Below are 52,786 nucleotides of genomic sequence, written 5' to 3'. Positions count from 1 at the left end.
GCAGGCCTCATCGCTTGAGCCGGTTATGCAGCCGAGTTGCCCTCGATGCACCCCGCGTCAGTTAATGTGACATCACCGTTCGAAAGACGGGCCATCTCGATGGGATCCTTGAGGTAGCGATCCGCATGACGCTCGAGGCGGGAGCCGGCCTCATCGATCGTGCAGCCTTGCCGGATACAGCTCACCACGTCCTGCAGACGCCGACGATCCGGATGATGGTACAGAACGTCACCCACGGCGACCGTCGGCACCTTCGCGGCCTGGGCCGCCTGCTCGATATAATAAAGTCTCAGGTGTTCATTCGGCGCAAACCGTCGGATCAGCGCCATATAGCCTCTGCTCCCAAACGTTTCTTTCAGCCGAGACAGATTGCCCTTCAGTTCATCACTGGGTTCGTCGCCAAGCAGGATTTCCAGTAGGCCTTCGTTCCAGGTGACTAAGTCATCCCAAGTCAGGAAGCACTTGCCTTTGCCGCCCCGGCTTTTGCCGATGCTGAGCAGCCGGCATAGCCGGGAATAGGCAGCCCGGTCGGTTGGGTACACCAGCAACGAGGTGCCATCGGTGAGGTCAAGACGGCAGCCAACAACGAGGCGCACGCCCGTCTCCCTCGAAGCCTCATAGGCTCGAACGACCCCTGCCAACGAATTGCGATCGGTGATCCCGAGAGCTTGAATGCCGAGCAGTTTGGCTTGCTCAAAAAGCTCAGCCGGGCTTGAGGCTCCCCGTAGGAACGAAAAATGGGTGGTCACCTGCAACTCGGCATACATAAAACGACTCGTTCCTCAAAACTCGCCGCCTATCTAGAACATAACGGGAACATTAGCCGCAAACCGATCCCTTGGCCCTCTGTGACTTGTCCGCGTTTTCCACAGAGCAGGCGGCAGCTGGGCGGCCTCTTTGCTAGCGCAAGAAGACCAGTTTCCAGTAGTTCAGCAGCGGAAATGAGCCAGGAAAATCGATCTCTTTAGATCAGCGCACCTCAAGGGATGATCCAGCGGGCGTCACTGGCCAGCCACACAAAGCCAGAAATCGTCAATTCCGCTGAAAATTGAGACATCTAGGCAATTCCAAGAGATGCTCGGGCAATTCCCTAGCGGAATATTATGCTATCAGGGCGATCTGACACTTCGCGGGCCAGGTGGAGCCAAGAAGGGGCTCCGCTTGTAAGCGACTGAATCTAAAAGGAGAAGTCCTCTGGGGCTTTTTCCCAATCTTTTGCATGGGGCGCCAATGACCACCGACTCTACTGTTCCGTCGTACTCGACCAACGCCACCGCTCCCGCGGACCAGAACTTCGAGGCGGCCCCGGTCAGCGACGGCTCCCTACAATCGTCCTTTACCTTCGGCGGACTGACGTTCGCCCAGACCGGGGGAGTAAACCCCTGGACCACCGTGTGGCCAGCCAAAGACCTGTACATACCCGTGGGGCTCGACAGCAACGTCGCCATCTTCAATGGCAACATGGATGACGGGGTCAACAGGTTCGCGGTCTCCTCTGCCGACGGTTCCTCGTTCCGCCTCGCCTCCTTTGACATGGTCTCCTTCGTCTACAATACGATGAGTGGCATGTTTAACGGCGCCCAGTCGGTGCGGATCGCGGGCTACAAGGACGGCCTGGAGGTCGTTAGTGACAACGTCGACCTTTCCATGGGCTCCTCAGGCTTCGGTTCCGTCGGCGTGTCTGACCGTTTCGTCGGAAAGAACGGTTCAGACGACGCCAGCATCAAGGCGAGGCTGACGTTCGACGCCTCCGGCTGGGGCAACATCGACTCGATCTTGATCGAGGGCAACTTTGCTACCTTCACCACGATCGCCCTCGACAACATCGACCTTGAGCCGGCCTCGGTGCCCGACACCACGCCTCCGTCCGTCGTCTCCATCGTCCGTTCCGGCAACAATCCGGCCCTCACGAATGGGAATACCCTGACGTACACGGTCACCTTCAACGAAGCTGTGATAGGCGTCACTGCTGACGACTTTAGCCTGTCTATGACCGGTTCGGCCACGGGAACGATCACGTCCGTGTCGACCAGCGACAGCACCAGCTATACGGTCACGGTCTCGGACGTGTCCGGAGCGGGAGACATTCGCCTCGATCTCAAGGGGACAGGCACGGGCATCCAGGACGCCAATAACAACGCCATCACCACGGGCTATACCTCCGGGCAGTCCTACTCGGTCGACGGCATCGCGCCTCAGGTAACGGGTGTCAGCAGCCTGACGGCCAACGGCGTGTACGCCATAGGCGACACGATCACCGTCACTGTTTCGTTCAGCGAGGCGGTCACCGTCTCCGGCACGCCGCAACTCATGCTCAAGATCGGTGGATACGAGGTGCCTGCCACTTACGTCAGCGGCTCGGGTTCGAGTATGCTTGCATTCACCTACACCGTAGGGACCGGCGACCTCTCGCTCGATCTCGAATACGCCTCCTCGACTGCGCTACAGCTCAATGGCGGCGCCATCCGTGATGCGGTCGGTAACAACGCCAGCCTGACCCTAGCCCACCCCGGAACCGCCGGGTCACTCGGGGCCAACAAAGCGATCGTCATCGACGGCGTCGCGCCGACCGTGATCTCCGCATCTATTGACGGTTCCTCGCTCGTTCTGACCTACAGCGAGGACATGAGCGTCTGGGGAGGTGCCAATGCCTTGATCAGCGGCTTCATCGTAAAGGTCGACAGCCAGATCGTGGCGATCGCGAACCGTGTGTTCGGGGCCGACGGCAGGACAGTGGTGATCACCCTTGATTCACCTGTCACCAAGGGGCAGTCGGTTGAGGTGATCTACGAGGATCCGACGTCCTCCGATGACGGAGACGCAGTTCAGGATGTGGCTGGCAACGACAGCCCAGGCTTCGTCGATCTCCCCGTGACCAATTTGACGGCAGATAGTCAAAAGCCGGTTGTCACGGGCGTCTCGATCCCGAACAAGCCCATGGCGCTCGGCGAGGTGGTGACTGTGACCATCACCGTCGATGCGGATGCCGACACGTATTCCCTCGGTCCCAACAGCCACGTAGGACCGTACGCCCTGACGGGCCTCGTGAAGGTGAACGACACCACCTACACGGCCAAATTCACCGTCACGGAACTCACCGGACCCAGCCTTCCCGGGGAGGACATCAACGTCGGGATCTCGCTCATCGACGGCGCCCAGAACCTGAGCAACTTCTACAACCAGCCCATCGTCCAGGATAACGACCGCTTCGACCTGACCCGTCCCGACCTGGTCAGCGCCTCGGTCAACGGCTCGACGCTGTCGCTGAACTTCTCCGAGGCTCTTGACCTCACCAATCTCCCGCCATCCTCGGCCTTCGTGGTTCTCGTCGACGGCAATGCCGTGGCCGTCTCCGGCGTTTCCGGAACTTCGGCCGGGCAGGGCATGACGCTGCAACTCGCTTCCCCTGTCACCAAGGGGCAGTCGGTTGCCGTTTCCTACGTCGATCCGACTTCGGGCAATGACGCGAAGGCCATCCAGGACGTGGCCGGCAATGACGCGGCATCGTTCACGGGTGTTACCGTCGCCAACGCAACGACGGGCAACCTGGTCGATGGCGTCGAGGTCGTCGAGACCGTGAGTAGGGGGAATGACGGCATCCGGACCAAGTCCATCCTGGTGCAGCCTGTCCAGCCGGGCCGAGTGAATGACACCGGTAGCGCAGCGTTCGCCGACATCGAACTGAATACCATTGAAGGCAAAGCCGCCATTCTTGCCCAACTGGCCACGGGAGCCGGGCTGAACGCCGAGATGTTCGACCCCTTGGGCAACATCAGCAGGCAAGACTTCGCGATCATCCTGGCGAAGGCCCTCAATTTCGATCTCAGCAGCCCCGTAATCGGTCGTTCGAGCTTCGGTGACATCGGCTCGAGCATCTCGGATTGGGCATCCAAGTACGTCGAGGCTGCCATCCAGAATGGCCTTCTCAATGCAGTGTCGGAAGTCAAGCTGACGGGCTTCGCCGATAGGGACACTCTCCTTAATGGCATGTCCACCTACGCGAACGTCATGGTCTTGGATGCCTCCTCCGACGGCATCAGGCGCAAGGTGCAGGTGAACGACATCGGGTTCATTGCCCTCAAGGGATCGGCCGAGATCTACGGAGGCAATGGCGCCCAGTTCATCGTGGCGGACAACGCCAGCCAGCGTATCGTCATGGGCGCCGACGACGATACAATCCATGGCGGAGGAGGGGACGATTACGTCGGCTCCCTCGCGGGCAATGACGAGCTCCACGGTGACGAAGGCAACGACACCGTTTCGGGCGGTATCGGCAACGACACTCTCGACGGCGGCACCGGCATCGACATCATGTACGGCGGCGCTGGTAATGACACCTACTATGTCGACATGCGCAGTGACACGGTGGTTGAGTACCGAGGCGAGGGCACCGACACGGTCCAGAGCTCGGTGAGCTTCGTCTTGTCGAACGGCAACATCGAGAACCTCGTGCTCACCGGCACTGCAGCGTCCGGCTACGGTAATGGCCTTTCCAACAAGATGCAGGCCTCCGGCGGTGGGAGCATGCTCTACGGATGGGGCGGCAACGACACCCTGTACGGTGGCGCGTCGCGCGACCGCCTTTACGGCAGCAGCGGCGATGATCGTCTCTACGGCAACGGCGGAAACGATCGCCTGTACGGGGGCAGCGGCAAGGATCGCCTCGACGGTAGCACAGGCCGCGACTACCTCGCCGGCGAGGGTGGTAATGACGTCCTGAAGGGCGGTGACGGCCATGATACGATCAGCGGTGGCTCCGGCAACGATGTGATCTATGGCGAGAGGGGAGCCGACGTTCTTTACGGCAGCTATGGCCGGGACGTGTTCGTGTTCGATACCAGGATCGGCAGAGGCGAGGTGGACTCCATCCGGTCCTTCGATGCGAAGAACGACACGGTCCGCCTGGAGAACGCTATCTTCAAGAAGGTCGGTGGTACAGGTTCTCTCGACCGCGATGCTTTTTGTGTCGCCAGACACGCCATGGATGCAGAGGACCGCATCATCTTCGACGTGGCGAAAGGTGCGCTCTACTACGACAAGGATGGTGTTGGCGGAGCGGCACAGGTGCAGTTTGCTAAGTTGGACAAGCACCTTTTGCTTACAGTCGACGACTTCCAGATCATCTGAAGATCACAGAAAGCCTCAAAGGGGGCTCAACAACCAGGGGCAACATGATGACCACACAGAACATACCGGCCAATGGGCTGCAAGACGTGACACCGTCGATGGGCGTCGGCAATTTCATTCCTGGCTTTACGCTCAGCAGCACCTTTGTTCTCATCAGCAACGACGACCCTTACGGCATCTACTTCGACTCGACTGCCGATGAGGCCACCAGCACGAAGGACGCGACGCTGACGGTGGCGGCGGATAACCTCAACCTGCGCAACTTCGACTTGACGGGGCTCAATTTCCCCGAGTTTTCCGGATCTGAGCCCGCGTTGAATGGCTCCTTCCTGGTCACTATCACTGGTTATAAGCTCAATGGCACTCAAGTCACCACAACGTTTCACAACCTAAAAGACTCGCTCGGTTACGATATCCTGCCGAACTACTCACAGTTCACCGGCATCACCAAGTTCGATGTCCGGGTTCAGGCCGAGCCGTATAATGGGCAGTGGCTGTTCCCTGTCTCCAATCTGACCTTCGATAGCTTCACGATTGCGAATGCGACGGCGCCCAATGCCGCTCCCGTCTTCGTGGGATCAAACTCGATCAACCTCAATCAGAACGGTGGTGCGGTCGATATCACCGCGCTGCTGCATGTCAGCGACCCTGACAGTGGCCAGACTCTGACGTGGTCGCAGCAGAGTGCCCCAAGCCACGGCACCCTCAGCATTTCAGGCGCCACAGCGAGCAGCGGCGGTGGCAACATTAAGCCCGGCGGCGTCATCACCTATACACCGACGGAAGGCTTCACCGGCACGGACAGCTTCACAGTCCAGGTATTCGACGGTTTCAGCACGGTCACCCGCACCATCACCGTCCAGGTGAATCCCGCCCGGCCGAGTGCCCCCAACCTCGCTGCTGGGACCGATAGCGGTGTCAGTGCTACCGACAATGTCACCAGCGCATCGACGCTGTCGTTGAGCGGCTCCGGCGCTGTCGGTGACAGCAGCAGCACGGTGCGGGTGTTCATCGATAGGAACGGCAACGGTGTCTATGATGCCGGCATCGATGCAACCGCCACGACGGTGATGACCAACGGCCTCTGGACTGTCGGAAATCTGCCGACCAGCGGGCTCGCCGACGGCTCCTACAACGTCTACGCCCAGACGACAGCCTCCAGCGGAATGGTAACCAGCGCACCCAGCACGGCGCTGAGCATCACCCTCGACCGGACTGCGCCGACGCTCGCGATCTCCTCCAACAGATCGTCACTGAAGGCTGGAGAGACAGCCACCATCACGTTCACATTCAGCGAGGATCCGGGCGCTACCTTTACTTGGAATGGCTCCAGCGGCGACATCGCGGTCACCGGAGGCACGCTGAGCGCGATATCAGGCACCGGACTGATACGCACTGCCATCTTTACCCCAGCCGCCAACACCGATTCCAGCCCGGCCAGCATCACGGTCGTATCCGGCAGCTATGGGGATCAGGCCGGGAACGTTGGCGGCGGGGGCTCGACACCCAGCCTGACGTTCGACACGAAGCCGCCGGCGGTCCCGTCGGCGCCAGACCTAGTGGCTGGCAGCGATACGGGACATTCCAACTCCGACAACCTCACCAACGACACGACGCCGACGTTCACCGGCACAGCCGAACCAGGGGCGACCGTCCGCCTCTATGCAGGTGCCGTCCAAGTGGGCAGCGTCACTGCCGACGGTTCCGGTAACTGGTCAATCACGGCGGCCGGTCTGGCCCAGGGGAGCCACCAAATCACCGCGCTGGCGCAAGATGCAGCGGGCAACCTCGGCCCTGCGTCAACAGGCGTAACGGTGACCATCGACACGACGGCACCTGCCGTTGACATTGCTGCCTCGACGCCATCCGACAACGGGACGGGAACGTCCCGGGACAGCAGCATCGTCCTTCGCTTCGACGAGTCTGTCCAACTCGGCACCGACGGCTGGATCGTCCTTTACAATGTGACCGACAGCACAGTCGTGGAAACGATCCCTCACAACTCACCACGCGTGAGCGGCTGGGGCTCCAACGCGATCGTGATCGACCCCTCCGACACCTTGCCGGCAGGAAAGAACATCGCCGTGACGTGGGGCGGCAAAGTGTTCATGGACACCGCCGGAAACTACGTGACGCCGAACTCCACACTCACCCTGTTCAATTTCACAACGGAAAACCCTCCTCCACATGTCCCGGCCGTGAGTCCCGCCACCGCCACGGAGGACGGGACGACATCTGGTCTCGTCATCCAGCCAGCGGTGATCGGCCCGGCCGCGACCCATTTCAAGATTACGGGCATCACGGGGGGCACGCTGTACCTCAACGACGGTGTCACCCTGGTGTCCGAAGGGCAGTTCATCACCGTCTCGGAGGGAGTTGCCGGATTGAAGTTCAAGCCGGCCGCCGACGCGCATGGCACAACAGGCTTCGGGTTCGAGGTACAGGCCTCGGTCGGAACGGACGGCAGCGCGCTCAGTTCGACAACTCCGACCACGGTTACGGTAAGCGAGGTCAACGACACTCCCGTCGCGACAGATGACACGCTGTCCTCCTTTGCTGAGGACGTAGGCGCGATCGTCATCCAGCTCGCGGACGTGCTCGCGAACGATGGCTCCGGGGGCGGCGAGAGCGGCCAGACCCTGAAGATTACCGACATCTTCGATGCCGTTGGCGGAACGGTCGAGATTGTAGGCAACACGCTCGTGTTCACCCCGGCCCCGGACTACCACGGCCCAGCCTCCTTCAAGTACACCGTGCAGGACGACGGCACCACGAACGGGGTCGCCGATCCGAAGTCAACGACCGGCAGTGTCTCCTTCAACGTCACCGCCGTTGCCGACACCCCCACAGTCACAAACGTCACGACCGCAGAAGACACCCAGAGCGGCGTCATCGTCATCTCCCGGAACGCGCTCGACGGAGCCGAGGTGACCCATTTCAAGGTCACCGGGATCACCGGAGGCACCCTGTACCTTAGCGATGGCGTGACCGCCGTCACGAACGGTGCATTCATCACCGGAGCGCAGGCTCAGGCCGGGCTTAAGTTCACCCCGTCCGCGAACTCCACTACGGCCGGAACCTTCCTGGTGCAGGCAAGCGTAAGCGCGTCCGATGCGGGTCTGGGCGGCACTCCCGCGATGGCGACCGTCAGCGTCACGCCCGTCAATGATGCTCCCGTGATTGGGTCGTCGCGACCCAGCATGACAGTTGCCGAAAATGCCGCGGCGCCCTCGGGCCAGGTAGGCATGGCGGTAACGGACCTGCTCGGTACCTTCTCAGATATCGACGGCGTTGCCCGCGGCATCGCGGTGGTCGAGTCGAGCACCGGCGGAACAGGCCGCTGGTGGTTTTCAATCGACGACGGCGTGACTTGGCAGTCCATGGGCAGCACACTCAGTTTTAACGCGTTGCTTATCGCCGAAGAGGGTGGACGGGTCTACTTCCAGCCGAACGCCGGCTTCTCAGGAGATACCCGCAGCCTGCACTTCAAGGCATGGGATATGACCGAGGGCACCAATGGGACCAAGGCAACCACCACCACGAACGCGTTCAGCACGTTCCCTACTTTCCTGTCCGTCACCGTCGAGCCGGCCAATGATGCCCCTGAGCTGACCGTTCCGGTATCGGTCGATGCCTACGAGGACATGCATGCCATCCTGACCGGAATTGCGGTCTCGGACATCGATGCCGGTTCGGGGCTTGTCACGGTCACCGTAACTGCCGCGAGCGGTGTTCTTGCCGCATCGTCCGCAAACGGGGTGAATGCCTCGGGAAGCGGAACAGACGCTTTGGTCCTCACGGGGACTATAGCCGACGTCAATGCCTTCTTCGCAACTGGCGCTGTCGGGTTCCAGGCTCCCGCCAATGTGAACGGAGCGATCAAGGTGCACGTGTCGATCAACGACAACGGCAACACGGGAGTCGGAGGTGCGCTGATTGACGAGGCCGAGTTCGATATCATCGTTGCTCCGGTCAATGATGCTCCGACATCGGCGGATCGCACCGTAACACTGCCGGAGGACGGCTCCTACACGTTCAAGGCGTCCGACTTCGCGTTCGCCGACCTGACTGATGCCAACGCGCCGAGCTTGTTCGAGTCCGTCATTATCGACGTGCTTCCGGACCAGGGCAGCCTGAGGATAGACGGCGTGGCGGTCACCTCAGGGCAGGAGATCAGCCTTGCAGATATTCTCGCCGGCAAGCTGGTGTTCACGCCGGTCTCAAACGAGAGCACTGCCGGCTCCCAGTACAGCGGGTTCACGTTCCGGGTGAAGGACAACGGCGGAACTGCGAACAACGGCGCCGATACGTCCGCGCAATACCAAGTGCGCATCGACGTGATCCCCGTGAACGATCCGGCTGCCATTTGGGGCGACCTTGCCGGATCAGTGACTGAAGACGGCAACTCAACCGCATCCGGTATCCTGACGATCAGCGATATCGAGCCGGGCGAAGCCGGGTTCCAGTCCATGGCCGACGTGAAGGGCACCTACGGCACTTTCTCTCTTGATCATCTGACGGGAGCCTGGACCTACGTGCTCGACAACGGAAGCACTGCTGTTCAGGCCCTGCGCGAAGGCGAGATGAAGCAGGACGCGTTCAAGGTTCGTTCAACCGATGGCACCGAAAGGACCGTGGCGATCACGGTCACCGGAACCCGCGACGCAGAAATGATCGACGGCGTGGATGTCATCCGGACGGTCACTGACAACGGTGACGGCACGGCATCGCAAGTGGTGACGATCCCGATCGTGACCGCTGGACGGACTGAGACCGACGGCAGCGCCGGCTACGCCGACATCCCGCTGGTGACGACGGGAGGACGTAACCTGCTTACCGTCCAACTCGGAGTCGGCATCGGCCTGACCGCGTCGGGCTTTGCGGCTCCGAAGACGGCCGGATCGTCCCTTTCGGACCTGATCCGCGAGATTACGGCCCACACATCAGTCGGTTCAGCCGATCAGGCATCTCTGACGAGCGGTGGGGCAGGCTTCCTCGCCGCGTTGCCTACCGACAGGCCGCTCCTCGTGCAAACCATCGTTGCCACGCAGGGCGGCGTGACCTCCGGCGTTCCGATCGTCATCAGCGGCAGCAAGGACGCGGATGCTCCCGCGCCTGCACTCGTCATCGACGCACGCGGACTGTCCGCCGGAACAGTAATCGAGCTCCACGATGTTGCCTTCGCAACGATCATCGGCAACGTTCGTGTGACCGGGGGCTCCGGGTCACAGGTGGTCTACGGCGATGCCGCCAATCAGTCGATCGTGCTCGGTGCTGACGACGACATCCTGCATGGCGGCGCTGGCGACGATTACGTTGGATCCGAGGGTGGCAACGATTCACTCTTTGGCGATGAGGGCAACGACACAGTCTCCAGCGGTATCGGCGACGACCGGTTAGATGGCGGCACAGGCGTCGACGTTCTTATCGGTGGGGTCGGTAACGACACCTACACCGTCGATATGGCGAGCGATCGTGTTATCGAGCGCCGGGATGAGGGCATCGATACGGTCCGGAGTTCGGTCAGCTATCTGCTGGAAAACACGCACGTCGAAAACCTCGTTCTGACCGGAAATGCCACCTATGGCTACGGCAATGGGTTGGCCAACAGGATATATGCCACTGACAACGGCAGCATGCTCTATGGCTGGGGCGGCAATGACACTCTGTCGGGCGGGACGTCGCGTGACCGCCTGTACGGCAGCAGCGGCGATGACCGCCTCTATGGCAACGGCGGAAACGACCACCTCAACGGAGGCACCGGAAAGGACCGTCTGGATGGTGGCACCGGCCGTGACTACCTGGTGGGAGAGAGTGGCAACGACACGATCCTCGGCGGTGACGGCAATGATACCATCTCGGCAGGTCGAGGCGACGATGTGATCTACGGTGGGCTAGGGGCGGATGTGCTCGATGACAGCTACGGCCGTGATACTTTCGTGTTCAACAGCCGTCTCAGTCGGGATCAAGTCGACACAATCAAACACTTCGATGTCGGGCCCGACACGATCAGGTTGGAAAACGCCATCTTCAAGAAGGTCGGTGGGCGCGGATGGCTGAACGAAGATGCGTTCCACATCGGCGCCAGCGCGGCCGACAAAGATGATCGCATCATCTACAATACCAAGAAGGGCGTTCTCTACTATGACGCGGACGGCACAGGGGCAGCAGCGCAGGTCGCCTTCGCCAAACTGTCGAAGAATTTAAGTCTCACGGAGAAAGACTTCTTTATCGTATGATGCTTACTCAAAACGCATCGTAAGCTTTAAAGCATCGGACTCATAAGTGTACTTGCATTTTTGGGATCGATCCGATGCTTCTTCAACTGGCGCATCGTGGGGACCGGAAAAAGGGGTCCAATTTTCAGCACGATGCTCTAGCTGCCTGCGGAAACTAGAGCAACGGCGGTTCAGACGAATCCATATCCTGCGGCGGTGAAGTAGTTGCGGCATTCCTCAGCCTCGATCCCATCGCAGATGTCGCCAATGGCTCGCCAGAGCGCGTCAAAGGTGCGGGCTTCGGCTTTGCGCAGGTGCGCCTTGATCTTGGCGAAGAGTTGCTCAATTGGGTTCATGTCTGGACTGTACGGGGGCAGGAACAGGAACCAGGCGCCGCGTTGCTTCAGGCACTCCGCCGCCCTCTCGCTCTTGTGCGCCGGCAGGTTGTCGAGGATCACCACGTCTCCCTTGGACAAGGTCGGGGCGAGCTGGGTCTCGACATAGGTCTCGAAGATCTGCCGGGTCATCGGCCCGTCAATCACCCACGGGGCCGTCAGCCCGGAGTAGCGCAGCCCCGCCACGAAGGTTTGGCTCAGCCAGTGCCCGAACGGCGCCTTGGCGTACAGGCGCTGCCCCTTGGGACAGCGGCCACGCAGACGCGTCATCTTGGTGGTGGTGCCGGTCTCATCGAGAAACACGAGCCGGTGCGGCTCCTCGCGCATGCGCGGCTGGCGCTTGGTATTCCAGTGCTCGCGAGCCTGACGCACGTCGGAGCGCCCTTGTTCGCTGGCCCGCAGCGTTTTTTTGAAGCGGTAGCCTTGGCGGCGGAACCAGTGCGAGATCGAGGCGGGCGTGACCCTGGTGCCAAGAGCTGCCAGTTCAGCCTCGAGCTGCGGCATGGTGATGTCGCCCTTCTCGGCGACACGCTGGAGCAGGAAATCGCGATGCGGATCAAGCTTGGAGTAGCGCCAGCCGCCCTCCGGCTTGGGCGCCAGACTGCCGGTGGCCCGATAGGCCGCCATGAGCCGGACCACAAAGGCGACAGAGACGTCAAAATGCCGGGCTGCCTCATGACAGGAATGCCCCGCCTCGACAAAGCGCACCACCCGGCGGCGCAGATCCAGCGAGTAAGACTTCGTCATCGCTCATCTCCTCCAAAGAGGGTCAAGATGAGTGAATCACGAAGCCACCACGCCGCATAGCCCCAACGACTCCGTCAGAACTGCCGTTGCTCTAGTCGTTCGGGGCATGTCACCCTAGCTGAGTATAGCTGCTGAAGGAGCCGACTAGCCCGGCTTTTGCACACGCCAATCCGGATATGAAGATTTTGGCAAGCGTCGTTATGTTGGTTATGTTGCCAATCGAGCTTTGCCAACCCGAGAACCGAGAGGACGCCCAAGAGCGTTGCAGATCCATGCACCTATGCGGGTCAGCTCGTCGAGATCGGTGCCTGTGGCTAAGCCTTGCCCTTCGAGAAGATACACAACGTCTTCGGTTGCCACATTGCCGGTTGCTCCCGGAGCATAAGGGCATCCTCCGAGACCGGCCACGGAGGAATCGATCGAGCGCACGCCGTATTCGAGCGCGGTTAGAACATTTGCAATTCCCATCCCATAGGTGTCATGGGCATGGATCGCGATCCGCCCGACAGGGATGCTGCCCGTCACGGCGCTCAGGAGGGCCTGGATTTCAGCGGGACGGGCAGCTCCGTTGGTATCACCCAGCGCAATCTCGTCACACCCCATCGCGAAGAGTTCCTCGGCAACCCTGACCACGGAAGAGACAGGGATCCGTCCCTCATAGGGACAGCCGACCACGCAGCTGACATAGCCCCTGACCTGCCGATTGGCTGCTTTCGCCTGCTCCACGACGGAGCGGATTCGTGTAAGACCCTCGGCGATGCTGCAGTTCGTGTTGCGCTGGGAGAAGGTCTCGGACGCGGCGGTGAACACCGCAACCGTTCCGACTTGGCTTGCTAGAGCCGGCTTCAATCCGGCCTCGTTGGGAACCAAGGCGAGGATTTCCGAGCCCGCAGGCGGTTTGAGCGCGGCGATCACGGCTGCGCTGTCTGCCATCTGGGGAACCCATCGCGGCGACACGAAGGCTCCCGCCTCGATGTGCCGGAGACCGGCACCGAACAGGCGTTGGATCAGCTCGATTTTGATCTCGGTCGTTGGATGGGATGGCTCGTTTTGGAGCCCGTCCCGGGGACCAACTTCCACAAGGCGCACTTGGTCCGTCATCGATTAAGAGTTCCTGATCTTTGCCAGCTCAGCCTCCGCCGCATCGATCCGCACTGTTCCTGCGGCCACGAGCGCCCGGGCAACAGCGTCAACCTCCGCGCCCAGCGCTCCCGCCATAATGGCGACGTTCTGTGCATGCAGGGCCATGTGGCCCTTCTGAATGCCGGTGGTGGCGAGCGCACGCAAGGCCGAGAAGTTCTGGGCAAGGCCGACTGCCGCGATGATGCGGGCAAGCTCCTCGGCCGCCGTCACCCCCAGAATGGACAGGCACGCGCGGGCGATCGGGTGTACTTTCGTAGCGCCGCCGATCAGGCCGACAGCCATGGGCATTTCGAGAACGCCCACAAGGTGTCCTTCCGCCGTTTTCTCCCAGCGGGTCAGGCTCGTATAGCGACCGGAGCGTGCCGCATAGGCATGGGCTCCGGCTTCGACCGCGCGGGTGTCGTTGCCGGTGGCGAGAACGATGGCCGAGACGCCGTTCATGATGCCCTTGTTATGGGTGGCCGCGCGATAGGGATCGGCCTCGGCGAAATGGTAGGCGCTGATAATGCCGTCCCGAACGGCTTCGCCGCCAATCGCCTCTGCGGGCCACACGGCCCGCGCCCGCGCCACCCGCCGGTCAGCCAAGTTTGAAAGAATGCGCAGGAAAACCTTGCCTCCGGTCCAGCCCTCGATGCTCGGGGCGAGCTTCTCGGCCATAGTGTTCACAGCGTTGGCTCCCATCGCGTCGCGGGTGTCCACGATGAGATGTGTGATGACCATAGGCCCGCCGCGGCTCTCAATCACCCGGACCTCAAGATCGCGGAAGCCGCCTCCGAACTTCACGAGCACCGGATCGCAGGCATCGCAGATTTCCTTGATGTCATTCTTGCGCTCAAGGATCTTGATGCGCGCGCTCTCGGGGTCGCTGACGCCCACGAGCTGAACCTGGGCGATCATCAGCGCGCCGGACATGGAGGTAGTGAAGCCCCCTTCATCGTAGCATTGCCGGGCCGCATTGCAGACCGCAGCCACAACCGAGGACTCCTCAGTCGCCATAGGAACCAGAATATCCTTGCCGTCGATCCGCATGTTGGTTGCGACGCCTACCGGAATCGTCATCGTGCCGACCACGTTCTCGATCATATGGTCCGCAATATGCGGATCGAGATTGCCGGTATTGCCCAGTAAAGCGGCGGATTGCTCGTCGAGGCCACAGAAGTCCGCAACGATCTTTAGGCGCTCGGCGGTCGACATCTTGTGAAACCCGGAGATACGTGAGGAGCGGGCGGATGTGTTCGGCATGTCAGCCATGGTGAACTCCAAGCTTTATTGGTCCATGATGCGGGGAAGGATCGTCATGAGGCCAGGGAAGGCCATCGCAAGGGCAAGACCGAGGGTCTGCAGCGCCCAGAACGGAAGGATTCCGCGGTAGACGACACCCATATTCAGATGCGGAGGTAGCGTGCCCTTCATGTAGAACAGCGTGTAGCCGAACGGCGGCGAGATATAGCCCATCTGAATGGTGATCGCGTACAGCACTCCAAACCAAATCTCGTCGAAGCCAAGAAGCCTCACAATCGGAATGAAGACGGGAACCGTCAGAAGGATGATGCCGATCTCGTCGAGAACCGTGCCGAGGAAGATCAGGATCAGCATCATGACGATCAGGATCATGTAAGGCGCGATCTGAAGTCCCTTGATGAAGTTCAGAAGCGCGTCCGCACCGCCAAGCCCGGTAAAGATCGCCACATAGGCTTTGGCGCCGATCGTAATCCAGAGGATCATCGACGTTGCCTTGAGAGTGTCGACACCGGCTCCCCATAGAGCGTTCAAGGTAAGGCGGCGCTGCGTGGCCGCAGCGATGCAGGCTCCAAACACACCGACGGCCGCCGCTTCGGTAGGCGTCGCGATACCGAAGAAAATCGATCCAAGGATCATCACGATGAGCAGGGTCGGCAGGATCAGCGAGGTCAGGGCCGCAAGGCGTACCGAGAGCGGTGCGGGCTTGAAATCCTCAGCCAAGGGAGCGGCTTTCGGATTAAGCCAGGCGACCATCAGGATGTACCCGATGTAGAGCACCGCCAGCATGAGGCCTGGCACGATTCCGGCGATCAGCATCTTGCCGATAGAGACCTGCGCCGTGACTGCGTAGACGATGGTGAGAACGGACGGAGGGATCAGAATACCCAGCGTTCCGGAGGCGCAGATGGTGCCTGTCGCAAGACCTGGATCGTAGCGGCGGCGAAGCATTTCCGGCAGGGCCAGCATGCCCATGGCCGTGACCGCGGCGCCAACCACGCCCGTCATGGCCGCCATGATGACGGAAATGACGACTGTTCCAATTGCGAGGCCACCGCGAACCCGGCCAAACCACAGCTCCATGGCGCGATAGAGTTGCTCGATCACTCCGGAGCGGGAGAGAATACCCGCCATCAAAATATAGAGCGGAATTCCAAGGAGCGCTTCCGACCGCATCGTGTCGAAAACCTGGAGCACGATGATAACCACCGCGTCTGCATTCCAGAGCGCCACCGTGATGAGAAGCGAGAGCCCGCCGAGAACGAATGCGATAGGCAGGCCCGAGAGCATGAACAGGATCAGGCCACCAAACATCAAAACGAGAATTGCGGTGGAGCTCATAGGCCTGCTTCCATCGGATGGGGTTCCTCGACCTTACCGGCGAGGATCGTCAGAAACTCGGCGAATGCCTGCGCGAGAAGCAGGAACAGCGCAATCGGAACAGCCGCTTTCGTCCACCAGATCGGTGGGTTCCATGCGGAGAAGGACGTCTCGCCGTACATGAATGAGTCGATCGTGATCGGCAGCGTGTACCAGAGCAGGATGAGACAGAACGCCATGATGATGGGCATGTTGACGAGATCCACCATGCGTCTCGTGCGGGCGCTGAGACGCTGGTAGAGCAGGTCCATTGACACATGACCTCTCAAGTGCAGCACATACGGGCCGCCGAGCAGGAAGTACGGGCCGAAGAGAAGCGTTGCCAGTTCCATGCCCCAGACGGTCGGCATATTAAACAGATAGCGCATCGTCACCTCGATCAGCATGATCGGAACAATGACGAAAATGAGTGTGACCGCGAGGGCGAAGGCCGCCTTGTTGACGGCCGTCACCCCGGCCACGAACGCAGCGACGAGCGATGACACGAGCCACTCCTGCAGATTGTCAGGAAAAGGATCAGGCGCCGGACAACCGACGCCTGGAGCAGGACTGAGTTTAAAGAACGCCCTGCTTCTTCATGAAGTCCATCTGGCTGTCGAGGATCTTCTTGGCCAGAGCATTGTCCTTGGTCGCAGCCTTCCAGGCCTCAACGGCCTTCGCGCGGTTCTCGCGGATGTCGGCGGGATCGAGGTTGTGGATCGTCACGCCCTTCTCACGATATTTGGCGAGAACGGCAGCGTCCTGCTGCCGGATGTTTTCGCGAAGAGCCTTGGATGTCTCTTTTGCAGCTGTTTCCAGGGCGGTCTTGAACTCCGTGGGCAGACGGTCATAGGCGGCGCGGTTGGCCACGTAGCTCGTAGCCGTCGTGGGCTGGTGGACGCCCGGCAGCACCACGTGCTTGGCCACTTCTGCGAGACCGGCCTCGTAGTTCGCCGTCAAGTCGCCACGGTCGGCGATATCCACTACGCCCTTGTCGAGGGCCGAATAGACTTCTGCCGTTGCGATCGGGCTAACGCTGACGCCGAAGGCGCCCATCACGGACGACGCCAGACCCACGAAGCGGCCCTTCTTGCCGGCAAGATCGGAAATCTTGGTAATCGCCACCTTGGAGTGGATGGGCTCCTGACCGTAGACGGTGGGAGCGATGTAGAAGAGGCCTGCGGGCGCATAGGCCTCCTTGGCCATCTGGAGACCGCCTCCCTCGTAGAACCATGCCTCATACTGCTCCGGCTCGGGGAATCCGAACGGCACCGTGCTGGTAAAGGCGAAGGCCGGGATCTTGCCGGCCTCATAGCCGTCGAAGGTCTTCATCATCTGGAAGGCGCCGCCGCGCACTGCGTCGAACATCTGAGCGGCCGGAACAATCTGGCCTGCCGCGAACAACTCAATCTTGAAGCGTCCGTTCGTCAGTTCGCTCACACGCTGGACGAAACGCTCCTCGAACTTCTGGGGCGTGGTTCCCGGATCCCACAGCGATTGCATGCGCCAGGTCACGGCTTCCTGTGCGAAGGACGATGTCGCGAGACCGAGCCCCAACGCGAGACCGAGCCCCAACGTCTTGCAGATATTGCGGCGATTGAGTGAAGTCATGGCGTTCTCCCATTTGCTTGAATGAGGGTCTTGTCAGTACCCTTCTTGACCAAACAATGATCTATGACACTTTGGGACAGTTCAAGTGACAGTTGGTAGGATAGTCGATGTCACTGTACCAAGCTTCTATCTGGTACGGTCTGGCATGGCTCACGGGATGGTTAGGTGATGACCCGCGTTGAAAGTGTTGTCGAAAGAATCATTCGCCTCGTCGACAGCGACATTCTCAAACCCGGCCAGCGCGTATCCTCCGTACGAGCCGGCGGCATCGAGTATGGTGTGTCCAAGAACACAATGGTGGAAGCCTATGACCGCCTCGTGGCGCTGGGATATCTGACCGCCAAGCAGGGCTCCGGTTACTATGTAGCCCAAACGAAGCGGCCATCGGCAATGGAGAGGCCGCCCCATGTGGTGGAGGCGGTCGATTTCGTGTCACTCCTGGAGGAACAACTCGTTCAGCACTACGCCGTACGCGTTGGGGACGGACGCCCGCCGGCCTCATGGACGGAGCGCTTCGACATTGGCAACTCCATGCGCCACCTCAACGTGTCGGGCGGGGAAAGCGAGCATGGTTATGGGACGCCTCAGGGCTTTGCTCCTCTCAGGGAACGCGTAGCGCTGGCTCTGGCGGAGCGCTCGATCCAGGTATCTCTTGACCAGATTGTTCTGACGCATGGGGCCAATCATGCCCTCGACCTGATTGCGCGCCGCCTTTTGCAGCCGGGCGATACGGCGCTGGTCGACGATCCAGGATATTATCCGCTCTTTGCAAAGCTCAGGCTCTTGAGAGTCAACATCGTCGGCGTCCGCCGCCTGAGCGACGGTCCGGACGTGGACGATCTTGCGGCAAAAGCTGCAGCCTTCAAGCCGAAGGTGTTCTTTACGCAATCGCTTGCCCACAACCCGACCAGTGGCTCCCTGTCCCTAGCCTCCGCCCATCGCCTGCTGCAGGTTGCCGAAAGCCACGGCTTCCAAGTGGTGGAGGACGATCCTTTCGCGGACATCCTGCCTTCATCCAGCGCTCGCCTCGCTGCCTTGGATCAGTTGAGGCGGGTCATCTATGTCGGCACCTTCTCGAAAACCCTGTCGGCCAGCCTACGGGTTGGGTACATAGCGGCGGAACCGTCGCTCGCAAAAACACTATGCGACTTGAAGATGGTGACGATCACGAGCACTTCGGAATTCGTGGAGAGGATCGTCTACAACATCATCGCAAGCAGCCAATACCTGCGCCATTTGCGGAGGCTTAAAGCCCGCGTTGCGACAGCAACCGAGTTAGCGATTGCCCACCTGAAGGAGATCGGCATCGAGATTCCAATTACTCCGAGCGGCGGGTACTATCTTTGGGGACAGTTGCCGCCGGGAGTGGACGACCGTGACTTGGTGAAGAAGGCCGCAGAACAGAGTATCTTCATCGCGGCAGGATCTCTCTTTACACCTGAGAAGACAACCCTTGCTCCGATGATGCGGATCAACATCGCCTATGCCGATGACATACGGTTCCTGGAGTTTATGAGACAATACTTGGCCAACCGACCGTGATCCACAGTTTAGAGCGTCGGACTTTAGAGTGTCGGGCCGATGCTATTCAAGCGTGGACTGGATCAATCAGCACCTATGAGGAAATTCGTGCTGGAGGATGCTCCGCCGCGAAATTTCCCGGTTCTGTCGCAAACTCGAAGTATAGACAGTTTCTAGCGGCAGTCGCGGCGATAGCGGCAGAACTATGTCGTTGATCCTACGCCAGCCGGCCAGTGCGAGCACGCCAGTATAGACAAGTAGAAACTGAGTTTGCGACACAACCGAAGCGAGAGCCAAGCACCCAGCAGGTCGACCGGCCGAGTTTTTCAACGGCATCGACCCACTCCGGATGTTAGCCTTAGCCCTACGGGCAGAAAGGATTGGAGTACTCGAAGGCGGAGAGGGGGCAGCAACCGCCTAGGCGCCACTTTTTCCATCTGACCCAAGCCGCTCAGGAAGCCCGAGTGCCGCATCGCAAATTCGCCCGATTGGCGCTACGCTGGGCCGGTGCCGCCTGGATGCCATAGGCGCCTAACAATGTCAGTGGGAATTATGCCAGCGGGACTGGCAACCGCCCTTTCGCAGGCCCGCCATCTGCTTCTTGGCACGCTGGTGTTCCTGCTGGGTGGAGTGCTGGCCCATGCGCAGACCCAGGCCACCTCGTCTAGTCCCTTTGGGGGCTTTGCCGGATCGTGGTCAGGCAGCGGCACGATAGCCCTGTCGAACGGCACCACCGAACGCCTTCGCTGTCAGGCCACCTATGCGGTGGCATCCGCCGGCACCAACCTTCGGCAGAACCTCCGCTGCACGAGCGACAGCTACACCTTTGAGCTCAGGACAGACATCACCGCCGAGGGAGGGCGTGTCACTGGCCTTTGGATGGAAACCACCCGCAACATGCAAGGGAGGATCTCCGGCCGAGTCTCGGCCGGACGGATAGACGCCGTGGCCGAGGGGCCCGGCTTCTCAGCCGGGATTGCCATGGCCCCTCAAGGCACACGGCAGGCGGTGAGCATTCGTTCCCAAGGCACCGAGTTGTCGCAGGTGTCCGTCACCATGGTCAGGGCGCGGTAGCCGGGATGTTCAATGGCCACAGGAGTTCTGCGAAGGCGCAAATATGGAGACGCAGGCACGGTATTCCCTGATCGGACTGTTCACACTCTGTGTGATCGCGGCCGCCTTTGGCTTTGTGTACTGGCTTCGCAGCGCCGGCGGGTTCAGCGACCGTGAAACCTATCAGGTCGTGTTCGAGAGCCCTGTTACGGGGGTGCTGCCCGGCTCGCCGGTCTTGTTCAACGGCATTGCGGTCGGGGAGGTCACCGAACTGCGGCTCAACCCGGATGATCCCAACCAGGTGATCGCCACACTTTCCCTTGACCGCAGCACGCCCATCAGGAGTGACACCCAGGCCGGCCTCGTATCCCAGGGCCTCATGGGCGCACCGTCCATCACCCTCCAAGGCGGCACGCCCACCGCGCCGCGCCCCAGCTCAACGGACGGCGCACCTGTTCTGAAGGCAGATCCGGCTACGAGCCAAGACCTGAGCCAGACGGCGCGGGGAGCCTTGCGGCGCCTGGATACTCTGATTGCCGACAATGCGGAGCCGCTGCATGGCATCCTGGCCAATCTCAGCACTTTCTCCGCCGCCCTCGCGCGCAATTCCAGTCGCCTCGACGGGATCCTGGAGGCCATTGAGCGCCTCGGTGGCGGAGGGGCTGCCAAAGCACCCGCCAGGATCTACGACCTGTCGGCGCCACATGCCTTCCCACCCATCGACAAGGTTGCGAGCGGTCAGTTGGTTGTTCCCGAGCCAATCGCGCTCGTGCTGTTCGACACACAAAAGATCCTCGTGCGGCCGCAGGTGGAAGAAAGCGGCGGGTTCGATGCGCAGTGGAGCGACAGCCTACCGAAGCTTCTGCAAGCCAAGATTATCCACAGCTTCGAGAATGCAAACTATCCTCAGGCTGTCGCACGTCCTACAGAAGGCCTCACGGCTGATTACCAGCTCCTGATCGACATCCGCAGCTTTCAGGTGGAGCTGCTGCCCGAGCCGAGAGCTGATGTGGCGTTCTCGGCGAAGATCCTGGCTGGAGACGGCCGGCTCGTCGGCTCGCGCATCGTGCACGCAAGTGTCCCGGTTCAGGCCACGGATGCGGCAGCGGCGGCCGCAGGTCTGAATGAGGCTTTCGGCAAGGCCGCGACCGACCTGGTGCTTTGGGTGTCGAGCCTAATTTGAAGGGCCTGGTGTGATGCGGCACCATCAGCGCCTCGGCGACAATACCCGGTCGCCTGTCCTCTTCCAGCAGAGCAACAAGGGTGATGTGGCAGCCATTGAGGCTGACTCGGCAAGTCCTACTGAATGCTCCGGAATGGCCGCTCCAGGCACATCTGAGAAGTTAGGCGGAAGTCAGCCAACTCAGCCAAAGCTGACGCTCGCGAAGGGCAGGGGATCAGCAGAGAATGACCCGTTTCAGACCTTCGCTGTTGTGGCTGAAGATCAGCAGCCATGCCCCCCGATTGCGAACATCCTTTGCTCATTGGACGGGGTTTGGCACTCGGCCCGCAAAGCGTTCTCCGCCGAAGAGCGGCCGCATAAGCCAATGACTTGGTCAATGGGCGCGTACCTGCACCCGCTCGCCGATCTCGTTCAGGATGCCATGGAGCACGTCAAAGTCGGGGTGGCGCAGCCGCATCCAGGCATTAGCCATGTAGCCGGCCTCTACGGGCTGCGTCGGCGTGCCGGGTGTCAGGAAATCATGGCCGACCACCAAGTCGCCATAGCTGCGGAACATCTCGTCGGCTCCCGCATAGCCTGCAATGCGCCCGTCACGATCAGGCCGCAACGCAATAATGCCGCAGGCATAGCGGCGCGAGGGCGCATAATCGGTGCGATGATGGCAGACTGCCAGAGCCCATTCGCGGTAAAGATCGAGCTCGTTGCCGACGCTGTAGCTATCCCACTGCCCGACACCTGGCGGCCGGCAGCCAATCTCAGAAAACTTCGGGCCCTTGGGCCCAAAGAATCACTCCATGTGAGTGGCCGCGGTGCCAATACCGAGCGATTTAACCACCTGCCGCCCCATTTCCTTGACCTCCGCATAGGCGAGGGCGTCCATCCGGTTTGTGGCGATAATCTGAGGTGAGATCCAGCGGGCGCGCATCGCTTCGAGCACATTCGGGAAGTAATGGCTGATGAAGTCATGTGCGATGCGGCCTTCGATGGTGAGTGTATCGTAGAAGCCTTCGTGCCCCTCGATGAACTCCTCGATCGCCACCGTCGCACCGTCGGCAAGGCCGCTTGCCCGCGCTGCGGCTTCAAGCTCCTCCGGGTTCCCAGCACAAAACGTGCCCAAAGCGCCGGCAGCCGCTCGCGGTTTGATGATCACTGGGAAACCAACTGCATCGGTGAAATCACGCGCCTCTGGCGTACTCGATACGCCGGCTGATGTGGAAGTCGGAACGCCCGCATGTCGGAGCACCTCTTTCATCGCCACCTTGTCACGACAGAGATAGGCGGTTCGTGCCGAGATGCCCGGGATCGTGCAGCGCTCGCGCACATGAGCTGCCGGGAGAATATGCGCCTCGACCGTCGCTTCGAGCCGGTCAATCCACATGCGGCTCTGTGCGTTGCGCACCGCCCATTCGAGCGCACTCTCGTCCGTCACGGAGGCGATCTGCTGATAGCCGCCGAGCCAGCCTTTGGCCTCGTCATCAATCCAATCGTAGGGCCGCTCCCCGATACCCAACACGTGGGCGCCGATCGACGCGAGGGCGCGCGCGAACTCGCGCTGATTGGCCGGGAAGGCGGGCTCGATGAAGAGCACGTTTATATTGCGCCTGCGTCACGGTATCAGTTGGTTGAGATAGACGGGCAGCATCTGCTGCCAGGTCGGCCAGTCGTGATCGTAGGCGGAGCCCCAGACATCGACCCGGTTCGGCACGCCCCTGCCGCCGAGCAGATGCGCCATGCGCCAAGCCTCGTCAGGATTCTCCCAGCGACCCTGGCCGGTTGCCATCAGAATAAAGCGTTGCCTTAGTGCATCAAGGATTGGACCTTGTCCAAGACTGGGCATAAAGCAGATCGGCGCCGAGAAGTAGTAATCCGGAGTCCCCTGGAAGCCGAGCAGGCGCTCGAGATCGTAGGTGCCGCTCATCGCGATCGCGGCGCGAAAGAGCCACGGATAACGGCAGGTCATCGCGACTGCCTTGAAGGCACCGATCGAAGCGCCGGCTGTGACCACCTCAATGCTACCGTCACGACAATCGGCACGGATTGCCGGTACGGCCTCATGGGCCACATAGTCCTCAAACTGGTTCAGCAGCCAACAGCGGTACTCGACCGAGCCCCACTTCGCCGCAAGCGCGCGCCCGGCGATGCTATCGCAGCAATAGACTTTGATGCGGCCGGCTTCGATCATCGGCCCGATCGCGCCGATCAGCCCCATCCGCTCTGGCTCCTCGGCATCGCCGCCCGCGGTCGGAAAGAGCAAAACCGGCTGGCCCCAATGGCCCCAACGGATCAGCGTAATCTCCTGCTCTAGCCGCGGTGAATACCACCTAGAACCCGTCTTGATCACCGCGCGCGCCCTCCTGTTCCCGCCATAGCTGAATGCGGTGCCAGAACAGTTCGGTGAACTCCTCGACCTCGTGCGCCGGGAAGAGTGCGCTCACCTTCTGGTGGATCGCATTGCGCATGCGCTCCGAGCCGAAGAAGTCATAGGCCAACGCGTCGAGGTGGCCGAGCCGGGTGCGGCAGAAATCGCGGAACCGTTCAGTTTCGAATCGATCGTGCGCGATGCGGGCGTACTCCCGCAGCCGCTCACGGGGCTCGAGGTCGCGGTCGGCAACGGCGTAAAACGGCTCCCAGTCGAGGTTCCGGCGCATCTTGCGCCCGGTCGCGGCACAGAAGATCGACCAGCGCAGGTTTGCCTTGATCAGCCAGGGGAAGTGGTAGTGAAGCGACGTCACCTGGCTGTCCGGGCAGGCATTGGCGAAATCGATGGGATGCCAGACCCCGTGGCGCGCCAATGCCTCGCACGAGTTGAAGTCCCAGCCAAAGAAGGCGTTGATGGTGAGCGTCATGTCCTCGAGCACCGACGCGTCCTCGGGGGGCAGGAAGCCGATATCCATGCGGTAGCGGTCGTGCAGCGCGGCAGAGGGATCGTAGTTCACCTTCCGCAGTTGTGGCCCCAGCCCGATGCAGCGCACGAACCAGTCATAAGGTAGGGCCGCGGCCTGCAGGTTCATCACCTCGGTGCCGCTGGCGTCGTAGGCCTTCTGGAAGCCTGCAAGATCATCGATCTTGGTCACCCCCTTCCAGCCGCCGCCATGATAAGGCTTCATGAAGAAAGGATAGCCGATCTTGGCCCCGATCTCCTCGAGCGAGAACATGCGGGCATACTGCCTCAGGGTTGCTTCAAGATCGTCGGTCGCGTCATAGGCCTTGGGCGGCAGCAGCCAGGTCTCCGGCACCGGCAGGCCGAGACGCATCATCGCACAGTAGGAGGTGTGCTTCTCGTTCGACTGCAAGGACCAGGGATTGTTGTAGACGTAGAGATCGTTGAGCACGATCGCCTTCTTGATCCACTCACGGCTGGTCGAGTACCAGTGCGTCAGGCGGTCGATGACGACATCATACTTCACCGGCTGCTGCAGGTTGAAGGGCTCAATCGTCACTCTTTCGCAGTGGAAGCGCAGTCGGTCGTCGCCGTGCTCGAAATCGAGCTTCAGGCCCTCTAGTAAACTCTCGTAGCAGATCGGCCAGCAGATATCGGCGCCCAGCGACAAGCCGATGTTGACGGTACGTTCGCCCATCTCCTCCCTCCCATTGGGGGGTCAGGAAGGGCAAACGCGGCCGTTAGCGCTCTTGTTCCTGCTGCCGGCGCAGCACCCACATCAGCCCGTCGCGCAGTTGATCGCGCCAGTTGTGCCAGTGGTGCCCGTCCCAGGCACTCTTAAAGAGAACGTTGATGCCGCGTTCGCTCAAGAAATTAGCAAGAGCCTGGTTCTCCTCGGCCAGTCCTTCAAGCTCGCCGGTCGAGATGAAAGCACGGGCTCCGGGCACCTGCGGCGCCCGCCGCAGGGCCCGCACAAGGCGCGCGATGCGGTGGAAGACTGGGTGGGGCCGGTGCTCGAGCTTGCGCTCGTCAAGGATGAAGGATCCGGACTGCAGCACCAGTCCGCCAAAAACGCCAGGGTAGCGGAAGGCAGTTGAAAGCGAGGCTACGGCCCCGAGGCTCGCGCCCATAACGACCCGATCCTCGGGTTCCTCCGAGATCCGGTAGCGGCTCTGAAGAACCGGCAAGAGCTCTCGCACAAGGTAGCGCGCATGCCTGCGCCCACGGGTGTATTCGCCCATCCGGTCGCGGGTCTGAACCAGCGCCGCCACAACGGGTGGAATGTCGCCCGCCTCGATCAGGTTGTCGAGCGAAACGGAAAGGTCAGCGTAGGAGACGAAATCCTGGCCGTCATGAATGATGACCAGGGGGTAAGGTCGTTCCGCCGCATAGCCGGCAGGTAAATAGACTCGCTCTTCGCGGCGCTCACCAAACGCAGCGCTCCCAACCTCCACGGCTTCGATGCGCCCGGCGGGAGCCCCACGCGGCTCGCTCCACTCGGGGCGTGTGTAGCCATAGGTCCGGCACTCCGAATTCTCACCAAACGGATCGCGGGCCCGCGCCGGGTTGAGCGGATCCAGGATCCATTCCTCGCCACCGTGCCGCCCGATCGCCAGCTTGTACTCGAACCGGCCACGGTCTGTGGCAGGCAGGCGCAGCAGCCAAAGGTTGGTCCCCGACACCGGCTCGAAGTGGGCGCGTTCACCAGCGTGAATCCACCGCAGGAGATCAACATGGTCTGCTCCGCCCCGCCAGACGAAGGTCACCGCCCCTGGCTCGACAAGCGGAAACTGGTGGTTCGCCAGGAAGTCGTCAATGGCCGCGGGTGTGGGCTGGCCGTTGGCGAGCAGCTCCGCGATCTGCGCATGCTGCCGTGCCGGCGATGCTCGATCGGCCCCGCCGAACCCAGGCTGGCTCAGGTGAACGTTCATGTAACCTGCTAACCTGCTCGATGAGGAGATCACAACGGGATATTATCGAGCGATTGCTCCCGCAGAGCGTGTCAGGTAGGGGGCTGCGGCCCGGATTGCAACTCGGCGGGACAAGTTTCGGCAGGCGCAGGGCTGTCGGGCTGCACCGACTGGGCGACCAGCCAGTCGACCACAGCCACTTGCGCCTCATGGTCGCCGGCCCCCGCTGCAAGGGCGTCGTGATAGACTTTGAGCTGCTGATCGGCGCTGGTTCCGCGCTGCGCGATGGTGCGGGCATGCTCCACTTCAGAGATACAGCCGAGCTCTTCTGCATGAGGCCGGAGGATTTCGATCAGCTCGTCGATGAGTTCGGGTAGCGGCACGACAATTCCCTTGCCGAAGTCCGCCAGCTCGGCCTCAACCCCATAGCGCTGTGCCCGCCACTTGTTCTCCAGGATCAGGATGCGCCGGTACTGGCGCCACCGCTGGTTGTTGTTCCGCAGGTGCAGCAGGAAGGCTAAGATTGATTGGTAGAGTGCCGCGATCGTCAGGCCGTCTTCAAGCCAGGTGCAAACATCGCAGATCCGGATCTCGAGCGTTGGATGCCGCGAGCTGGGCCGAAGGTCCCACCAGATCTTCGTCGGGTCGGTAACGACGCCGGTCGCGGCGAGATCCTCGAGGAGCTCGGTCCAGTCGTTCCAGCTCTCGAAGACCTCCGGCAGACCTGAACGAGGCAGGTCGCCAATGATGATGGGCCGGAAAGCCTTGAGGCCGGTATCATGGCCCTCCCAGAAGGGGGATGAGGTGCTGAGGGCGAGAAGATGCGGCATGAAATAGCTGACCTGGTTCATCAGGTCGACGCGCAGGTTCAGGTCCTCAATCCCGGCATGGACATGCATTCCGCAGATCGCCATCCGCCGCGCCAGGCTGCGGTTCTCGGCGCCGAGGATGCGGTAGCGCTCCATGTCCACCGGCTCCTGGTCACGCCAATGCGACCAAGGGTGAGTTGAGGCCGCGATCATCCGCATGCCGAACTCCTCGGCCGAGGCGGCAACGGCCTGGCGCAGCTCGAGCAGTTCCGCGCGTGCCTCTCCGACCGTGCGGCAGACGCCGGTGCCGATCTCGACCTGGCTCTGCAGGAACTCGTGGGTGACACGAGAGCCGAGGATCTCTTTGCACCGCGCCATAAAGCCGGCCGGCTGCCGTCCGGCCAGTGCCCGCGTTTCCGGGTCGATAAGAAGGTACTCCTCCTCGATCCCGATCGGGAAAGCCTCGTAACGAATGCTCATTTGCTCCTCCCGACCTTGCTACAGGAGCCATTGGGATGCGACGCTATACGCATGGTCGCTCCCGAAACGAACCCGGCAACAAGTTGCGGGTTCCGCTAAGGCCAACGTTCGGCCGCTAGCGTTGCTATTAGAGCGGCGTTTGTCGGGGCTTCGTGGATGATTCAGAAGCTCAACCAGCAACAAGCAGCAAGGCATGGGTGGAGGCCTGGAACTGGCACGAGGTGGAAGTAGTCCTGATATCTGCTTAGGATAAGGAAACTGGGCGTTCCTGAGTGCAAGGCGGCACGGAGCACAACCCTGGGCGTTGCGCCACCACATCTCTGGCCTCAGACACGGAAGCATCGAGTTCCTAAGGATGTGCTGCAATGCTGGATAGCCGTATCAACGACTTGGCCGCGACAGAGCACACCTGCTGCGGTAACATGATCTGGCCGATGCGTGAGGACAGAGCTCGCGAGCCTCTCCGCCGCGGCGTGGAGGGCTTTCGCATGTCGGGCCGTTCGATACACATCAAGGTCGATGGACGAACCTATTCAGGGACCTTCGTCGTCGACCGCAAGGTTCTGACCGTTACCACCACCTACGGAAGAAGGGCCGCCGAGATCAATCCGCGGGTGGCCCATGAGGCACTGGCCCATCAGCTGCTTCAGGATCTGGTCCGAGAGGAGAAAGGCCGCAAGGGCTCGACCTTTTGACCACCATCCTGGCAGGCTGGCTCCTGATCTCGATCGTGCTCGACCTCTCGGCTGCCGGGTTCGACAGCACGAGGGGTGAGATGGGATGGCACTCGTCCTGACTCAGCCATTATTCCCTGGACGTAGCAGCACAGGGAGGTCCCCACCGGCACGGTCACCACACGAAGACCAACTATCGGAATTAGACTTGCCGATCCTCGCAGGTCTGGAGGTCGCCATGTACGTCGTGATCCGCAAGTTCAACCGCATGAGTTCGGTCGCTGAGGCTGCCCGTCGCGCCGAGAGCGGCATTGGCCAAATGTTGAAGCAAACACCAGGGTTCCAAGGCTACTGCGTGTTCGATGCCGGCGATGGCGTCGGTGGATCAATCAGCTTGTTTGAGAACCAGGAGGCTGCCATTGCAGCCAACGAGAAGGCATTGACCTGGATCCGGGCGAGCCTGACGGATGTCATCGACGGTGAGCCTGAAATCACCATGGGTGTGGTTCTGGCCACCGTGACACCTTGAACAGGCATGTTTCAGTTCTCCAGGCTGCAGGATCAGCAATGAGCTTAGCTATTCAGAAGTCGAGACCCGCCAAAGGCTTGTTCGCACTCGTCGTGCCGTTAGCGCCTCGCTGACGAGCTCTCGCGTCCGTCAATTTGTTGGCCGATCAGTGCGATGGCGCGCTGGTAGACGGAAGCGGCATTCCAGGCCTGGATCGCCCTAAAGTTAGGCTCGCCCGGTTGATACCCTGCACCGGCGCGCCAGCCATGGGCCTTGAGGAAGTTGGCCGTGGAGGCGAGAGCGTTGGTTGCGATGTTGAGATCGCCGCCGGTGCCGTAGTTCAGAATGCTCTCGGGCAGGAACTGGGTCTGGCCGATCTCGCCATGCATGGAGCCACGCGTGTCCGCCGAGAGAACGCCACGGTCGATCAGGGTCAGGGTGGCGTAGGGCTGATCGGTGAAGAATGCTGACCGGTGACAGTCATAGGCGAGTGTCGCCACAGCCGAGAGCGTGTTCTGGTTGCCGCGCTGCCGGCCAAACGCTGTCTCCATGCCCCAGATCGCCAGGAGCGGCCCCGGCGGGACGCCATAGCGCTGTTCAAGAGAGGCAAAGAGCGCCGCCTGAGATTGCTTGAGTGCACGCCCGTGGACAAGAATATCGGACGTTCCTGTCAGTGGACGAATTTCACTACCTGACCCGCTCCTGACCTTCGGTGTTTATCGTATGAAACCGTACAGAGAAGCTTCCGACGCGCTTATTTTCGTGACTGCACTCCCTATCCCCGCTTAGGGCATTCTCAACTGCTTGACTTATCCGTGGGGTAAAAGCAGCCGAAGGACCGATAGCCTTCCGCCCCGTTCCTGTGTGGCGGCCGTGGATCAACCCAATCAGTCCTCCCTGCGCAATCGTCTGCTCCGAGCTCTGGCCCCGGAGGACTTTGCGCTGGTCCGGCCACATCTGGAGCCGGTTATGCTGCCCAAGGGCAGGGTTCTGATCGAGCCCAACCAGACGATCGAGCACGTTTACTTCCCTGAGAGCGGGGTGGCCTCGGTGGTGGCCCTCAACTCCGACCACCGTCCGGTGGAGATCGCCATCGCTGGCTGGGAGGGGCTCGTTGGCCCGTCCGTGATCCTGGGTGTTGACTGCACGCCTCACCAGAGTTTCTTCCAGATGGAGGGTACGGGCTACCGCATTGCCACCCCGCATCTAATCCAGGTTCTGGAGGCGAGCCGGACGCTGCATGATCTTCTGCTGCGCTACATCCACGTGCTCACGATCCAGACGGCCGCCACCGCGATGTCGAACGGTGATAGCATCCTGAGCGAGCGGCTCGCCCGCTGGCTGCTGATGTGTCACGATCGCGTCGACGGCGATGAGCTGGCGCTCACGCATGAGTTCCTGTCCCTCATGCTGGCGGTCCGCCGCCCGGGAGTGACAGAAGCGATCCACCTGCTGGAGGGGACCGGCATCATCAAGGCACGGCGTGCCAACGTTACCATCCTTGACCGCGAGCGGCTGGAGGAGACAGCCGGCGATAGTTACGGCGTGCCGGAAGCCGAGTATGAACGTCTAATCCCGAACCCTGATAGGTCGGATGGCAGCCTCTCCAGGCGAGGTCGAAGTGCGGTCGAGTGATTGCCTCCACGATCAAGCCAGGGCAGCCAGGCCTTAGGCCGTCTTGTCGCTGGGTTCCTGGTGCAGGTAGGTTGGATCGAACTCGCCTGCTCGCTGGAGCCCCTCCCAGTCCAGGACTTTCAGGAGGCGGCCCTGCTCGCCAATCAGCCCTCGAGACCGTAGCTCTTGCAGGGTGCGGTTTACATGCACGTTCGAGAGTCCAGTGGCGTCGGCCAGCTCATTCTGGGTGATCGGGAACGCGAATGCATGATCCGTTACCAGCCCGACCGCTTCGTGGCGCAGGAAGAACTCACACAGCAGATGCGCCATCCGGGTCAGTGCCGGGCGTCGTCCGACATTGACCACCCATTCACAGAAGATCGCCGCGTCGATCAGGGTCTCGCGCCAGAAAACCCCAGAGAGGTGAGGGTGCTGCTCAAATTGAGCATGCAGGCTGCTGTGTGCGATGAAGGCGAGCTTGCAGGGGCTGACGGCTTGTCGCTGAAAGGCGTGTAGTTCATCTCCTGGTGCAGAACTCCAAGATTGAAGGGCCGCCATCGAAACGTGACGCCTGTCTCTTGCTGCACATTGGGACCCTCATGACAGCCAGGTAAGTGTAGGTGCTTCCCATGGAGAGCCAGAAGTCGATATCGGCACTTTCAGCCATGTTCAGCCTCCATTTTGCGGATGACCACCAATCCCGGCCCTAAGCTAACACCAGAACAGTGGCCTATGAGCCTCCTCTGAAGTCGTAGTTTCCTGTTCCATCAGACGGCCTTACGCGCAATTCGCGGACGATTTTCTCAGGCGAAAGTGGACTAGCGGATCAGGTAGAAAAACAGCGCGGCGACGATGACAAAGACCGATATGACCGCTCCTGTCCTGACCGTTCCGACAATCATGTTGCTTTCCTTGCCTAGAACGAGTTGATCGTAAGCCTTTACACAACGGTCAGCGAAGCCGTTTCCCTTATCTGATTGGCCGTTGGTCATGTTGCCCTCTGTTCCATACAGGGCTTATCGGAACTTGGCGCTGGAGACGGCGAAGGCCCCGAGGGCAGCCCGAGGCCTTGCCTATGGGGAAGAGCACCGGGTACGTATGAGCCCGAACACGGTGCTCGACCACCACAGGCCTTGATCGTGCGCCTGGCGCCAGGCGACGTCAATGGCAAACACCCGAGGTTGAACCGCTTGTCAGAAACGGCCTTGTCGGAAATCGGCGAGGCGTTTCGTCAGGACTTCGATCAACTCGTAATGGGTCCCCAGGGCCGGCTTTGTCACAATCTCTGACCGTGGACAAAAAGATCCCAGAGCGGTTCGTATTCACCTACCAGTCCTATGGCTCCGAACCCGGCGTAGAACGATCGGTACGTTATTCTCCGGAGGCCACACCATGATCAAAACACTCGATCAGCATTTCGGTCAGGACACGCACCTTTCGGACCGGATGCTGACCGGGTGGGCGAACAACGTAGATCCCTGCCGGAGGTGGTGGATAGCGCTTCATCACGGATAGAAGCGCGCCGGAAGCAACGTACTCATCCGTGATGCCATCGGGGACGTATGCGATCCCAAGGCCCGCTATGGCCGCTGCTACGAGAGCGACAGCGTTATCAGCCTTGAAGCGCCCTCGCGGATTGACCGTGATGATTTTCTCGCCGTCCATAAACTGCCAGGTTTCCGTTCCCTGCATGAGTGCCTGGTGGGTAGCAAGATCCTCGGGCTTTTCGGGAGAACCATGTGTCTCGACATAGTAAGGGCTCGCAACGAGCTTCCCGTAGATCGGCCCGACGCGTCTGGCGATCAGATTAGAGGCCTGAAGATAGCCCACCCGGATGGCGCAATCATACCCGTCAGTGACAAGATCGACAATTTGATCGCTGTAGCAGGTATGGATTTGCAGGAGCGGGTGGCGTCGCGCCATTTCGGCCAGCACGGGAGCGAAGTGGGTCGGGCCAAATGACAGCGGCGCAGCAACGCGCATGCGCCCGCGAAGCTCACCCGCTGGCAGAATCGTTTCTCTCGCCACATCGATTTCCGCACAGACTCTGGCGGCATAATCCCGGAACGTGCTTCCTGCTTCAGTGAGAGACGCCCCTCGGGTGGTCCGTGCGAGAAGCTGGACACCTAATTCCTCTTCAAGCCGGACGAGTCGCCGGCTCACCATCGACTTTGAGACGCCAAGCCGCACCGCGGCAGCCGAAACACCTCCGGCGTCAGCAACCTCAACGAAGGTCCGCAGGTCTTCGATGTCCAAGTTGGCGTTCCCCGATTTGCGACACAGCTCATCAAGAACGAGCACTACCGCATCATGGAGCGGAATGCGAGTGTTCGCGCCGTCGGCAGCGCCGCTGTCAGCGCGAGCCGCTCGGTGAGTCCACCCGTCCGACAAGGTGACAGTAGAGGATTTATCGATGACGTTTCGTAACGGTCTTGCATCCCTCCTTCGTCCGGAAGATTCAGTTCTGGTTCTCATCGACCACCAGCCTTATCAGCTTGCGAACCTGAACAGCCATGAGCCCCAGATGGTGATCAACAACACTGTGGGTTTGGCTAAGGCAGCTAAGGCTTTCGGCGTGCCCACGATCCTGACCACTGTCATCGCCGAGCGAGGTGGTAATCTGTTCCCCCAAATCGCAGACGTATTCCCCGGCCAGAAGATAATCGACCGGACGTTCATCAACACGTGGGAAGATAAGACGACAGTGGATGCAGTTAAGGCGACCGGTCGCAAACAGCTGATCATCGCCGGCCTCTGGACCGAAGTTTGCGTCGCCATGCCGACGATCCAAGCCCTTGGCGAAGGCTGGGATGTAACAGTCGTAACTGACGCATCGGGCGGTACATCGGTCGAGGCGCATGAGGTCGCCATCCACCGCATGATCGCGGCCGGCGCGAACATGATGACGTGGCTGGCGGTTGCGTCTGAATGGCAGCGCGATTGGGCGCGGTTGGACACTGCCGCAAAGATAACGGATGTGGCCGTACAGCATGCCGGGGGCAGCGGGATTGCGTTCCTGTGGGAACAGCAGCTGCTCAACACGCCCGTTCCTAAGAGCGCGTGATGATCTAATCAAGGTGATGAGTGCCAAGCAGGAGCTTCGCGAAAACTCTGCCCAAGTGGCGCTCATCGACCCTTCCCCGGGGGCATCATGGTGGATCGTATCGTTCACCAGCGCGTACGGTTCGCCACCACCGTACGACCGACGCAATAGAGGATCATGAGCATGAGTTGGAACCCAGCACTCGAACCAGGATGTCCCGATGATGTTGGCTTTGACGCGATTGAGACCCTCATCGTTCCCCGGGCCCGCGACCTTGGCGGCTTTGAGGTGCGGCGTGCTTTGCCAGCGCCGAAGCGGCAGATGGTTGGCCCTTTCATCTTCTTTGACCAAGCTGGGCCGGCCGAGCTGTTGACCGGCCACGGCATCGATGTTCGGCCTCATCCGCATATCGGCCTTGGCACGGTCACTTACCTTTACCGCGGCGACTTCCATCACCGCGACAGCACCGGAGCGGACCAAATCATACGTCCCGGTGAGTTGAACTGGATGGTTGCCGGGCGCGGCGTGTCGCATTCGGAGCGCACCACCGCGGCTGCACGAACCGGCCCGAACAGCTTGTTTGGGATCCAGACTTGGCTGGCTCTGCCGGAAAGCCACGAGGACATGGAACCCACGTTCGAGCACCATAGCAAAGAGGTGCTGCCGATGATCGAAGACCACGGGGTTTCGGTTCGGCTCATCCTAGGCAACGCCTACGGCAAGGTCGCGCCGGCCAGGATGCTCTCGGAGACCTTCTACGCTGATGTGAAGCTCGAACCGGGGCGCCGGCTGCCGATGCCGGACGATCACGAAGACCGGGGCATCTACATCGTCGAGGGCTCGATCTCAATCGCCGGTCAGGATTTCCAGGCACCGCAGATGATGGTCTTCCGCCCCAGCGACAGGATCACGGTCGCGGCCGGTGACCAAGGCGCGCGGTTGATGATCCTAGGCGGCGCCACGCTCAGCGGAGCGCGTTACATCTGGTGGAACTTTGTCGCCTCGTCCCAGGAGCGGATTGACGAAGCCAAGGCCGAATGGCGCGCCCAGAACTGGGGCAAGGGACGCTTCGATCTGCCGATCGATGACCGGGACGAGCACATTCCTCTGCCGGAATGACCGGCGCTTATACCGACTCCCGAACAGACCAGACCTTGGATGGAAGAAAAGCGGAATGACCAATAAGTGGCCTCACCTCGACTATCTCGGCTGGCGCGAAACCTGTTCAGCCCTGCATCTCTACCTGCAGGTGGCCGGCAAATACCGGCTTGCTCATTCACCGTGGCTGAACCATTCGTGGAACGCGACCTTTTATGTCACGCCGAGCGGCTTGGCATCCTCGCCGATTCCCGATGGCCCGGGAATAGAGATCCTCTTCGACCTTTTGGACCATAAGGTTGTCGGCACCAACGGCGAAGGCCGCAAGGCTTCGATTGCGCTAGGCCCGACCACGGTCGCGGCGTTCCACAGCAGTTTCGTACAGTTGATTTCGGAACTCGGCGGCGCGCCGACCTTCAGCGGGCAACCGAACGAGGTACCCAACCCAATACCCTTCTCCGAAGATCATCGCGACAGGCCCTATGACCGCGACGCTGTTCAACGCTTTCATCAAGCGTCTGTGGCGGTAGATAAGGTCTTCAATCGGTTCCGCACGTCCTTTCTTGGTAAGTCTAGCCCAGTTCACCTCTTCTGGGGCAGTTTCGATCTGGCTGTCACCCGGTTTTCGGGACGCCGCGCGCCGCTCCACCCCGGTGGCATTCCCGCCTTGCCCGACAATGTGGCTCAGGAGGCCTATGACCGTGAGGTCTCATCAGCCGGATTCTGGCCGGGTGGCGGCGGTATCGACTATCCTGCCTTCTACGCGTACGCCTATCCGGCGCCGAACGGCTTCAGAAGCGCGGCAGTCCGACCCGATGCTGCGTTCTGGCACGACGGCCTATCGGAGTTCATCCTACCCTACGAAGCCGTGCAGTCAGCTCCCGATCCAGACGAAGCCCTCATGGCATTCCTAGTCTCGACCTACGAGGCTGCGGCCGAACTCGGAGAATGGGACCGCGACCTGCTGGAATGTGCGCAAGGACGGCCACGCCAAGTGCGCCCGCCCGATGCCGAATTGGCGAAGGATGCGCCTTCGATAATCGGCGGGACGATCGAGCGGGAAGATGGCGCATCGAAGGGGCGCTACCGGATCGTCATCGACGGTGCTGAAGCCGAAATGACTTACAGCCGGGCCGGTGATGGCCTGATCATCATCGACCATACCGAAGTTCCCGCGGTCTTGCGTGGCCGCAAAGTCGGCGAACGACTGGTGCGACAGGCGATCGAGGATGCCCGGCGCGAAGGTGTCGCCATCATTCCACTCTGCCCATTTGCGAAGGCGCAGATTGGCCGACATCCAGAATGGCAGGACGTCTTGCTTCGTTCATAGATCTGACTGCGATGGAATCGGACCTGCTGAGCTTTGGCCTGGAGGCGATTGCCAAGCGTCATCAAGCGAGAGGCCACACTTTGAGCCACCTGCATCTGACATCGTTGGAGGACGTGGGGTCCGTCAAAGGCAAGGTGTTTCCTCAGAAGCCTTGTCCGAACTGGACCGCAGTAGGAGTGAACTGGCTCGCAGGCTTCGATTTCGAGATCAGGGTGATAGCGCGGATCCCAGCGGCTGCCTAATCCATCACCGGATTTTGATCACGCGTTTGAATCAAATACGTCCTTCAGTGGCCAACTATCGTGACTGTCAAACTCCTGGCCCAAAACGGAGCGGCTCCCATGACTGTTCGCAAGTTCTCAATCGCCGACGCATCGTTCGAGCGCTCGCCTGGTCAGGATGGGGAAGTGTTCGCGGGCAATGTGATCGACCAGCGCCACGGTGGGCCGATCACTCTCGGATATGGTCGCTACGGACCCCACCAGAGCATCGACGAAACCCTTGCCGTGCACGATGTCATGGTGGTGCTTGAGGGGAGCCTGTCGGTCACGTCGAGTGCCGGCATGGTCACCGCCGGTCCGGGCGAGATCGTCTATATGCCTCAGGGCGAGGCGGTTACCATCCGGTCACTTGAGAAGGGGGCAATCACCGCCTACGTCACATATCCGCACTGGAAGGAGGCGCATGAGTGACCGGACCCGCGTCCCTGGTCAGCAAGCCTGGATGAACGTCACCTTTCGGGTATCTGTAAAGATCCTTTGTAGGTCGGCAAATGGCACTTCCCGGAAGTAGGCCGAGGGTCTGCTCCAGCAAGGAACAGCGGACATTCCTCGCAGTGAACAGATTTCACTACCTGACCCGAAGCAGTCCTTCCGACAACCTGTTGTGACTTGTCGACCCTGCGAACCTGCATGGCCATAACGCCTTGGGCTGCCTCATCAGCAGTGGGGTGCCTCCGGTCGCGGCGTAGATGCCACCCGTCAGGTCACTGCCCTCGTCGGAGGCACGCAGAATGTAGATGCAGGCCAACTCCTTGGGTCAGCCAGAGCGGCCCAGCGCCGCGTCTCCATCGGGCTGGCCACATGTCCCGTGCTGAACATAGGCGGCGCCACAACCGACCTTACCCGTCCGGGATGCGTTAACGTCAGATCGATACGACTCGGTGGGCGAAGACGACTGAGCCTCCTGTCGAATCGTCGGTCCCGGTGTCAACGCCAAGGGATCACGGGGTCCGAAGACTTGAGCGGAGACAAGCAATGTTTGGGCCGCTTGCGCTTGACCGGATGTCTTCCATCATCGGAACGGGAGCCATGGGCCCAGAGCCTCCTGGAACGGAAACGGTCGGGCAACTGCTTGAATGGGTTGGGATCGCCATCTTCGTCGCGCTGCTGGTCGGAGCAGCCGTGATCCTGGTCCGAAACCGCCAACGAGACTGATGATCACCCCCCGCGTGTATGCTGTTGCGTGCAAGCCTTTCCACTGTCACGGGCGATCAGGCCGAAGCGATACGCATCACAACCGGATCCGGCCAAGGCTCAGCGACGATCCACGCTTCGCTCGCCAAGACCGATCGTCGCGATCAACAATTCGCCTCCTTTCCAGCCTTAGCTTTCCGTCTCGTTCTCTTGCGGGTGTGAGCCGATGGAATGGCCCAAAGCCTAGTGCTGAGACGCCCTTGGATGCGCCGGGCTCTGGCGGTCGTGGGGGCGCTCGCCATCCTGGTCCTGCTTGCTAGCCTCTGGGCTCTGGTGCAGGTGCGCTCTAGCCTTCCCCGGCTGGAGGGTACCGTCACGGCATCTGAGCTCTCAGCTTCGGTCAGTGTGGCGCGCGACGAGCGCGGCGTTCCGACACTGACCGGACGGACCCGCGCCGATCTCGCCTGGGTTTTGGGCTACCTGCATGCCCAGGAGCGCTTTTTCCAGATGGATGGCCAACGCCGCCTTGCTGCGGGCGAACTGGCCGTGCTGGCTGGAGCCTCCCTCCTCACGCAGGACCGGGAGCATCGTCTGCATCGCTTCCGCACCCGCGCTATAGCGGTCTTGGCGGCAATGACCCCGGACGAGCGCGCCGTCCTGGACGCCTATGTTGGTGGAATTAATCGAGGTTTAGGCGACTTGAGGGCGCTCCCCTTTGAGTACATGCTCCTGCGAGCGACACCGGCCCCGTGGACGGCAGAGGACACCGTGCTATCCGTCTATACGATGTACTTCGACCTGCAGGAGGCCGATGGTTTGACGGAGCGTCGGCGTGCTCAGGCGGAGCAAGCACTGGGCTCGCCGATGGCCGCTTTCCTGTTTCCCGAAGGAACATCATGGGACGCTCCGCTGGATGGCTCCAACCTGCCGATGCCGGCCATGCCAGAGGGCCTTGTCACCAAGAGAGCAGACACCTTGGTACCGCTAGGTGACAGAAGCGTAGAGATCGCAAGCCTGGGCAGTAACAACTGGGCCGTGGGAGGGGCTCTCACCACCTCCGGTGCTGCCATCGTGGCCAACGATATGCACCTTGGTCTGCGCGTTCCCAACATCTGGTACCGGGCACGACTGGTGCTGGATCACGAGGACACTGGCCCCAGCCTGAATATCACAGGTGTGACGCTGCCAGGGGCTCCGACCATCGTGGCCGGCAGCAACGGCAAGATCGCCTGGGGCTTCACCAACAGCTTTGCCGACACCAGCGACGTCGTGATCCTCGAGCCTGTCGAGGGAGACCCAGCCCTGTACCGCACCCCCACAGGTCCCCAACCACTCCACCGTGTGGAGGAGCGGATCTGCGCCAAAGGAGCAGCATGCGAGATCCTCCCGATCGAGGCGAGCCTGTGGGGGCCTGTCATCGGCGTCGACCACCAAGGCCATAAACTCGCGTACCGCTGGATTGCTCATGATCCCGTTGCAGTGAACTTGCGCAGTATGCTGGATCTCGAGCGTTCCGCCACAGCACGCGATGCTCTGGACATCGCCCACCGGCTGGGCATTCCGCATCAGAACCTTGTTGTCGGGGATGCACAGGGCAATATCGGCTGGACGGTCACCACCGCCCTGCCGCAGCGCTTTGGGTTCGATGGGCGACTGCCCGTGTCCTGGGCTGATGGCACCAAGGGGTGGAGCGGATATCTTGCACCAGATGCAGTGCCAGTTGTCTACAACCCCGAGAACCAACGCATTTGGACCGCCAACAGCCGAGTGATCGGTGACGAAGCGTTAGGGAAGCTCGGTATTGGCGCCTATGCCCACCGATCCCGTGCTCGCCAGATCAGGGATGGGCTGTTGGCGAAGGACCGATTTGACGAACGGGACATGCTGGCGATCCAGCTCGATGATCGTGGCGTGTTGCTGGAACGGTGGCAGGGCCTGATGCTCGAGCACCTCCGGGCCGGTGCGGGAGATCCGCAATACGCATCTCTGATCCCAGAGGTAGAGAACTGGAGAGGGCGTGCAGTTCCAGACTCGATCGGCTACCGCCTTGTCCGAACGTTTCGATCGGAGCTGATTGCTGCCGTCTATGCAGCCTACACGCCCCTCATGCGGGCGGGGGAGCCTGTACCAGCCAGTGGTCAGCCCCCACGTCCGATCACGAGCAAGCAAGCGGACGAGCCAGTGTGGCGCCTGCTCACGGAGCGGCCAGCTCATCTCGTGCCACCTGGTTATCAAAGCTGGGATGCAGTCGTGGACACCGGGATTGCAAAGACGTTGTCGGCTGTGGCCTCCCAGGCAGGGGAGCGGCTTGGTGCCTTCACCTGGGGCGCAGCCAATCGGTCCGAGATCCGACATCCGCTATCCCGCGTCGTGCCCGGACTGTCGTTGTTCTTGGACCCGCCCAGTGTGGCGCAACCGGGAGATCTCTACCAACCGCGGGTGGCGAGCCCGACAACGGGAGCGTCGGAGCGGTTTGTGGTGGCGCCGGGGCATGAGGAGACGGGTGTATTCCATATGCCCACCAGCCAGACCGGTCATCCGCTCTCACCCTATTACATGGTTGGACATGAGGATTGGGCGAGGGGCCGAGCAACCTCCTTCCTGCCGGGTGAGCCAAAGTGGCAGATGGTGTTCCAGCCGTGATGAGCACCTTTCCCGGGTGCTAACCCGGGGACAAGCAGCCTTAAGCATGATCAATCGGGATAAGAGTGCTGCCGTGAAGCACCCATAGCGTTCGTCGCAGGGCGGCTCATCGTCGGGTTGCGTCGCAAATTTGGAGAGCAGACGGGGCAGGGACAGGTACCTGTTGCGCGCTCAGGCTGCGAGCAGATCAAATTGCTCGGCCAGCGAGACCTGCCGATTGCGGGCATACTTCGCCTGTCCCTTCCGCATCATGTGCACCATCTCGATGCCTCCGAGGATCACACGGGCCGTGGCCGCGGATTGGAACCCGAGCATGGGTCGGACCCGGCGCTTGATCGCGCGATGGTCCTGCTCAATCCGGTTATTCAGGTAGCGGCTCTGCCGAATCCGGATCGGCTTTAGCCGGCGCCTTGAGCGATCCTCCAATCGGCTCGCCGGGTCACAGGACAGGATCGCTTCTTTGTTGGTCTGGCTGCCGTCGATCACGATCCGCTCGGGCCGGCCATGCCGCTTCAGCGCATTGCGCAGGAACCGCTTGGCGGCAGTGAGATTGCGCCGCTCGCTGAACCAGAACTCGACAGTATCGCCATTGCTGTCGGTGCCGCGGTAGAGATACCGCCACTGGCCGCTCACCTTGATGTAGATACCGTCTGAGCCGTCAAGTCTGGTGAGTGACTGGAAAGCAGTACCCGCTCTGGCTTTTAAGCACGCCAAAGCAGATGTGAACCAGCTTGCGCATGGCAGCGCCTAAAGTCGACATCTTCGCCTTTCCGCGCGCGAGAAGCCGCTGTTGCTGGGCTCTGATGTCCGGGTTTACCTTTGTCGCCACAACAGCTGCCATGTAGAGTGCAGCACGGAGCCGGGGATTGCCGGCTTTCGAGAGCCGCGGCCGCCCGCGAACGCTCCGGCCCGACTGCCGCTCAATCGGCACCAAGGCCAGGAAGGCGGCCACTTGGCGAGCGGTCTCGAAGGGGCGGCTCTGCAACAGCACCAGCATCCGCATCGCTGTCTTCGGACCCACTGCCGGGATGGACTGTAGCCTCTCCAAACCGACCTGGAGATCTTCATGGGCGGCAAAATGCTCGTCGATGGCCTGCTGCAGGCGTTTACATTGAGCTTTGAGTGCCCTGATGCTCGTGACGAATGAGTGCTTGATGACGGTAGAGCAGCCACGGACACAGGCCTGCTCATACCGGTTCTGCTCCCGGCGCAGATCGCCTTCCACATCGTCCAGCCGTGCGAGCAGCGCCTGGAGCTCGATCAGGGGCTTGGCGGGCGGGGTCCAAGCCTTTGGTTGGGCCAAGCATCCGTAGCGTGCCAGTAGCACTGCATCGATCTCGTCGGTCTTGTTTAGGACTGCCATGCCCTTGGCGAAGCTGCGGATCTGAGCGGGATTTACGAGGGAGACCATCATGCCTTTGGCAGCCAAGAGCCAAGAGCCAAGCCGCAAGCTCGTGGTAGGCCGCTGTCGGCTCGAGAACCGCGTGAACCTCGAAAGCCTCAGCTCTGGAGACCTTCATCACCCAGGCGGCCGCTCGCTCGATCCCGTCTGGGGTGTTGGGGAATGACTTCTGTCCGATAGGGCGCTGTCGGTCGTGAACGACCACCGCGCAATCGAGTTTCTCCTTCGCAACATCAATGCCGAAGAACACCGTCATAGAGCTTCCTCTTGTTGAGAATGCCCCTTGCGCTGATCAACCTTGTGAATGCAGGCTTACTCATCGTGGGATGACCTTTGATACCGTGCGATCTCAGCTGGGGCGCGTGGTGAGGCCGGGCGCACCATCTACATCGCAGACTTCTGTCTTACGTCTCGTTCGAGCTATCCCGGCCTCATGTTGTGGGAATGACCCACAACACCCATCAAATACAAGGTTTCATCGACGTGCCACCTCCCCGTGACGGCTCGCTTCCGCTTTTTGAAGCGCTTCAGAAGTTCGGGCGAGTATCGGACAACCCATCTGTGAATGGTCGCGCGGTCGACCGAGATCCCGCGCTCAGCCATCGGCCGTGTTGCATTAACTTGTCAAGCTACAGGATGTAGTAGCTGTTGATGACAGCAAAGCCGCTACAGATTGTGTCTCCCAAAGTTAATGCAACAGAGCCGTGCTGGCGCAGGCCTATGGCCGTCGGAGTGTGCCTGAGGAGGGTTTGCAGGTCATCAGGGAGTCCTTGGCCTGGGCAGAGGAAGCGGGTGGTCAATTCTTCGATGCCGAGTTGCACCGCATCCGCGCCGGACTGCTCCTGCGCATGCAGCGCATGGACGAGGCCGAAGGCAGCTACCGCAAGGCCATGGAGGTCGCACGGGAGCAGGGGGCACGTATGTGGGAGCTCCGGGCCACATGCGATCTGGCGCAGATGCAGCCTGATCTTGGGCTACATGCAGAAGCCCATGGCCTCCTGGCGCCCATCCATGGCTGGTTCACAGAAGGGTTTGAGGGCAACAATCTGCAAAGGGCGAAGGCGCTATTGGAGGGCCTGTTACGCCGTGCACAATGCACCAGATGACCGCCATGGGCTCTGTTGCATCAAACTGTCAAGGCACACGATGTAGTAGCCCGCAAAGCTAATAAACTCACTACCGCTTGTGTCCAAAGAATTTGATGCAACAGAGCCGGACATCGTTCGGGTTCGTGGCGCGTGGATGAAACCTATGTCCGAGTTGGCGAACGCTGGCGGTACTTGGTTCGAGCGATCGACAAACACGGTCGGCTAATTGCCTCCATGCTATACAATCGGCGTGATACTGGAGCGGCTTATCGCTTCTTACGTAAAGCCCTAAAGGCAGTGAGCTACTATCCGCCGTCCTCGATCACGACCGACAGACTGGCTTCGTATTCGAAGGCCATCCGGCGCCTGCAGAACGAAGGGTTGCTGCCGCAGGATGTCGAACACCGAACATCGAAATACTTGAACAACATCATCGAGGCGGATCATGGTGCGCTTAAGCGTGTGATCCGGCCGACACGCGGCTTCCGGACGATGAAAACCGCCTCCGCAACCCTGAAGGGTTTTGAAAGCATGCGGATGATCCGCCGCGGTCATTGTATCCAGCGGGAATGTCGAGCGACCGGTGAAATCCGTCTCGTCAATCAGCTCTTCGGTCTTGCTGCCTGAGCGGCCCATTAGACGGGTTCGTTGTGCCTTGTCCAAGTTACTGCAACAGCGCCACTGCTGCTGAGCATCGCACGTCCCGAGCCCAGGCCTTCACGACTTGGGGCGAGGTGACGCGCCTCGCTAACGGCTTCTGACCGGCTGATCCCATGGGTCTCAATGACGTTAACCAGTTAACCTGACGGTGCCGTCAACGGGGTCACGTGCGCCCTCTGACTAGACGCAGACCTACCGGCTTACTTGCCCAGGAACGCACGTGCTGTCTGAACCTCAGGCCTCTCAGCGTCGGTTTTCTGGCTCACTTCTAGGAGCTTGGCGTAGTGTGCCTTCGCCTTGTCCCGCTCCCCAACGAGTTCTGCCGCACGTGCTGCGCCCGCAAAGCCATGGTACCGGTTCGGCTCAACCGCTTGGCTCTTCTCGAACTCCGCCAATGCCGAAGCAGGCTGCCCCGTCTCGAGTAGCATAAAGCCGAGAAGCTCACGAGCCGGTACAATGTGCCCTGGCGTGACGATGTGCTTGTCGCTTGCGCTCTCGAGATCAGCTGCCTCTCGCATTGCAGCAAGGGCCTCGTCTTGTCGGCCTTCCGCTAGTGCCGTCCAGGCAGCAACCGCCTTGCCCTGAATGCCGACCTGCCCAGCCCAGTAGCCCTGCCTCATCGTAACGAGAGCATCGTGGAGCTGCTTCAGGCGATCTCCCGCGGCTTTGGCTGTTGCCACATCGCCACTGCGGGCTGCTCCGATCCCTTTGGCGAAATGCACAACGGCCTCGGACTGAGGGAATGCACTCCATGAAAAGCCTGTGGTCTGAGGCACTTCAAGGCGTGCTGCCTCATCCCAGCGGTGTCGCTCGAGCGCATAGCGGGCTGGCATCGCAGCGAGGGCGTAGCTCGCAGCAAGGTGGTTTCCAGCATCTACGTTGGCGCCAGCTCTGACTTCGTCAAGGACGCGCTTGGCCGCCCCTTCTTGGCCCAGCTGCAGGTTCGCATAGACCATGTAGTCCTGTGCGTGCAGTGCCTCAGGGCCTATGGCGTTCTGACTGGCTGCCGCCAGCTCCTTTTTGACCACCTCGGCCGAGCTGCGGTTCGATGCAACGGACTCCTCCCAATATCCCAGTCGGGTGAACACATGTGAAGGCATGTGGAGCGCGTGTGGGGAGTCGGGAGCGATACTGGCATACCGCTTGGCGGCATCGAGACCCTGCTGCGCGATAGGCGGGTAGTCATAGGTATGGATCAGGTAGTGTGCCACTCCGGGATGCTGTGGCTGCTCTGTGAACACTCCCTCGAGAAGCTTCCCGGCCTTTAGTTGATTACCGTAGGTCTTGTCGGCTGGAGAGGCTGCGATGTTGAGCGCCAAGGCGTGGAAGATCGTCGCCTCTCGATCGTCCGGATAGGTGGAGGCAAGCCTCCCCATCGCCTCCTCATGAGCGAGCACACGGGTTCGATGATCCTTCTTGTCGTAATCGCGATAGAACAGCGCCAGGGCTTCGATGTAGTCACGCTCGCGCGGGGTCTTGCCACCGACACTTTGTGCCCGTTCGATGGCGGCGAGCCCTTCGGCCATGCCCTTTGCTGTAGGGGCTGAGGCAAGCGGGTTAGCCCGGGCTACCATAGCAATACCCCAGTGCGCCATCGCGCAAGTTGGATCCTGCTTTGCTACTTCCTCAAAGGTATTCCGTGCTGGCGTGAACCAGAACGAATGGAGCAGAGCTACAGCATGGTTGAAGGTGGCCTGCGCCTCGGGAGTGCAAGTTACCTCAAAACGGGCTTCACCGATCTTGCCGGTTAGCCCACCGTCGTGAGCCAGGGCATTGGTCGCTAACGCCGTGAGGGAAACAGAGGTCAAAGCCGCATAGGCAACACAGCGCGTGTGTGCGCACAACATCATGGCAACCTCCAAGCTGAGTGGGACGGTGTCCTAAAAGTCGGACGAAGTCGCTCAAAGCGCCGGTAAGATCATGATGAGTGCTCGGCGAACACGAGAACACATTTTTTTTGCAATAACCATGACGATAGACTATATTTCTACTATAGTCGAGCCTGTTGTCTGGCAGGAGCTGTTCGCGATGGCACGGCGTGATCTGCGGCTCTTTGGACGTGGTCTGATCCTAGGTTATGCTGCCATCGCCACTGTAGCGATGCCAGTAACCTCCCAGGCGGTGATGATCGACGATCCCACGTCTGAGTTTGTAGGTAATGCGGAGCTCCTCGTCGCCGAACAGCTCGTGAAAGAACAGCGGTTTGAGGAAGCCTTACCCCTCCTGCAACGGGTGCTTGCGCAAGACCCAGGCAATGCGGATGCCTACAACTATCTCGCCTTCAGCCAGCGCAAGCTGGGCCGTTTTGAGGAGGCGTTTGCGAACTACATACGCGCGCTTGATCTTGATCCAGACCACATGGGTGCGCGTGAGTACCTTGGGGAGCTGTACCTTCAGCTTGGGCAACGGGAAATGGCCGAGGAGCAGTTGTCACGTTTGATGGTGCTGTGCCCCCTCGGTTGTGAGGCTCGGGATGAACTCGCTCGCGCGATCTCAGAGAGTAAGCATAATCAGCCGCCTGAGGCGCCGGGCAGTCGGCCGTAGCTGTGACTACTCCCCCTAAATCCGTGCATGTGCATGTATCACAAATTTCGCACAAAGCTCTCCACCCAAACGGATCAGACATTTGATTTGTGCAAAACACACGTTCAAAATAGAGACTGATCAGATGGCTCTGATCGGGGTTCTGCTGCAGCGGGCTTGTCACGTTAACTCGGGTGTGAGAGCGAGCTTTGTAGATAGGCTGGCATGACCAAGCTCGTTAGCTGCAAAGGTCATCGCTTTCCAGCCGAGATCATCGCTCACGCGGTTTGGCTCTATTTCAGAATCCCTTTGAGCCTGCGACTGGTCGAGGAGATGCTGCTCGAGCGTGGTATCCTCATCTCTTATGAGACTGGTCGCCGGTGGGCCCTGAGGTTCGGGCCAGACTACGCCTGCCGCCTCAAGCGTAAAAGGCCGAGGCGACGTGATGTTTGGCAACTCGATGAGGTTGTGGTCACCATTGTTGGCAAGAGGCACTGGTTGTGGCTGGCCGTCGATCAGGATGGCTATGTGCTTGACGAGATCGTCCAGAGCCGGCGCGACACCAAGGCAGCCAAGCGCTTACTGAAGCGGCTGTTGAAGAAGCAGGGCTGCCCGCCCCGCCGATTGACTACCGATAACTTGAGTTCCTAAGTGTCGGCCCGGCGTCAGATTATGCCCTCCGTTGAGCACTGCGCTCACAAGGGCCTGAATAACCGGGCCCAGAACTCGCATGTTCCGTTGCGCAAGCGGGAGAGAATGATGCAGGGCTTTCGGTCTGTGAGAGGCCTGCAGCAGTACGTCAGTGTGTTCTCCGCTGTGCGCAATCTCTTCGTTCCGCCCCGCACCCAACGCTCCGCCCTTGCCACTCATCTTCACCGCCTCACCCCTATGGCGGAATGGAAAGGCGCGGCCAACCTCGCTGCCTGAGTGGGTCAAATGGCAGAAGCTGCCTCAATGCGCCCGGTTCTGGTTAAAGTGACATCGCCGTCATACCTACCCAGTCCCCAACGGAACTGGGAACTGGTAGGCTTCCTCTGCCGGTCCGCGGCCCCGATTGGACATCTCTGTGCATGACGTTCACCAATCTTCTGAATGGCAGATAAAAAGCCCCGGCTGAAAAGCCGGGGCTTCGCGATCAAGCGATCCGCTCGATCCTTACTGGTTGCGGTTGCCCACAAGAGCCAGGAGGAACTGGAACATGTTGATGAAGTCCAGGTACAGCGTCAGAGCGCCGAACACGGAGACCTTGGCGGCAGCTTCAGAGTCGAAGTTGCCGTACAGGTACATCTCCTTCAGCTTCTGCGTGTCGTAGGCGGTGAGGCCTGCGAAGATCAGCACGCCGATCACCGAGATGCCGAACTGCAGCATGCTCGACGCGACGAAGATGTTCACGATCGAAGCCAGGATCAGGCCGACGAGACCCATGATCAGGAACGAGCCCATACCGGACAGGCTGCGGTTCGTGGTGTAGCCCCAGAGCGACAGCGAGCCGAAGGCCGCGGCCGTGATGAAGAACACCTGCACCACGCTCGCACCGGTGTAGCGGATCAGAAGCGTCGAGAGCGAAGCACCCATCACCGCAGCAAAAGCGAAGAAGGTGGTGCGGGCCGTCGCCGCGGACATCCGGTCCATGCGGAACGAGAAGAAGAAGATGAAGGCCAGAGGCGCCAGCGCCACAACCCACATCAGGGGCGAGCCATACAGCGTCGCGCCGAACTGGGTCAGACCGACACCACCCATCCGGGCAACCGCTTGCGACGGATCGCTCGTGGTGGCCAGCATGTTGATGCCGAGCGCGACCAGGGCCGAGATGGCAAGGCCCAGGACCATGTTGTTGTAGACGCCGAGCATGAAGGCGCGCAGGCCCTGATCGACCTGAGCCGCCGTCCGGGCAAAGCCGGTGCCATAGGCGTTTTGGTTTTGCTCATACGGTTGCATCAAACTCTCCTGGAATGGTTGTCTTGGCTGACGAAGATACTTACTCAGACTGAACTCCCGTTCAAGATCGATAACTACCTTCGACCTACAGCGTACATTTTCGAGAGGAACATAGGGCAAGAGAAACAAGGCGGTTAGAGGACGCTCCAGTCCCTGAGCCTGACATGTCGACTCTGATAGCGCATCAACCCGCCTTAGACAGGAACCCGCCCTGCCGAGCAGCGTTCACTGATGAGGCCAGCTTAGCAATAGCTCCAACTGGCTGTGCTGGGCCTCCTCAACCGGAGACGCAATGATGAGCAAACTCACGGCACTGATAGGCTTTATCTTCCTGGCGGTTTCGTCGGCATGGGCGCAGACCCCGCCTACTACTCCCGGCGCTCCTCCTGCCGGGGATGCTGCCGCCGCAGGTGGCGGTCTTGCGGATTATTGGTGGATCATCCTGCTGGTCATCATCGTCGCCGCAGCCATCTGGTACTTCTCGCGAAGCCGCGGCCGCAATCAGCTGTAGGAGGTCGATCTCCAAGCGTGACAGTATTTGAACGTCGGTTCTGTTGCAGCTTTGGTTCTCCGATGGAGGCATCCAGGTCGACCACACCACCCTGTTTCGGTGGATCCAGGCCTATGCACCGGAGTTGGACAAGCGTATCCGTCCGCATCTTCGTTTGACGAACGGTTCCCTGGCAGGTCGACGAAACATATATCCGAGTCAAGGGGAAGTGGGTGTATCTCTACCGCGCCGTCGATGCCGCGGACAAACTATCGACTTCCTGCTCTCCCCTAAGCGGAATGCCGCGGCGGCAAGACGCTTCTTCCAGAAAGCGCTGAAGCAGCCCCACACGGTTAATCCGCGGACCATTACGGTCGACAAGAACGCCGCTTACCCAATTGCGACAAAAGCCATGAAGCGGGCGAGGACGCTTTGGCGTTTCGCCAAACTCCGGCAGGTCAAGATCCTGAACAACATCGTTGAGCAGGATCACCGGCGCATTAAGCGGCTCGTCAGGCCAAGGCTGGGCTTCAATAGCTTCACGTCCGCTGCGCGGACGATTGCCGGCTATGAGGCTACGGCAATGATCCGCAAGGGACAGGTTGTCAGCGCACCAGCGAAGGCACTGTTGCGTTAACCGTGGCAGGATAATCCGGAGCGGCTAGTCGAGGAGCCGCCCCGTTGTCTCTGTTCAAGCGCCGCCGCTTTCCAGTTGAGATCATTCTGCTGTGTGTGGGCTGGTACTGTAAGTACGGGATCAGCTACCGCGATCTCGCCGAGATGATGGAGGAACGCGGTGTCACGGGCGACCCGAGCACAATCTTTCGCTGGGTTCAGCGCTACGCTCGAGAGATCGAAAAGCGGGTGCGTCCGTACCAGGGGAAGCGATCCGGCTCATGGCGTGTCGACGAGACATACGTGCGGGTCGGAGGCCGATGGAAGTACCTGTTCCGGTCTGTCGACAAGCACGGGCAGCTGATTGACTTCATGCTTTCAGACCGGAGGAACGCCCGAGCGGCTTATCGCTTTCTGCGCAAGGCCCTGAAGACGATGGGTGACTGTCCTCCCTCATCGATCACCACTGACAAACTCGCCTCGTATCCAAGAGCAATCTGCCGGCTGAAACGGGAGGGCTACCTGGCACATGATGTGGAGCACCGGACGTCGAAATATTTGAACAACATCATCGAAGCGGATCACGGTGCCCTTAGTCGCGTGATCCGGCCGACTCGCGGCTTCCAGAGAATGAGAACAGCCTACGCCACCTTGAAGGGTATTGAGGTTATGCGCATGATCCGTCGCGGTCACTGCCTCCTCCAGGAGGCAGGAACGACAGGCGAAATCCGTCTGGTCAACCAGCTGTTCGGCCTCGCTGCCTGAGTGGCCCATGCGGCTGGGCTCATTGTGCCCGATCCAAATTACTGCAACAGAGCCATCCGCACCGGTACCGTGGCGAGCCCAGGTGAGACCAGGAGGAAGTTCATGCTGACCCGAAGCGAGGATGCGGCCCTGCTCATTGGCCGTGTGCTGATCGCTGCTCTGTTCCTGCCTTCCGGCTACAGCAAGCTGATGGCATTTTCCTCATTTGCGACTTCACTTGCAGGCAAGGGTGTCCCGTATCCAGAAATCGCTGCTGGTCTTCTGGTGGCAGTGGAGTTTCTCGGTCCCTTGGCCCTGATCATAGGCTTGTGGCCGCGTTGGACGGCAGTAGCACTGATCGGCTTCACCGCTACCATGCTCTGGCTGACATATGGCCCGTCGATGACGGGGCTGGTCTTGCATCCTCGTCAGAACGTGGAGTTTTTCCAGAATCTCGCCATCGTTGGAGGATTGCTGATGTATTTTGCCTGTGGGCCAGGAGTGTGGAGCCGTACACGCCTGCGGTAAGTGTATGTCTCCGGGTCAGCATGCCCAGGCCCGAGAACGAGCCGCAGCGAGTACCTTCAGCCCAGACTTTATCAGCCCACCTCGTCTGTTCACATCGAACTACGTATAGGTACCGGGCAGCAATCTTCCAAACCGAGAGCGGATCTTGCGGTAGCACTCGCACGCTGCCTGTTCGAGACCTCCACGATCAGTCACGACGATCTGTCCCCGGCGCTGCTCGATCAGGCCAGTGGCTTGGAGACTCCGCAGGGTCGCACTGACCGTGGAGCGCTGCACACCGAGCATTTCTGCCAGAAATTCATGGGTCAGGGGTAGGGCGTCGTGATCCAGGCGGTCATGCGTACTGAGGAGCCAGCGACAGCATCGGGCCTCGACCGGGTGCACGGCATTGCAGGCCACGGTGTGGTACGCCTGGGCGAGCAGTGCCTCGTTATAGGCGAGCACCAATTGTTGTAGGCTGGGACGTGTCCGGATGGCTTCCTGCATGTGGTCCAGGGAAATCCGAGAAGCGGTGCCGGGAACCTGTACGACATAGCGCCCAAAGGCTTCACGGCTGACAAAGGCGCTCAAAAGACCAAACAACCCCTCCCGCCCGAACATCGCCACTTCAGCCAGACGGCCATCCTCCAGGACATCGACAAGAGAGACTATGGCATCGTGCGGAAAGCAGGTGAAGCGGATCGGGTCGCGGGGCTCGTAGAGCACGGCTCCGCGCAGAAGGATGACCGTCTCAAGTTGCGGTTCAAGAGAGGCGAAGTCGTCGGGTTCGAGCGCGGCAAGAAACCGGTTGGCCCGGTGGTCTGTCTTAAGATTTCTGCCCATGGCTAGGATACTGCGGAACTGTGGAGAACATGATGTCCATAGCGCCGAGAGACGGCAGTTCCGGTCGGAGCCAAGGAGATGAAGCAGAGCGGTGCATGGCTGGCGATAAGGCTTCACGACCAGGGGAGGTCACCCGGTGGCGGCACTCGAACATTTTTCCTCCGCGTCCAAACCGACAGTTTGGCCGGTTTGACGCAGAGGCGCATTCCACATTTGTGATACGCCCTTGGAGGAATGGGACCGCTAACTACAGCTTCATGGCAGTGGATCAGGACAGTCGCGCAGCTTCTTTTTTCAGTTCTGTGCTGGCAATGATCCGAGCTTTGTCACGAGGGCGACAAGCTGGCTCTGACGAGTAAGATCGAGGCGCTCGTACACGACCTTCAGGACTGTGCGGATCGTTCCGTCCGTCAGCCCGAGTTGCTCTGCTGCCTCTTTAGAGGATAGTCCACCTCCGACCGCAGCAGCGATGCGAGCCTGACCCTTCGTAAGGCCGAGCCGGATGAGACGCTCCAGGATGATGCCCGAAGCCGGGGTGGAAAGGCCGTTGAGAAGGACCAAGACTCCAGGTTTGAGAGTAAGATGTTCGAAGTCGGTTTGCTGATCCCTGCCAATTGGAATTGCCTGAATGAGAAGTTTCTGCTCAACGCCAGGAGTGCGGGACAGCACCAACGGGGGCTGCACCAAGCTCATTCGGCCAGGAAGGGCGGAGGTTACCAAGGCGTCCAGAGCCTTCTGATCTCGCGCCGTTGCCGCCCTCAGGCGACCACGGGAGACATCGAACCCTGCACCAAGCATCGAACGGGCGGTCTCAGTCATGGAGACCACCACGCCGCGATCATCCAAAAGGATCGCTCCACAGGTAGAATGGTTCAGGACGTTACTGAGAATGCGTGAAGCACGTCTGCCTTCAGCAATCTCAGACCCTGCCACAAGAGCACGGGCGGCGTGAGGTGCGAGGCGGATGAAGTTGTCTGCTTCTTCCTTCTCGAAGGGGCCTCGGCGAAGATCCCGGTGGAGACCCACTGCCACAATCTGCCCTGAGGGCAGGGCAGTCACGTAGCCCAGGTACGCACCCAGCTTGTGAGATCGTAGGAACTCCTGGAAGAACGGATGGGTCCGTGCAGTTTCCTCGTCTAGGAGGTCAGGATCAGTGATTAGCCCTTCTGTTAGCCCGAGTGCAGATCGTCGCTCGATGCGAATGTCGTAGCGCCACCACTCGTTGTTGTAGTCCTGCGTGGCCTCATCCAAGCTGGAGGAGCCGATGGTCACCACCCGGTCTGTTGCCGTGAGCGGCACGATGGCTGCGCCGAGACCGCCCGTAAGTTGACCGATGTGCTCCAGAGCTTCCGGCCAGCGCTCTGGGGCGAGCGCCGAGGCATAGATCGCATCTATGGCCGTAAGCAGATCCAGCTTCCCCATACCCCGTCACCTGTCGCCTCTTATCTGGGCTGGAGAGCATGACAGCAGAGGATGGGCAACTTGTCACGATAAATCGTCTCAGGTCGATCCCGATGGAAACACCTTAAACCTTCCGATGACATCGTCGGACGATATCAACATGCTGCGACGACGTTAATTCCTCCATCGCCAACGATCAGTTCGACCACCCTCCTGGCGGTCGATCATGAGCTTTGAGTCGCCGGGCTGCGATGCAAAACAATTCTATTGAACGACGGGAGGGAGGGGCTGGCCGAGAGATATGTCAGCGCAGGGCAGGGTGCTTCCCGGCAGCCCAGGCCAGCGCCTCTTCGAGCCGGTCGTCACCCCAGAAGATCTCCTGACCGACAGCAAATGTCGGTGATCCAAAAATCCCAAGCTGGCGTGCCGCGTCAGTTTCCTGGTCGTATCGCTCCCGAATCTCGGGCGAGTTGGCCAAATCGATAATCGACTGGGCCTGACCTGCCACTGAAATTTTCCTCCAGGTTGAGTTAGAGTCCGGCCCCTCACAAGGACGGACAATGAAGCGTTCACG

At 60.6% G+C, this 52,786-nt stretch carries 41 protein-coding genes and 9 pseudogenes; 24 read left to right on the top strand and 26 right to left on the bottom strand.

What is annotated here, in order from left to right:
* Nucleotides 1–83: 83 nt before the first annotated feature.
* A pseudogene (locus JKL45_RS21790) lies at nt 84–767 on the bottom strand (PHP domain-containing protein); the annotation flags it as partial.
* 463 nt (nt 768–1,230) lie between these two features.
* On the opposite strand from JKL45_RS21790, the gene JKL45_RS21785 reads away from it, so the two are divergent.
* Both JKL45_RS21785 and JKL45_RS21780 read left to right on the top strand, forming a co-directional pair.
* The gene (locus JKL45_RS21785) at nt 1,231–5,127 is read left to right on the top strand and encodes a SwmB domain-containing protein (protein ID WP_201863684.1); all 3,897 of its coding nucleotides are present in this window, start codon (nt 1,231–1,233) and stop codon (nt 5,125–5,127) included.
* Between the two features lie 44 nt (nt 5,128–5,171).
* Complete coding sequence (locus tag JKL45_RS21780; RefSeq protein WP_201863682.1) at nt 5,172–11,366, top strand: tandem-95 repeat protein; 6,195 nt, start codon at nt 5,172–5,174, stop codon at nt 11,364–11,366.
* Nucleotides 11,367–11,536: 170 nt separating this feature from the next.
* Here the strand turns inward: JKL45_RS21780 and JKL45_RS21775 are convergent, their stop codons facing one another.
* The 6 genes from JKL45_RS21775 to dctP all read right to left on the bottom strand — a co-directional run bounded on the left by JKL45_RS21775 (nt 11,537) and on the right by dctP (nt 17,839).
* Nucleotides 11,537–12,487: an IS630 family transposase gene (locus tag JKL45_RS21775; protein ID WP_201863680.1), complete on the bottom strand. Its 951-nt coding sequence runs from the start codon at nt 12,485–12,487 to the stop codon at nt 11,537–11,539.
* Nucleotides 12,488–12,694: 207 nt separating this feature from the next.
* Nucleotides 12,695–13,588, bottom strand: a complete 894-nt coding sequence (locus JKL45_RS21770; protein WP_201863679.1) for a hydroxymethylglutaryl-CoA lyase — start codon at nt 13,586–13,588, stop codon at nt 12,695–12,697.
* Nucleotides 13,589–13,591: 3 nt separating this feature from the next.
* Nucleotides 13,592–14,881, bottom strand: coding sequence for a hydroxymethylglutaryl-CoA reductase, degradative (locus JKL45_RS21765; protein ID WP_201863678.1), 1,290 nt, complete (start codon nt 14,879–14,881; stop codon nt 13,592–13,594).
* A gap of 15 nt (nt 14,882–14,896) precedes the next feature.
* Nucleotides 14,897–16,210 carry a TRAP transporter large permease gene (locus JKL45_RS21760; RefSeq protein ID WP_201863677.1) on the bottom strand — a complete coding sequence of 438 codons (1,314 nt, stop codon included), beginning with the start codon at nt 16,208–16,210 and terminating at the stop codon, nt 14,897–14,899.
* Nucleotides 16,207–16,734: a TRAP transporter small permease subunit gene (locus JKL45_RS21755; RefSeq protein ID WP_201863676.1), complete on the bottom strand. Its 528-nt coding sequence runs from the start codon at nt 16,732–16,734 to the stop codon at nt 16,207–16,209. The genes JKL45_RS21760 and JKL45_RS21755 overlap by 4 nt, the downstream gene beginning before the upstream one ends.
* 70 nt (nt 16,735–16,804) lie before the next feature.
* Nucleotides 16,805–17,839 (bottom strand): TRAP transporter substrate-binding protein DctP, encoded by a 1,035-nt coding sequence (dctP, locus tag JKL45_RS21750; RefSeq protein ID WP_201863675.1) that lies wholly within the window; start codon nt 17,837–17,839, stop codon nt 16,805–16,807.
* A gap of 168 nt (nt 17,840–18,007) precedes the next feature.
* Between dctP and JKL45_RS21745 the strand changes: the two genes are divergently transcribed.
* The 3 genes from JKL45_RS21745 (at nt 18,008) to JKL45_RS21735 (ending at nt 21,596) form a co-directional block, all read left to right on the top strand.
* Nucleotides 18,008–19,381, top strand: a complete 1,374-nt coding sequence (locus tag JKL45_RS21745) for an aminotransferase-like domain-containing protein (protein WP_201863674.1) — start codon at nt 18,008–18,010, stop codon at nt 19,379–19,381.
* A gap of 516 nt (nt 19,382–19,897) precedes the next feature.
* Nucleotides 19,898–20,434 (top strand): hypothetical protein, encoded by a 537-nt coding sequence (locus JKL45_RS21740; RefSeq protein ID WP_246498778.1) that lies wholly within the window; start codon nt 19,898–19,900, stop codon nt 20,432–20,434.
* Nucleotides 20,435–20,477: 43 nt separating this feature from the next.
* Nucleotides 20,478–21,596 carry an ABC-type transport auxiliary lipoprotein family protein gene (locus tag JKL45_RS21735; RefSeq protein WP_201863672.1) on the top strand — a complete coding sequence of 373 codons (1,119 nt, stop codon included), beginning with the start codon at nt 20,478–20,480 and terminating at the stop codon, nt 21,594–21,596.
* Nucleotides 21,597–21,969: 373 nt separating this feature from the next.
* Here JKL45_RS21735 and JKL45_RS21730 read toward each other — a convergent pair whose 3' ends face one another.
* The 6 genes from JKL45_RS21730 to JKL45_RS21705 form a co-directional block, all read right to left on the bottom strand.
* Complete coding sequence (locus JKL45_RS21730) at nt 21,970–22,203, bottom strand: hypothetical protein (RefSeq protein ID WP_201863671.1); 234 nt, start codon at nt 22,201–22,203, stop codon at nt 21,970–21,972.
* Between the two features lie 180 nt (nt 22,204–22,383).
* The gene (locus JKL45_RS30705) at nt 22,384–23,184 is read right to left on the bottom strand and encodes an ATP-grasp domain-containing protein (protein WP_201863670.1); all 801 of its coding nucleotides are present in this window, start codon (nt 23,182–23,184) and stop codon (nt 22,384–22,386) included.
* Nucleotides 23,185–23,202: 18 nt separating this feature from the next.
* Nucleotides 23,203–23,937: an esterase family protein gene (locus JKL45_RS21720; RefSeq protein WP_201863669.1), complete on the bottom strand. Its 735-nt coding sequence runs from the start codon at nt 23,935–23,937 to the stop codon at nt 23,203–23,205.
* Nucleotides 23,918–25,174, bottom strand: coding sequence for an ATP-grasp domain-containing protein (locus tag JKL45_RS21715; protein ID WP_201863668.1), 1,257 nt, complete (start codon nt 25,172–25,174; stop codon nt 23,918–23,920). Before JKL45_RS21715 ends, JKL45_RS21720 begins: the two co-directional genes overlap by 20 nt.
* Nucleotides 25,175–25,217: 43 nt before the next feature.
* Nucleotides 25,218–26,408, bottom strand: coding sequence for an alpha/beta hydrolase-fold protein (locus tag JKL45_RS21710; protein ID WP_201863667.1), 1,191 nt, complete (start codon nt 26,406–26,408; stop codon nt 25,218–25,220).
* A gap of 71 nt (nt 26,409–26,479) precedes the next feature.
* Complete coding sequence (locus JKL45_RS21705) at nt 26,480–27,676, bottom strand: carboxylate-amine ligase (protein WP_201863666.1); 1,197 nt, start codon at nt 27,674–27,676, stop codon at nt 26,480–26,482.
* Nucleotides 27,677–28,041: 365 nt separating this feature from the next.
* Here JKL45_RS21705 and JKL45_RS30090 point away from each other — a divergent pair, with 365 nt between their 5' ends.
* Both JKL45_RS30090 and JKL45_RS21695 read left to right on the top strand, forming a co-directional pair.
* Nucleotides 28,042–28,371 (top strand): hypothetical protein, encoded by a 330-nt coding sequence (locus tag JKL45_RS30090; RefSeq protein WP_246498776.1) that lies wholly within the window; start codon nt 28,042–28,044, stop codon nt 28,369–28,371.
* A 187-nt stretch (nt 28,372–28,558) separates the two neighbouring features.
* Nucleotides 28,559–28,879, top strand: coding sequence for a hypothetical protein (locus JKL45_RS21695; RefSeq protein WP_312897009.1), 321 nt, complete (start codon nt 28,559–28,561; stop codon nt 28,877–28,879).
* Between the two features lie 98 nt (nt 28,880–28,977).
* Here the strand turns inward: JKL45_RS21695 and JKL45_RS21690 are convergent.
* Nucleotides 28,978–29,508, bottom strand: a pseudogene (locus JKL45_RS21690) (lytic murein transglycosylase); the annotation flags it as partial.
* 223 nt (nt 29,509–29,731) lie between these two features.
* On the opposite strand from JKL45_RS21690, the gene JKL45_RS21685 reads away from it, so the two are divergent.
* Nucleotides 29,732–30,493: a Crp/Fnr family transcriptional regulator gene (locus JKL45_RS21685; RefSeq protein ID WP_201863665.1), complete on the top strand. Its 762-nt coding sequence runs from the start codon at nt 29,732–29,734 to the stop codon at nt 30,491–30,493.
* A gap of 33 nt (nt 30,494–30,526) precedes the next feature.
* On the opposite strand, the gene JKL45_RS21680 is transcribed toward JKL45_RS21685, so the two are convergent.
* The 3 genes from JKL45_RS21680 to JKL45_RS21670 all read right to left on the bottom strand — a co-directional run bounded on the left by JKL45_RS21680 (nt 30,527) and on the right by JKL45_RS21670 (nt 32,728).
* On the bottom strand, nt 30,527–31,030 hold the full coding sequence (locus JKL45_RS21680; protein ID WP_201863664.1) for a Crp/Fnr family transcriptional regulator: 504 nt from the start codon (nt 31,028–31,030) through the stop codon (nt 30,527–30,529).
* A 260-nt stretch (nt 31,031–31,290) separates the two neighbouring features.
* The gene (locus JKL45_RS21675) at nt 31,291–31,464 is read right to left on the bottom strand and encodes a hypothetical protein (RefSeq protein ID WP_201863662.1); all 174 of its coding nucleotides are present in this window, start codon (nt 31,462–31,464) and stop codon (nt 31,291–31,293) included.
* 379 nt (nt 31,465–31,843) lie between these two features.
* Entirely contained in the window at nt 31,844–32,728 is an 885-nt protein-coding gene (locus tag JKL45_RS21670; RefSeq protein WP_201863660.1) for a LysR family transcriptional regulator, read from the bottom strand.
* A gap of 157 nt (nt 32,729–32,885) precedes the next feature.
* Here JKL45_RS21670 and JKL45_RS21665 point away from each other — a divergent pair, with 157 nt between their 5' ends.
* The 7 genes and pseudogenes from JKL45_RS21665 (at nt 32,886) to JKL45_RS21640 (ending at nt 40,001) form a co-directional block, all read left to right on the top strand.
* Entirely contained in the window at nt 32,886–33,536 is a 651-nt protein-coding gene (locus JKL45_RS21665) for a hydrolase (RefSeq protein WP_201863657.1), read from the top strand.
* A gap of 162 nt (nt 33,537–33,698) precedes the next feature.
* A complete protein-coding gene (locus JKL45_RS21660) occupies nt 33,699–34,634 on the top strand; it encodes a pirin family protein (protein ID WP_201863656.1) in 936 nt (311 codons plus the stop codon).
* A gap of 55 nt (nt 34,635–34,689) precedes the next feature.
* Nucleotides 34,690–35,943, top strand: coding sequence for a DUF5996 family protein (locus JKL45_RS21655; protein WP_201863692.1), 1,254 nt, complete (start codon nt 34,690–34,692; stop codon nt 35,941–35,943).
* Between the two features lie 107 nt (nt 35,944–36,050).
* Nucleotides 36,051–36,185 (top strand): annotated as a pseudogene (locus tag JKL45_RS30085) (RidA family protein); the annotation flags it as partial.
* Between the two features lie 99 nt (nt 36,186–36,284).
* Nucleotides 36,285–36,635 carry a EutQ-related cupin domain-containing protein gene (locus JKL45_RS21650; RefSeq protein ID WP_201863654.1) on the top strand — a complete coding sequence of 117 codons (351 nt, stop codon included), beginning with the start codon at nt 36,285–36,287 and terminating at the stop codon, nt 36,633–36,635.
* 564 nt (nt 36,636–37,199) lie between these two features.
* Entirely contained in the window at nt 37,200–37,379 is a 180-nt protein-coding gene (locus tag JKL45_RS21645) for a hypothetical protein (protein ID WP_201863651.1), read from the top strand.
* Nucleotides 37,380–37,589: 210 nt separating this feature from the next.
* Nucleotides 37,590–40,001 (top strand): penicillin acylase family protein, encoded by a 2,412-nt coding sequence (locus tag JKL45_RS21640; protein WP_201863649.1) that lies wholly within the window; start codon nt 37,590–37,592, stop codon nt 39,999–40,001.
* A 171-nt stretch (nt 40,002–40,172) separates the two neighbouring features.
* Here the strand turns inward: JKL45_RS21640 and JKL45_RS21635 are convergent.
* Both JKL45_RS21635 and JKL45_RS21630 read right to left on the bottom strand, forming a co-directional pair.
* Nucleotides 40,173–40,652 (bottom strand): annotated as a pseudogene (locus JKL45_RS21635) (IS6 family transposase); the annotation flags it as partial.
* A gap of 7 nt (nt 40,653–40,659) precedes the next feature.
* Nucleotides 40,660–41,415, bottom strand: a complete 756-nt coding sequence (locus JKL45_RS21630) for a transposase (RefSeq protein WP_201863646.1) — start codon at nt 41,413–41,415, stop codon at nt 40,660–40,662.
* On the opposite strand from JKL45_RS21630, the gene JKL45_RS30540 reads away from it, so the two are divergent.
* Entirely contained in the window at nt 41,414–41,569 is a 156-nt protein-coding gene (locus JKL45_RS30540; RefSeq protein WP_201863700.1) for a hypothetical protein, read from the top strand. The genes JKL45_RS21630 and JKL45_RS30540 overlap by 2 nt on opposite strands.
* Here JKL45_RS30540 and JKL45_RS30855 read toward each other — a convergent pair.
* Together JKL45_RS30855 and JKL45_RS21620 are read right to left on the bottom strand one after the other, a co-directional pair.
* Nucleotides 41,501–41,659 (bottom strand): annotated as a pseudogene (locus JKL45_RS30855) (hypothetical protein); the annotation flags it as partial. The gene JKL45_RS30540 and the pseudogene JKL45_RS30855 sit on opposite strands and share 69 nt — an antisense overlap.
* A 215-nt stretch (nt 41,660–41,874) precedes the next feature.
* Nucleotides 41,875–42,006 (bottom strand): annotated as a pseudogene (locus JKL45_RS21620) (IS6 family transposase); the annotation flags it as partial.
* A gap of 146 nt (nt 42,007–42,152) precedes the next feature.
* Between JKL45_RS21620 and JKL45_RS21615 the strand changes: the two are divergent.
* Nucleotides 42,153–42,509, top strand: a complete 357-nt coding sequence (locus JKL45_RS21615) for a hypothetical protein (protein WP_201863645.1) — start codon at nt 42,153–42,155, stop codon at nt 42,507–42,509.
* A 126-nt stretch (nt 42,510–42,635) separates the two neighbouring features.
* A pseudogene (locus JKL45_RS21610) lies at nt 42,636–43,118 on the top strand (IS6 family transposase); the annotation flags it as partial.
* 233 nt (nt 43,119–43,351) lie between these two features.
* Here the strand turns inward: JKL45_RS21610 and JKL45_RS21605 are convergent.
* Nucleotides 43,352–45,001 carry a tetratricopeptide repeat protein gene (locus tag JKL45_RS21605; RefSeq protein ID WP_246498775.1) on the bottom strand — a complete coding sequence of 550 codons (1,650 nt, stop codon included), beginning with the start codon at nt 44,999–45,001 and terminating at the stop codon, nt 43,352–43,354.
* Between the two features lie 118 nt (nt 45,002–45,119).
* Between JKL45_RS21605 and JKL45_RS21600 the strand changes: the two genes are divergently transcribed.
* Together JKL45_RS21600 and JKL45_RS21595 are read left to right on the top strand one after the other, a co-directional pair.
* On the top strand, nt 45,120–45,695 hold the full coding sequence (locus tag JKL45_RS21600; RefSeq protein WP_201863643.1) for a tetratricopeptide repeat protein: 576 nt from the start codon (nt 45,120–45,122) through the stop codon (nt 45,693–45,695).
* A gap of 204 nt (nt 45,696–45,899) precedes the next feature.
* Nucleotides 45,900–46,601 (top strand): annotated as a pseudogene (locus JKL45_RS21595) (IS6 family transposase).
* A 228-nt stretch (nt 46,602–46,829) separates the two neighbouring features.
* On the opposite strand, the gene JKL45_RS21590 reads toward JKL45_RS21595, so the two are convergent.
* Entirely contained in the window at nt 46,830–47,612 is a 783-nt protein-coding gene (locus JKL45_RS21590) for a Bax inhibitor-1/YccA family protein (protein ID WP_201861961.1), read from the bottom strand.
* Between the two features lie 292 nt (nt 47,613–47,904).
* On the opposite strand from JKL45_RS21590, the gene JKL45_RS21585 reads away from it, so the two are divergent.
* The 4 genes and pseudogenes from JKL45_RS21585 to JKL45_RS21570 all read left to right on the top strand — a co-directional run bounded on the left by JKL45_RS21585 (nt 47,905) and on the right by JKL45_RS21570 (nt 49,989).
* Nucleotides 47,905–48,123 (top strand): hypothetical protein, encoded by a 219-nt coding sequence (locus JKL45_RS21585; protein ID WP_201863642.1) that lies wholly within the window; start codon nt 47,905–47,907, stop codon nt 48,121–48,123.
* A gap of 55 nt (nt 48,124–48,178) precedes the next feature.
* Nucleotides 48,179–48,739 (top strand): annotated as a pseudogene (locus JKL45_RS30075) (IS6 family transposase); the annotation flags it as partial.
* Nucleotides 48,740–48,783: 44 nt separating this feature from the next.
* Nucleotides 48,784–49,482, top strand: a complete 699-nt coding sequence (locus JKL45_RS21575; RefSeq protein ID WP_201863641.1) for an IS6 family transposase — start codon at nt 48,784–48,786, stop codon at nt 49,480–49,482.
* Between the two features lie 102 nt (nt 49,483–49,584).
* Nucleotides 49,585–49,989 carry a DoxX family protein gene (locus JKL45_RS21570; RefSeq protein WP_246498773.1) on the top strand — a complete coding sequence of 135 codons (405 nt, stop codon included), beginning with the start codon at nt 49,585–49,587 and terminating at the stop codon, nt 49,987–49,989.
* 99 nt (nt 49,990–50,088) lie between these two features.
* Here the strand turns inward: JKL45_RS21570 and JKL45_RS21565 are convergent, their stop codons facing one another.
* The 3 genes from JKL45_RS21565 to JKL45_RS21555 form a co-directional block, all read right to left on the bottom strand.
* Nucleotides 50,089–50,811, bottom strand: a complete 723-nt coding sequence (locus JKL45_RS21565; RefSeq protein ID WP_201863640.1) for a Crp/Fnr family transcriptional regulator — start codon at nt 50,809–50,811, stop codon at nt 50,089–50,091.
* A 294-nt stretch (nt 50,812–51,105) separates the two neighbouring features.
* Nucleotides 51,106–52,233: a helix-turn-helix transcriptional regulator gene (locus JKL45_RS21560; RefSeq protein ID WP_201863639.1), complete on the bottom strand. Its 1,128-nt coding sequence runs from the start codon at nt 52,231–52,233 to the stop codon at nt 51,106–51,108.
* 283 nt (nt 52,234–52,516) lie between these two features.
* Nucleotides 52,517–52,786 (bottom strand): DsbA family protein (locus JKL45_RS21555; RefSeq protein ID WP_201863638.1); only part of this gene is annotated, 270 nt, incomplete at its 5' end.

The organism is Microvirga soli (assembly GCF_016734765.1).
Classification (GTDB): Bacteria; Pseudomonadota; Alphaproteobacteria; order Rhizobiales; family Beijerinckiaceae; genus Microvirga; species Microvirga soli.
The sequence above is the reverse complement of the archived record's forward strand: the minus strand, read 5'-3'. Positions and strand labels throughout refer to the sequence as shown.

What these genes read in the sequence shown, in the direction of transcription:
- JKL45_RS21785 (WP_201863684.1), top strand. Translation starts at nt 1,231, where the DNA reads ATGACCACCGACTCTACTGTTCCGTCGTACTCGACCAACGCCACCGCT.
- JKL45_RS21780 (WP_201863682.1), top strand. Translation starts at nt 5,172, where the DNA reads ATGATGACCACACAGAACATACCGGCCAATGGGCTGCAAGACGTGACA.
- JKL45_RS21775 (WP_201863680.1), bottom strand. Translation starts at nt 12,487, where the DNA reads ATGACGAAGTCTTACTCGCTGGATCTGCGCCGCCGGGTGGTGCGCTTT.
- JKL45_RS21770 (WP_201863679.1), bottom strand. Translation starts at nt 13,588, where the DNA reads ATGACGGACCAAGTGCGCCTTGTGGAAGTTGGTCCCCGGGACGGGCTC.
- JKL45_RS21765 (WP_201863678.1), bottom strand. Translation starts at nt 14,881, where the DNA reads ATGGCTGACATGCCGAACACATCCGCCCGCTCCTCACGTATCTCCGGG.
- JKL45_RS21760 (WP_201863677.1), bottom strand. Translation starts at nt 16,210, where the DNA reads ATGAGCTCCACCGCAATTCTCGTTTTGATGTTTGGTGGCCTGATCCTG.
- dctP (WP_201863675.1), bottom strand. Translation starts at nt 17,839, where the DNA reads ATGACTTCACTCAATCGCCGCAATATCTGCAAGACGTTGGGGCTCGGT.
- JKL45_RS21745 (WP_201863674.1), top strand. Translation starts at nt 18,008, where the DNA reads ATGACCCGCGTTGAAAGTGTTGTCGAAAGAATCATTCGCCTCGTCGAC.
- JKL45_RS21740 (WP_246498778.1), top strand. Translation starts at nt 19,898, where the DNA reads ATGTCAGTGGGAATTATGCCAGCGGGACTGGCAACCGCCCTTTCGCAG.
- JKL45_RS21735 (WP_201863672.1), top strand. Translation starts at nt 20,478, where the DNA reads ATGGAGACGCAGGCACGGTATTCCCTGATCGGACTGTTCACACTCTGT.
- JKL45_RS21715 (WP_201863668.1), bottom strand. Translation starts at nt 25,174, where the DNA reads ATGGGCGAACGTACCGTCAACATCGGCTTGTCGCTGGGCGCCGATATC.
- JKL45_RS21710 (WP_201863667.1), bottom strand. Translation starts at nt 26,408, where the DNA reads ATGAACGTTCACCTGAGCCAGCCTGGGTTCGGCGGGGCCGATCGAGCA.
- JKL45_RS21705 (WP_201863666.1), bottom strand. Translation starts at nt 27,676, where the DNA reads ATGAGCATTCGTTACGAGGCTTTCCCGATCGGGATCGAGGAGGAGTAC.
- JKL45_RS30090 (WP_246498776.1), top strand. Translation starts at nt 28,042, where the DNA reads ATGCTGGATAGCCGTATCAACGACTTGGCCGCGACAGAGCACACCTGC.
- JKL45_RS21680 (WP_201863664.1), bottom strand. Translation starts at nt 31,030, where the DNA reads ATGGCGGCCCTTCAATCTTGGAGTTCTGCACCAGGAGATGAACTACAC.
- JKL45_RS21675 (WP_201863662.1), bottom strand. Translation starts at nt 31,464, where the DNA reads ATGACCAACGGCCAATCAGATAAGGGAAACGGCTTCGCTGACCGTTGT.
- JKL45_RS21665 (WP_201863657.1), top strand. Translation starts at nt 32,886, where the DNA reads ATGACGTTTCGTAACGGTCTTGCATCCCTCCTTCGTCCGGAAGATTCA.
- JKL45_RS21660 (WP_201863656.1), top strand. Translation starts at nt 33,699, where the DNA reads ATGAGTTGGAACCCAGCACTCGAACCAGGATGTCCCGATGATGTTGGC.
- JKL45_RS21655 (WP_201863692.1), top strand. Translation starts at nt 34,690, where the DNA reads ATGACCAATAAGTGGCCTCACCTCGACTATCTCGGCTGGCGCGAAACC.
- JKL45_RS21650 (WP_201863654.1), top strand. Translation starts at nt 36,285, where the DNA reads ATGACTGTTCGCAAGTTCTCAATCGCCGACGCATCGTTCGAGCGCTCG.
- JKL45_RS21645 (WP_201863651.1), top strand. Translation starts at nt 37,200, where the DNA reads ATGTTTGGGCCGCTTGCGCTTGACCGGATGTCTTCCATCATCGGAACG.
- JKL45_RS21640 (WP_201863649.1), top strand. Translation starts at nt 37,590, where the DNA reads ATGGCCCAAAGCCTAGTGCTGAGACGCCCTTGGATGCGCCGGGCTCTG.
- JKL45_RS30540 (WP_201863700.1), top strand. Translation starts at nt 41,414, where the DNA reads ATGCCTTTGGCAGCCAAGAGCCAAGAGCCAAGCCGCAAGCTCGTGGTA.
- JKL45_RS21630 (WP_201863646.1), bottom strand. Translation starts at nt 41,415, where the DNA reads ATGATGGTCTCCCTCGTAAATCCCGCTCAGATCCGCAGCTTCGCCAAG.
- JKL45_RS21605 (WP_246498775.1), bottom strand. Translation starts at nt 45,001, where the DNA reads ATGATGTTGTGCGCACACACGCGCTGTGTTGCCTATGCGGCTTTGACC.
- JKL45_RS21600 (WP_201863643.1), top strand. Translation starts at nt 45,120, where the DNA reads ATGACGATAGACTATATTTCTACTATAGTCGAGCCTGTTGTCTGGCAG.
- JKL45_RS21590 (WP_201861961.1), bottom strand. Translation starts at nt 47,612, where the DNA reads ATGCAACCGTATGAGCAAAACCAAAACGCCTATGGCACCGGCTTTGCC.
- JKL45_RS21585 (WP_201863642.1), top strand. Translation starts at nt 47,905, where the DNA reads ATGATGAGCAAACTCACGGCACTGATAGGCTTTATCTTCCTGGCGGTT.
- JKL45_RS21570 (WP_246498773.1), top strand. Translation starts at nt 49,585, where the DNA reads ATGCTGACCCGAAGCGAGGATGCGGCCCTGCTCATTGGCCGTGTGCTG.
- JKL45_RS21565 (WP_201863640.1), bottom strand. Translation starts at nt 50,811, where the DNA reads ATGGGCAGAAATCTTAAGACAGACCACCGGGCCAACCGGTTTCTTGCC.
- JKL45_RS21560 (WP_201863639.1), bottom strand. Translation starts at nt 52,233, where the DNA reads ATGGGGAAGCTGGATCTGCTTACGGCCATAGATGCGATCTATGCCTCG.